Origin of the sequence: Egicoccus sp. AB-alg2, assembly GCF_041821065.1 — a bacterium.
GTDB lineage: Bacteria > Actinomycetota > Nitriliruptoria > Nitriliruptorales > Nitriliruptoraceae > Egicoccus.
The window spans coordinates 228,467-283,107 of the sequence record NZ_JBGUAX010000008.1; the positions used below are offsets into that span (position 1 = coordinate 228,467).

At 71.3% G+C, this 54,641-nt stretch carries 59 protein-coding genes (1 of these 59 cut by a window edge); 28 read left to right on the forward strand and 31 right to left on the reverse strand.

The window, feature by feature from the left end:
* The first annotated feature begins 5 nt into the window (after positions 1-5).
* The 4 genes from ACERM0_RS17190 (at position 6) to ACERM0_RS17205 (ending at position 1,567) form a co-directional block, all read left to right on the forward strand.
* On the forward strand, positions 6-440 hold the full coding sequence (locus tag ACERM0_RS17190; RefSeq protein WP_373679845.1) for a DUF6325 family protein: 435 nt from the start codon (positions 6-8) through the stop codon (positions 438-440).
* Between the two features lie 22 nt (positions 441-462).
* Complete coding sequence (locus tag ACERM0_RS17195; RefSeq protein ID WP_373679846.1) at positions 463-771, forward strand: SHOCT domain-containing protein; 309 nt, start codon at positions 463-465, stop codon at positions 769-771.
* 144 nt (positions 772-915) lie between these two features.
* A complete protein-coding gene (locus ACERM0_RS17200) occupies positions 916-1,350 on the forward strand; it encodes a hypothetical protein (protein ID WP_373679847.1) in 435 nt (144 codons plus the stop codon).
* Between the two features lie 25 nt (positions 1,351-1,375).
* Positions 1,376-1,567 carry a hypothetical protein gene (locus ACERM0_RS17205; protein ID WP_373679848.1) on the forward strand — a complete coding sequence of 64 codons (192 nt, stop codon included), beginning with the start codon at positions 1,376-1,378 and terminating at the stop codon, positions 1,565-1,567.
* A 44-nt stretch (positions 1,568-1,611) separates the two neighbouring features.
* Here ACERM0_RS17205 and ACERM0_RS17210 read toward each other — a convergent pair whose 3' ends face one another.
* The 4 genes from ACERM0_RS17210 to ACERM0_RS17225 all read right to left on the reverse strand — a co-directional run bounded on the left by ACERM0_RS17210 (position 1,612) and on the right by ACERM0_RS17225 (position 9,335).
* Positions 1,612-3,738, reverse strand: a complete 2,127-nt coding sequence (locus tag ACERM0_RS17210; RefSeq protein WP_373679849.1) for a LuxR C-terminal-related transcriptional regulator — start codon at positions 3,736-3,738, stop codon at positions 1,612-1,614.
* A 149-nt stretch (positions 3,739-3,887) separates the two neighbouring features.
* Positions 3,888-6,353 carry a LuxR C-terminal-related transcriptional regulator gene (locus tag ACERM0_RS17215; RefSeq protein WP_373679850.1) on the reverse strand — a complete coding sequence of 822 codons (2,466 nt, stop codon included), beginning with the start codon at positions 6,351-6,353 and terminating at the stop codon, positions 3,888-3,890.
* A gap of 205 nt (positions 6,354-6,558) precedes the next feature.
* Entirely contained in the window at positions 6,559-8,739 is a 2,181-nt protein-coding gene (locus tag ACERM0_RS17220) for a LuxR C-terminal-related transcriptional regulator (RefSeq protein WP_373679851.1), read from the reverse strand.
* A 110-nt stretch (positions 8,740-8,849) separates the two neighbouring features.
* A complete protein-coding gene (locus tag ACERM0_RS17225; RefSeq protein WP_373679852.1) occupies positions 8,850-9,335 on the reverse strand; it encodes a DUF1269 domain-containing protein in 486 nt (161 codons plus the stop codon).
* Positions 9,336-9,550: 215 nt separating this feature from the next.
* Between ACERM0_RS17225 and ACERM0_RS17230 the strand changes: the two genes are divergently transcribed.
* The 7 genes from ACERM0_RS17230 to ACERM0_RS17260 all read left to right on the forward strand — a co-directional run bounded on the left by ACERM0_RS17230 (position 9,551) and on the right by ACERM0_RS17260 (position 16,866).
* Entirely contained in the window at positions 9,551-10,147 is a 597-nt protein-coding gene (locus ACERM0_RS17230; protein WP_373679853.1) for a TetR/AcrR family transcriptional regulator, read from the forward strand.
* On the forward strand, positions 10,147-11,457 hold the full coding sequence (locus tag ACERM0_RS17235) for an alpha/beta fold hydrolase (protein WP_373679854.1): 1,311 nt from the start codon (positions 10,147-10,149) through the stop codon (positions 11,455-11,457). The genes ACERM0_RS17230 and ACERM0_RS17235 overlap by 1 nt, the downstream gene beginning before the upstream one ends.
* Before the next feature lie 74 nt (positions 11,458-11,531).
* Positions 11,532-12,248, forward strand: a complete 717-nt coding sequence (locus tag ACERM0_RS17240) for a glycosyltransferase (protein ID WP_373679952.1) — start codon at positions 11,532-11,534, stop codon at positions 12,246-12,248.
* Positions 12,248-14,278: a winged helix-turn-helix domain-containing protein gene (locus ACERM0_RS17245; RefSeq protein ID WP_373679953.1), complete on the forward strand. Its 2,031-nt coding sequence runs from the start codon at positions 12,248-12,250 to the stop codon at positions 14,276-14,278. The genes ACERM0_RS17240 and ACERM0_RS17245 overlap by 1 nt, the downstream gene beginning before the upstream one ends.
* A 335-nt stretch (positions 14,279-14,613) precedes the next feature.
* Complete coding sequence (locus ACERM0_RS17250; RefSeq protein ID WP_373679855.1) at positions 14,614-15,339, forward strand: hypothetical protein; 726 nt, start codon at positions 14,614-14,616, stop codon at positions 15,337-15,339.
* Positions 15,340-15,341: 2 nt separating this feature from the next.
* Positions 15,342-16,079: a class I SAM-dependent methyltransferase gene (locus ACERM0_RS17255; RefSeq protein WP_373679856.1), complete on the forward strand. Its 738-nt coding sequence runs from the start codon at positions 15,342-15,344 to the stop codon at positions 16,077-16,079.
* A 58-nt stretch (positions 16,080-16,137) separates the two neighbouring features.
* Positions 16,138-16,866 carry a hypothetical protein gene (locus tag ACERM0_RS17260; protein WP_373679857.1) on the forward strand — a complete coding sequence of 243 codons (729 nt, stop codon included), beginning with the start codon at positions 16,138-16,140 and terminating at the stop codon, positions 16,864-16,866.
* 25 nt (positions 16,867-16,891) lie between these two features.
* On the opposite strand, the gene ACERM0_RS17265 is transcribed toward ACERM0_RS17260, so the two are convergent.
* The 7 genes from ACERM0_RS17265 to ACERM0_RS17295 form a co-directional block, all read right to left on the reverse strand.
* The gene (locus ACERM0_RS17265; RefSeq protein ID WP_373679858.1) at positions 16,892-17,797 is read right to left on the reverse strand and encodes a DMT family transporter; all 906 of its coding nucleotides are present in this window, start codon (positions 17,795-17,797) and stop codon (positions 16,892-16,894) included.
* A 106-nt stretch (positions 17,798-17,903) separates the two neighbouring features.
* Entirely contained in the window at positions 17,904-18,428 is a 525-nt protein-coding gene (locus tag ACERM0_RS17270) for a DUF3237 family protein (RefSeq protein WP_373679859.1), read from the reverse strand.
* An 82-nt stretch (positions 18,429-18,510) separates the two neighbouring features.
* Positions 18,511-19,332, reverse strand: coding sequence for an MBL fold metallo-hydrolase (locus ACERM0_RS17275; protein WP_373679860.1), 822 nt, complete (start codon positions 19,330-19,332; stop codon positions 18,511-18,513).
* A 110-nt stretch (positions 19,333-19,442) separates the two neighbouring features.
* A complete protein-coding gene (locus tag ACERM0_RS17280) occupies positions 19,443-20,303 on the reverse strand; it encodes a response regulator transcription factor (RefSeq protein WP_373679861.1) in 861 nt (286 codons plus the stop codon).
* A gap of 42 nt (positions 20,304-20,345) precedes the next feature.
* Positions 20,346-22,310, reverse strand: a complete 1,965-nt coding sequence (locus ACERM0_RS17285; RefSeq protein WP_373679862.1) for an AAA family ATPase — start codon at positions 22,308-22,310, stop codon at positions 20,346-20,348.
* Positions 22,311-22,361: 51 nt separating this feature from the next.
* On the reverse strand, positions 22,362-22,844 hold the full coding sequence (locus ACERM0_RS17290) for an SRPBCC family protein (RefSeq protein ID WP_373679863.1): 483 nt from the start codon (positions 22,842-22,844) through the stop codon (positions 22,362-22,364).
* A gap of 12 nt (positions 22,845-22,856) precedes the next feature.
* On the reverse strand, positions 22,857-23,477 hold the full coding sequence (locus ACERM0_RS17295; RefSeq protein ID WP_373679864.1) for a LysE family transporter: 621 nt from the start codon (positions 23,475-23,477) through the stop codon (positions 22,857-22,859).
* 74 nt (positions 23,478-23,551) lie between these two features.
* Here ACERM0_RS17295 and ACERM0_RS17300 point away from each other — a divergent pair, with 74 nt between their 5' ends.
* Complete coding sequence (locus ACERM0_RS17300) at positions 23,552-24,004, forward strand: Lrp/AsnC family transcriptional regulator (RefSeq protein ID WP_373679865.1); 453 nt, start codon at positions 23,552-23,554, stop codon at positions 24,002-24,004.
* Here ACERM0_RS17300 and ACERM0_RS17305 read toward each other — a convergent pair.
* Positions 23,997-24,884, reverse strand: coding sequence for a fructose bisphosphate aldolase (locus ACERM0_RS17305; RefSeq protein WP_373679866.1), 888 nt, complete (start codon positions 24,882-24,884; stop codon positions 23,997-23,999). The two genes, ACERM0_RS17300 and ACERM0_RS17305, sit on opposite strands and share 8 nt — an antisense overlap.
* A 125-nt stretch (positions 24,885-25,009) precedes the next feature.
* Positions 25,010-25,981, reverse strand: a complete 972-nt coding sequence (locus tag ACERM0_RS17310; RefSeq protein WP_373679867.1) for an AraC family transcriptional regulator — start codon at positions 25,979-25,981, stop codon at positions 25,010-25,012.
* Positions 25,982-26,361: 380 nt separating this feature from the next.
* Between ACERM0_RS17310 and ACERM0_RS17315 the strand changes: the two genes are divergently transcribed.
* Both ACERM0_RS17315 and ACERM0_RS17320 read left to right on the forward strand, forming a co-directional pair.
* Complete coding sequence (locus ACERM0_RS17315; RefSeq protein WP_373679868.1) at positions 26,362-26,754, forward strand: YkvA family protein; 393 nt, start codon at positions 26,362-26,364, stop codon at positions 26,752-26,754.
* A 274-nt stretch (positions 26,755-27,028) separates the two neighbouring features.
* Entirely contained in the window at positions 27,029-27,310 is a 282-nt protein-coding gene (locus tag ACERM0_RS17320) for a hypothetical protein (protein ID WP_373679869.1), read from the forward strand.
* Between the two features lie 101 nt (positions 27,311-27,411).
* Here the strand turns inward: ACERM0_RS17320 and ACERM0_RS17325 are convergent, their stop codons facing one another.
* Complete coding sequence (locus ACERM0_RS17325) at positions 27,412-28,155, reverse strand: hypothetical protein (RefSeq protein ID WP_373679870.1); 744 nt, start codon at positions 28,153-28,155, stop codon at positions 27,412-27,414.
* A gap of 546 nt (positions 28,156-28,701) precedes the next feature.
* Between ACERM0_RS17325 and ACERM0_RS17330 the strand changes: the two genes are divergently transcribed.
* Positions 28,702-31,134, forward strand: a complete 2,433-nt coding sequence (locus tag ACERM0_RS17330; RefSeq protein ID WP_373679871.1) for a M14 family metallopeptidase — start codon at positions 28,702-28,704, stop codon at positions 31,132-31,134.
* Positions 31,135-31,210: 76 nt separating this feature from the next.
* Here the strand turns inward: ACERM0_RS17330 and ACERM0_RS17335 are convergent, their stop codons facing one another.
* Positions 31,211-31,423, reverse strand: a complete 213-nt coding sequence (locus ACERM0_RS17335) for a hypothetical protein (RefSeq protein WP_373679959.1) — start codon at positions 31,421-31,423, stop codon at positions 31,211-31,213.
* A gap of 399 nt (positions 31,424-31,822) precedes the next feature.
* Between ACERM0_RS17335 and ACERM0_RS17340 the strand changes: the two genes are divergently transcribed.
* Positions 31,823-32,326 carry a cupin domain-containing protein gene (locus ACERM0_RS17340; protein ID WP_373679872.1) on the forward strand — a complete coding sequence of 168 codons (504 nt, stop codon included), beginning with the start codon at positions 31,823-31,825 and terminating at the stop codon, positions 32,324-32,326.
* Between the two features lie 25 nt (positions 32,327-32,351).
* Here the strand turns inward: ACERM0_RS17340 and ACERM0_RS17345 are convergent, their stop codons facing one another.
* The 4 genes from ACERM0_RS17345 to ACERM0_RS17360 form a co-directional block, all read right to left on the reverse strand.
* On the reverse strand, positions 32,352-32,909 hold the full coding sequence (locus ACERM0_RS17345; protein ID WP_373679873.1) for an FAD-dependent oxidoreductase: 558 nt from the start codon (positions 32,907-32,909) through the stop codon (positions 32,352-32,354).
* A 17-nt stretch (positions 32,910-32,926) separates the two neighbouring features.
* Positions 32,927-33,544, reverse strand: a complete 618-nt coding sequence (locus ACERM0_RS17350) for a GNAT family N-acetyltransferase (protein ID WP_373679874.1) — start codon at positions 33,542-33,544, stop codon at positions 32,927-32,929.
* Between the two features lie 123 nt (positions 33,545-33,667).
* Positions 33,668-34,201 carry a GNAT family N-acetyltransferase gene (locus tag ACERM0_RS17355; protein ID WP_373679875.1) on the reverse strand — a complete coding sequence of 178 codons (534 nt, stop codon included), beginning with the start codon at positions 34,199-34,201 and terminating at the stop codon, positions 33,668-33,670.
* On the reverse strand, positions 34,198-34,626 hold the full coding sequence (locus ACERM0_RS17360) for a hypothetical protein (protein ID WP_373679876.1): 429 nt from the start codon (positions 34,624-34,626) through the stop codon (positions 34,198-34,200). The genes ACERM0_RS17355 and ACERM0_RS17360 overlap by 4 nt, the downstream gene beginning before the upstream one ends.
* A gap of 147 nt (positions 34,627-34,773) precedes the next feature.
* Between ACERM0_RS17360 and ACERM0_RS17365 the strand changes: the two genes are divergently transcribed.
* Together ACERM0_RS17365 and ACERM0_RS17370 are read left to right on the forward strand one after the other, a co-directional pair.
* On the forward strand, positions 34,774-36,708 hold the full coding sequence (locus ACERM0_RS17365) for a choice-of-anchor B family protein (protein WP_373679877.1): 1,935 nt from the start codon (positions 34,774-34,776) through the stop codon (positions 36,706-36,708).
* Positions 36,709-36,972: 264 nt separating this feature from the next.
* Entirely contained in the window at positions 36,973-37,755 is a 783-nt protein-coding gene (locus ACERM0_RS17370) for a hypothetical protein (RefSeq protein WP_373679878.1), read from the forward strand.
* Between the two features lie 17 nt (positions 37,756-37,772).
* On the opposite strand, the gene ACERM0_RS17375 is transcribed toward ACERM0_RS17370, so the two are convergent.
* Complete coding sequence (locus ACERM0_RS17375; RefSeq protein WP_373679879.1) at positions 37,773-38,075, reverse strand: hypothetical protein; 303 nt, start codon at positions 38,073-38,075, stop codon at positions 37,773-37,775.
* A gap of 275 nt (positions 38,076-38,350) precedes the next feature.
* Here ACERM0_RS17375 and ACERM0_RS17380 point away from each other — a divergent pair, with 275 nt between their 5' ends.
* On the forward strand, positions 38,351-38,497 hold the full coding sequence (locus ACERM0_RS17380; RefSeq protein ID WP_373679880.1) for a hypothetical protein: 147 nt from the start codon (positions 38,351-38,353) through the stop codon (positions 38,495-38,497).
* 87 nt (positions 38,498-38,584) lie between these two features.
* Positions 38,585-38,734, forward strand: a complete 150-nt coding sequence (locus ACERM0_RS17385; RefSeq protein ID WP_373679881.1) for a hypothetical protein — start codon at positions 38,585-38,587, stop codon at positions 38,732-38,734.
* 100 nt (positions 38,735-38,834) lie between these two features.
* Here ACERM0_RS17385 and ACERM0_RS17390 read toward each other — a convergent pair whose 3' ends face one another.
* The 3 genes from ACERM0_RS17390 to ACERM0_RS17400 are packed head-to-tail and all read right to left on the reverse strand — an operon-like array spanning position 38,835 to position 40,312.
* A complete protein-coding gene (locus ACERM0_RS17390; protein ID WP_373679882.1) occupies positions 38,835-39,023 on the reverse strand; it encodes a hypothetical protein in 189 nt (62 codons plus the stop codon).
* A 37-nt stretch (positions 39,024-39,060) separates the two neighbouring features.
* Positions 39,061-39,354: a UBP-type zinc finger domain-containing protein gene (locus ACERM0_RS17395; RefSeq protein ID WP_373679883.1), complete on the reverse strand. Its 294-nt coding sequence runs from the start codon at positions 39,352-39,354 to the stop codon at positions 39,061-39,063.
* Positions 39,355-39,394: 40 nt separating this feature from the next.
* On the reverse strand, positions 39,395-40,312 hold the full coding sequence (locus ACERM0_RS17400; RefSeq protein ID WP_373679884.1) for a DUF5996 family protein: 918 nt from the start codon (positions 40,310-40,312) through the stop codon (positions 39,395-39,397).
* Between the two features lie 362 nt (positions 40,313-40,674).
* Between ACERM0_RS17400 and ACERM0_RS17405 the strand changes: the two genes are divergently transcribed.
* Positions 40,675-41,640, forward strand: coding sequence for an LLM class F420-dependent oxidoreductase (locus ACERM0_RS17405; RefSeq protein WP_373679885.1), 966 nt, complete (start codon positions 40,675-40,677; stop codon positions 41,638-41,640).
* A 613-nt stretch (positions 41,641-42,253) separates the two neighbouring features.
* Here the strand turns inward: ACERM0_RS17405 and ACERM0_RS17410 are convergent.
* From ACERM0_RS17410 to ACERM0_RS17435, 6 genes are all read right to left on the reverse strand, one after another.
* Positions 42,254-43,231 carry a hypothetical protein gene (locus ACERM0_RS17410; protein WP_373679886.1) on the reverse strand — a complete coding sequence of 326 codons (978 nt, stop codon included), beginning with the start codon at positions 43,229-43,231 and terminating at the stop codon, positions 42,254-42,256.
* A gap of 133 nt (positions 43,232-43,364) precedes the next feature.
* On the reverse strand, positions 43,365-43,541 hold the full coding sequence (locus ACERM0_RS17415; protein WP_373679887.1) for a hypothetical protein: 177 nt from the start codon (positions 43,539-43,541) through the stop codon (positions 43,365-43,367).
* A gap of 373 nt (positions 43,542-43,914) precedes the next feature.
* On the reverse strand, positions 43,915-44,301 hold the full coding sequence (locus ACERM0_RS17420) for a hypothetical protein (RefSeq protein WP_373679888.1): 387 nt from the start codon (positions 44,299-44,301) through the stop codon (positions 43,915-43,917).
* Positions 44,302-45,063: 762 nt separating this feature from the next.
* Positions 45,064-45,927 carry a polyphenol oxidase family protein gene (locus tag ACERM0_RS17425; protein WP_373679889.1) on the reverse strand — a complete coding sequence of 288 codons (864 nt, stop codon included), beginning with the start codon at positions 45,925-45,927 and terminating at the stop codon, positions 45,064-45,066.
* A gap of 106 nt (positions 45,928-46,033) precedes the next feature.
* On the reverse strand, positions 46,034-46,273 hold the full coding sequence (locus tag ACERM0_RS17430; RefSeq protein ID WP_373679890.1) for a hypothetical protein: 240 nt from the start codon (positions 46,271-46,273) through the stop codon (positions 46,034-46,036).
* Between the two features lie 22 nt (positions 46,274-46,295).
* Complete coding sequence (locus ACERM0_RS17435; RefSeq protein WP_373679891.1) at positions 46,296-47,372, reverse strand: hypothetical protein; 1,077 nt, start codon at positions 47,370-47,372, stop codon at positions 46,296-46,298.
* Between the two features lie 350 nt (positions 47,373-47,722).
* Here ACERM0_RS17435 and ACERM0_RS17440 point away from each other — a divergent pair, with 350 nt between their 5' ends.
* From ACERM0_RS17440 to ACERM0_RS17470, 7 genes are all read left to right on the forward strand, one after another.
* Positions 47,723-48,199, forward strand: a complete 477-nt coding sequence (locus tag ACERM0_RS17440) for an OmpA family protein (RefSeq protein ID WP_373679892.1) — start codon at positions 47,723-47,725, stop codon at positions 48,197-48,199.
* A gap of 13 nt (positions 48,200-48,212) precedes the next feature.
* Complete coding sequence (locus ACERM0_RS17445) at positions 48,213-49,001, forward strand: hypothetical protein (protein WP_373679893.1); 789 nt, start codon at positions 48,213-48,215, stop codon at positions 48,999-49,001.
* A gap of 175 nt (positions 49,002-49,176) precedes the next feature.
* Positions 49,177-50,424: a hypothetical protein gene (locus tag ACERM0_RS17450; RefSeq protein ID WP_373679894.1), complete on the forward strand. Its 1,248-nt coding sequence runs from the start codon at positions 49,177-49,179 to the stop codon at positions 50,422-50,424.
* 85 nt (positions 50,425-50,509) lie between these two features.
* Positions 50,510-51,247, forward strand: a complete 738-nt coding sequence (locus ACERM0_RS17455; RefSeq protein ID WP_373679895.1) for a hypothetical protein — start codon at positions 50,510-50,512, stop codon at positions 51,245-51,247.
* 85 nt (positions 51,248-51,332) lie between these two features.
* A complete protein-coding gene (locus tag ACERM0_RS17460; protein WP_373679896.1) occupies positions 51,333-51,464 on the forward strand; it encodes a hypothetical protein in 132 nt (43 codons plus the stop codon).
* Positions 51,465-51,607: 143 nt separating this feature from the next.
* Positions 51,608-52,996 carry a hypothetical protein gene (locus tag ACERM0_RS17465; RefSeq protein WP_373679897.1) on the forward strand — a complete coding sequence of 463 codons (1,389 nt, stop codon included), beginning with the start codon at positions 51,608-51,610 and terminating at the stop codon, positions 52,994-52,996.
* A 459-nt stretch (positions 52,997-53,455) separates the two neighbouring features.
* Positions 53,456-54,004 carry a hypothetical protein gene (locus tag ACERM0_RS17470; protein ID WP_373679898.1) on the forward strand — a complete coding sequence of 183 codons (549 nt, stop codon included), beginning with the start codon at positions 53,456-53,458 and terminating at the stop codon, positions 54,002-54,004.
* Between the two features lie 36 nt (positions 54,005-54,040).
* On the opposite strand, the gene ACERM0_RS17475 is transcribed toward ACERM0_RS17470, so the two are convergent.
* Together ACERM0_RS17475 and ACERM0_RS17480 are read right to left on the reverse strand one after the other, a co-directional pair.
* On the reverse strand, positions 54,041-54,538 hold the full coding sequence (locus tag ACERM0_RS17475; RefSeq protein WP_373679899.1) for a tyrosine-type recombinase/integrase: 498 nt from the start codon (positions 54,536-54,538) through the stop codon (positions 54,041-54,043).
* A protein-coding gene (locus ACERM0_RS17480) for a hypothetical protein (RefSeq protein ID WP_373679900.1) crosses the window boundary here: on the reverse strand, positions 54,469-54,641 show its end. Its footprint extends 460 nt past the window's final position; the window shows 173 of its 633 coding nt (coding positions 461-633); its start codon lies beyond the right edge, outside the window; the stop codon is at positions 54,469-54,471. Before ACERM0_RS17480 ends, ACERM0_RS17475 begins: the two co-directional genes overlap by 70 nt.

Sequence of the window (54,641 nt, forward strand, 5' to 3'; positions counted from 1 at the left end):
GAACGATGGCTGGCGGCGTGTACGGACCCATGGACTTCCTCATCCTCGAGTTCCCGCCCGGGGCGAGCGGTGAAGGGACCGCCGCGGCGCTCCGCGACCTGGTCGACCGCGGCACGATCCGCCTCTACGACCTGATGCTCGTGCACGTGAGCGAGGACGGCGTGTGCGGAGAGATCGATCCGATGGCCGCGGACGGCGAGCTGGCCGCGCTGGCCCCGTTCGTGGGTGCGAGGTCCGGCCTGCTCGCTGGTGACGACTTGGACGAAGCCGCCCGGGCGCTGGCGCCCGGCACCGTCGCCATGGTCGTCGTCTACGAGAACACCTGGGCCGTCCCGTTCGTCGCCGCGGCCCGCGAAGAAGGTGCGCAGCCGGTCGCGAGCGCCCGGCTGACGGCACAGCAGATCATGGACGCGCTCGACGCCCTCGAGACGGTGGGCTGAACACGACGAGGAGGAGGCTTTCATGCCGGGCTTGCTGCGAGGGGTCGCACGCACGGCCGTGGTGGCCGGGACGGCCAGTGCCGTCTCCGGTCGCGTCCAGCGACGACAGGCGGAGCGGTTCGCGGATCGCGACGCCGAGATCTACGTCGAACGCCAGCAGGCGTACGACCAGCAGATGGCAGCCGCGTACCCGCCCGCCGCACCGCCACCCGCTCCCGCTGCGCGACCGGACCGGCTGTCGCAACTGGAACGGCTGGGACAGCTGCGCTCGCAGGGGCTGCTCACCGACGAGGAGTTCCAGGCGGAGAAGGCGAGGTTGCTCGCCTCATGAGCCGGGTGCTCCGCCGCGCAGGGACGGCTCGTTCGGGGTTCTCGGGGACCCGCCCCGCCCGTGTTCACCCGGCGGGTGAGGCGTCGGCGGATCGACCGGCGCATCGTCGAGGTGTCGGAACCCCATCCCTACGGAGGAAGGTCGATGTCACAGACCTACGGCACCGAAGCCCGCCGCCGCGCCGTGCCCGAGCAGACCAGCGGTTGGGCGGCCGGGTGGATGGCATTCGCGGCGATCATGATGATCGTCCAGGGCATCTGGTGGCTGACGGCCGGCTTCATCGCCCTCGTCGACGACCAGTTCTACGTCGTCGGGCAGGAGTACGTGTTCCAGTTCGACCTGACCACGTGGGGCTGGATCCACCTGATCGTGGGCGCGGTGGTGCTCGCCGCCGGCATCGGACTGTTCAGCGGGGCCATGTGGGCACGCGTCGTGGGCGTCGTCGTCGCGTCCGTCGCGGCGCTGATCGCTTTCGCCTGGATCCCCTACTACCCGATCTGGGGTCTGCTGCTGATCGGCGTGTCCGTCGCCGTCATCTGGGCGATCACGGCGCACGGCCACTCGCTCGAGACCGTTTGACGACGGGTCGGCCCGGCGGCGTTGCGTGCTCGAGGACGCCGCCGGGTCGTGCTCGTCGTGCGAGGTACTCACCCGTCACCGGGGCGCTGCCGGCAAGTTCGCGGACTACGGGATCGACGACGAGTGGGTCAAGGAGGTCGGGGAGAAGATCACGCCCGGCAACCTCTCGCTGGAGGACGAGCAGGCGCTTCGCGACGCCTTCGGCGCGGCGGCCTGACGGCCCCGGACAGGGAGGCCCACGCGCCTTCACCGAGGCCGTGGTCAGACCAGCCCGCGACGCCGGGCGCTGGCCACGGCCTCGCTGCGGCTGCGCGCACCGAGCTTGCGGTAGACCATCCGCACGTGCGACTTCAGCGTGTTCGGGGAGACCCCGAGCTGTTTGGCGATCTCGGTCTGGTCGAGCCGGCCCTGCAACCGGCGCAGCACCTGCAACTCGCGCTCCGACAGCGGATGGCCGAACTCGTCGGTCAGTTCTGCGAGGCGCTGCTGCAGCGCGTCCATCCGTGCGAACAGGCGACCGTCGTCGTGTCCGTAGCGGCGCCGCAGCACCTGCGCCTCCGCGAGGACGGTGGCGGCCCGCTCGCGGTCGCCGCGGTCCAAGGCGAACGCGGCGAGGATGGTGGCGGCGACGATGCCCGGCCACGGGCTGACGGGATCGAAGCGTCTGGCCTGCTGCCACGCCCGGTCGCGGAGCCGGGCCGCGCCCTCCGGATCGGCGCCGTCGTCGTGGCAGCCGGCCACGAGCAGGGCCGGCCACGTGATCGGATGGTCGGCGAAGCCCAGGCGTCGTAGGCGTCGCAGCGCTTCCCCGGCCAGCTCCCCGGCCTGTACGGGGTCGCGCTCGAGGACGGCGAGGGTGCTGGTCGTCAACGTGGCCGCCAGGACGAGGGGCTGTCCGGCTGCGGCCGTGGCGGCCTCCGTGAAGTACCCGTCCGTGGCGTCGCCTCGGAGGTACGACAACCACGCCAACGCCAGGCGCGCGGACGCCTCGCCCGGGGTGGCCCCACCCGCCTCCCGCGCGACCGCCTCACGCACCACCGGCAGCAGATCGGCGATCGGTTGGTAGCTGGCCAGCGCCTGCAGCACGGCGAAGGAGGAGATGCCGGACGCGAAGCCGTCGACGGCCTCCCGCACGATCCCTTCCGCGGCCAGCCGTGACCAGGCGGCCAAGGCGTCGGTGTCGCCGCTGGCGGCGGCGAGCCACGCGATGCTCAGCGCGCGCCGCGGGTCGGCCTGCGTGGTGCCCCACTCCCACGCCCATCGCCATGCGGGCAGGTCGGCGGTGCGACCCGCCCGCAGCAGGTCGAACCAGTACGAGGGACCGAGCCGTCCCAGCCGCTGCTGGTCGGCGCCCTCGATCGCGTGGTGCAGCGCCTCGGCGAGATAGCCGTGGCCCTCGAACCACGCCGCTGCCCGCCGGTGCAGCTGGCGGACCGCCACCTCGCCGTCGACGTCCGCGAGTCGGCGTCGCAGGACGTCCCGTACCAGTGGGCGCAGCCGTGCCGTGGACCCGCTGGACGGCAGGGGGACGACGTGCTGCTGTGCACGCGCCCGCGCGAGCAGTGCCTCTGCCTGCGTGGACCCGGTGACCGCCGCGCAGGCGGCGGTGTCGAGGCGGTCCAGGATGCTGGTGCGATGCAGGAACGTGCGCAGCTCGGCGTCGATCTCCGGCAGGTAGGCGTCCTCGACGTACTCGGTCAGCGCGTCGCCGATGAGGTCCTCGTCGAACCCCGAGACCGGCCCCGGAACCGTGGCCGCCGAGGCGGCCACGCACAGGGCCCCCGGCCAGCCGCCGGTGTGTTCCCGCAGGTCGGCGATCCGGTCGACTCCCAGGTCGAGGCCGACGGTGCGTTGCAGCAGCACCGTCGCCTCGAGATCGGTGAACGCCAGGTCGTCCGCGTCCAGTCGCTCGGGCTCCGTCACGCCGGGCGGGAGCCAGTCCGGCTCCGTCCTGCTGGCCAGGACGATCGTCAGACGAGGAGACGGCGAGGCGACCAGAGCCGTCAGCATCGCCTGGCTCGGCTGGGACGTGACGGCGTCGACGTCGTCGAGCAGGAGCAGTGACGGGCCGGTCGCCCACCCGACGGCGGCGAGCAGCCGCGCGCCGAGTTCGCCCGGGTCGTCGGCGGTCGCGTCGAGAGCGAGCCAGGCGACGTGGCGGGTTCCGCGCTCCAGGTGGGCCCACTGGGTCAGCAGCGTCGTCTTGCCCCATCCGGCCGGCGCCGTGACCAGTACCCGGGCGTCGCCGGAGGGCAGGCGTCGCAGCAGCCGTGGGCGTCGGAGCCAGTGCGCCCGGAGGGGTGGCAGGAACGGCGCGGGCGCGGGCCACCGGGCAGCGGCCGTCGCGTCGCGTGATGAGACGTCGTTCGTGGGGTCGGTGCTGGTCATGTCGCCCCCGCGACCACGGGTGGACCGGGCGATCCGGCACCACTCCACGACACCACGCCCGGCGCCGAGGCGCCAGGGCACCGTGTCTCTGTCGGTTCCTGACCTGCGACTCGTGACCTGTGCCCTCGGCGGGACGGCCAGGTGGCGAGTCAGAGCACGCCGACCGCGCGGGCGCGGCGGACGGCATTGGCCCGGGAGTCGACGTCGAGCTTCCGGTAGATGCTCTTGAGGTGTGACTTGACCGTGTTGACGGAGACCTGCAGGTCCTGGGCGATCTCACCGTTGGACCACAGCGGCAGGCGTTGCAGGACGGCCAGCTCCCGTTCGGTCAGTGACTCGAGCGGTGGCTGCCGGCGTTCGCCGTTGACCGAGCGCTCCACGGCCGGCGGCGCGGCTGCGGTCGCCGGTCTGCTCGTCGGCCGGTGCAGCGTCATCAGCCCGTGCGTCCTGGCCAGTCGCTCGGCCTCATGACGCAGCCGTTGGGCCTCGGCCACCCACCCGCGCCGTCCGGCCAGGGTGGCACGGAGGCGGAGCGTCTGGATGGTCAGTCGCGGACCGGTGCCCGCGGCGGCGCCGCGGAGCAGGTGCTGGGCGACGTCGTGGTCACCGCGGCGGGCCGCGAGTTGCGCCGCGATGAGCCGGTCCTCCGGGGCGAGCTCGCCGGCGTCGGCCAGCAATCCCTGATGAAGTTCGGCCGCATGCTCGTGGTCGCCGAGCACGAGTCGCAGCGCGGCGTGCGCCCGGGCGAGACGCGAGCGGATGCCGGCGCCGGCGTCGACGTCGAGCAGTTCGCTCTCCAGCCGTGCGAGCGCCCGGTCCGCGCCCGCGACGTCGCCCCGAACGAGCAGGACGTTCGCCAGCAGCACCTCGAGTTCCACACGCACGGGTTGGTCGTGAACGGCGCTCGTCGACGTCCGCAGCGCCAGCGCCTGCTGGCGGGCGGCGTTGGGGCGACCGCGGTCGAAGGCGATCTGCGCCTGGGCGAGGAGCACGGCCGCCGGAGGGAGCTCCAGACCCGCCTCCTCGGCGCGCCGCTGCGCGCGCCGGCACAGCAGGTCACCCTCCTCGAGATCGCCGGCGGCCGTGCGTTCCCAGGCGAGATCACCGAGGATCGCCAGCGCGCGTAGCGGCTGGTTCGAGACGTCGTCGCTGCGGAGCGCGTGCCACAGCGCCCGTCGTGCCGCGTCGTGGTAGCCGTCGACGCCCAGGGCGACCCCCAGGGTGTGGGCGGTCACGGCGTCGACCGGTCCCCGAAGGTCGGGGTCCTGGCGCAGATGGTCGACGCTGTCTCCCCGCAATCGTGCCAGCGTCGCCCGTGCCCGACGCACGAACGGCTGGGCGGTCGCGCGGGATCGCGGCCACTCGTCCAGCGTGGCGAGCGTGCTCTCCACGGTGCCGCGGTCGCCGGCCAGCAGGGCCAGGTCGAGGCGCAACGCGAGCAGCGCGGGGCGTTCGGCGAGGTCCGCGTCGGACACCTGCGTGCACGTGCGCCGCAGCCACGCCTGACCGCCAGTGGCGAGCAGTTCCGGCAGGTGCTCCTCCAGCAGGCGCATGGCGGTCGGCCGGTCGCCGGCGGCCAAGGCCTGCTCCACGGCACCGTGCCAGCGTCCCTGTCTGGTGAGCCACGTCGCGGCACGACCGTGGAGTACCGCCTCGCGGGCAGGATGCTCGGTGCGCAACTCTTCCAGCAACACCTGCCGCAGCAGACCGTGGTGACGGAACCGACCACCGTGTTCCACCGGCACCACCAACCCGGCGTTGACGAAGCGAGCGAGCGCGGCATCACCCTCGCGGCCCAGCACCGCGTCGCACAGCGCGGGCGTCAACTGTGGCAGCACGGCGGTGTCGCGCAGGCGTCGGCGGTCCTCGCCCCGTAGGTCCGCCAGCACCTCCTGCTCGACGTACGCGGCGATGGACCGGCTGACCCGGGGCAGATCGTCGGCCCCGTGGCGGAGGTCGACGGCCGCGAGGTGGACCGCGGCTGGCCACCCCTCGGTCGACTCCCACACCGCACGTGCGGTCGAATCGTCGACGCTGGCCCCGTGGACCTCGGCCAGGTAGGCGGCGGTCTCCTCCAGCGTGAACGCGAGCGGTTGCGGACCGATCTCCTGCACCCGGTCGAGGACGCGGAGCCGCTCGGATCGGATCGCCGGGTGCCAACGCGCGATGACCGCCAGGTCGGCGTGCGCGGGCAGCCGCTCGAGCAGTAGGCGCAGGATCTGGCCGGCGCCGGCTCGCAGCGCCGTGCCGCCGTCGTCGACGACCAGCACGAACCGCTCGCCGGTGTTCTCGAGCGCGTGCACGGCGGCACCGACGGCGGTCACGACGTCGTCGCCTCGGGACCCGGCTGCTACGCCACCGTCGATGCCGGTGGCACGTTCGACGCCGGCGAGCAGGGTCTGCGCCGCCCGGTCGGCGCGACGATCTGCCTCGTCGAGGTTGACCCACGCGGTCGGCCGGCCGAGGTCGCGGACCGCATCGGCGATGGCGGTCGTCTTGCCGAAGCCGGCCGGCGCGGTGGCCACGACCACCGCGCGTCGTGTGAGGGCGTCGACGACCAGTGCATCCAGACGCGGACGCCGCAGGGCCCACGACGGTCGCGGGGGGATGCTCACCTTGGCTCGCGGGACGAGCCGGAACGGGCCGGTTCTGGCCGGTCGGGTGAGCGTCACGAGGCTGGAGGGCGCAGACGGCGAGCGGTCCATGGGAACCTTCATGTGCGGAGCACCTCGTGGGTACCGAGCGGCCGGGTGAGGCGGCAGGAGTCACCCGGGGTGAAATCCGCGTAGGGCCGGTGGTCCATCGGCGGGTCCGCACGATTCACGGCGAGACCTCGAGCAGCCCGAGCTCGCGGGCTCGGGTGATCGCCTGTTCGCGCGTGGCGACGCCGAGCTTGCGGTAGATCGCCCGCAGGTGCGTCTTGATCGTGTTCGGTGACACGTACAACGCCTCGGCGACCTCACGACGCGAGCGCTGCACCGCGAGTTGGCGCAGGATGTCCAGTTCGCGCTCGGTCAGCTGCGACGCCCCCGAGCCCTCGCGGATCTCCAGGCGTTGCAGCTGGGGGTCGAGGAAGAGGACGGGGACGGCCCCGGGGTCCGCCGCCCCCGCCAGCGCCTGCCGGGCCGTCTCGAGTGACCGTCGCACGCCCCGCCAGCGGTGTGAGCGCCGCTCGTCCTCGGCGGCGGTCAGCGCCGCCGTGAGGTCGGCGAGCCACCAGTGCCGCCGACCCGCCAGCGTCGCCGCGGTCTCGCGGGCCTCTCGCGTGCCTTCGTCGTCGTCCGCCCACGCCCGCGTCAGCGCCCACAGCAGCAGTTCGAGGGTGCGGTCGAGGCTCGGCAGGGTGCCGAGGGCGACGTCACCGGGCACGCTGACGGCCAGCACGCGTGCCTGCTCGGAGTCGCCGTGCTGGTAGGCGACGAACGCGCGCACCGCCGTGGAGTCCGCCGGGTCGACCCTCCCGTCGACCGACACCGGTCCACGGGCGAGGAACTCGATCATCGCCCTCAGGCGGCGCGCCCGCGGTCCGCTCCAGCCGAGGTGCGCCGTGGCGCCGGGTGGGGGGTGAGCCGGCGTGTCGTCCAGCCGGAGGAGGCGGTCCCGGGCAGCCGCCACCTCGCCGGCGTCCAGGAGCGTGAGCGCCTCGAGCATCGCGAGGCCGCGCGCCAGCGCGTTGCGGCGATCGGCCGGGAGCTCGCCGGGCAGTCGCGCCATCGCCAGGAACCGCTCACGGGCGTCGCCGTCCTGCAACGCGAGGGCGGCCTCGGCACTCAGGAGGTACAGCTCGGGGTCCGACGCCGTCAGGCGCTGCGGCAGCGACTCGACGGCCGCCAGAAGTCGGACGTGCTGGCCCCGACCGAGCAGTTCGTCGCCGTGGCCACGCAGCAGCCACGCCAGCAACCGCGGCTGGTGCCCCCACGTCGCGTACGTGAGCGCCTCCTCGAGCAGATCGTGTCTGGCGCACCAGCGTGCGGCGCGGTCCAGGACGAGATCGACGCGCTGGGGCTGCGTGCGCTTGGCGAGAGCCAGCAGCCAGTCGTGCAGCAGCGGATGCAACCGCAGCCAACTGCCCGTCTCGGTGTATTCCAGGTCGGTCCACGGCCACGACTGCAAGGCCCGCAGCTGGCGGGCGACGTCGGGGCGTCCGGTGGCGGCTTCGCACAGGGAGACCGAGAGGCGCTCGAGTGGGGCCGTGTCGACGAGGAAGGTCTGCAGGGCGTCGTCGATGGTGGGGAGAACCTCCGAGGTGAGGTAGGCGTCGATGTCCGGGTGGTCGCCACCTGCGCGTCTGAGGCTCGCCCCGGGGTCGTCGGCCGAGCGCGCCGCCAGGCCGACCAACTGCAGCCCGGCAGGCCAGCCGTCGAGCCGGCGGGTCACGTCGGCGATCGTGTCCCGGTCGACTTCGAGGCCGAGGCTGGTGCGCAGCAGCGCGCTCGCCTCGCCGACGTCGAAGCGCAGGTCGTCGGGCCCGATCTCGGCGATGGCGAGCCACGAGCGCAGGCGCGGGACGCCGATCGGCGGGCGCGTGCGGGAAGTGAGGACGACATGTGCGCCCGAGGGCAGCGACTCGACGAGGCGCCGGACGAGGTGGAGCACACCCTCGTCTGCGGCGTCCAGACCATCCAGGATCGTGACCACCTCCCGGCCGTGGTGTCGCAGGCGATCCACGATCCGGTCGACCGCCGCCTCGGGCGGGAGGTCGAGCAGTCCGTCACCGCCTGCGGCGTCACGGCCGGTGCCGCCGAGTCCTTCGGCGAGCGCGCCGACGAACCGGCGGGGCTGGTCGCCGACGCGGAGGTCGACCCACGTGTAGTCACGCCGGGTGTCGGTCTGGCGCATCCACTCGAGCACGGCGCAGGTCTTGCCGTAGCCGGCCGGCGCCTCCAGCAACACGAGCGGCCGGTCGATCGCGGCTTCCAGACACTCGACGATCCGTGGTCGAGGCAGGAGGTGATCCGCGGCCGGTTGTGCAGCCGTGTCTGGTGCCTGCAGGATCGTCATCGCGGGTCACGGCTCGAGAGTTCGGCAGTGCTGGTCACTGTGCGCGGATCGCGGCCCGACTGCCGAGGGCCGACGTCCCAGCACTCGCTCCCACGCGGACCCGGCTCGAGTCACACCTCGTCGTCGACGAGAGCGCTGTCGCCGCCGAACGTGTCGGTCAGGGTGATCGGCGTTCGCTCGCCGAGCCACAGTGGGAACAGGTCGCCCGGGGCGTCGCGGACCGCCGCGAAGAGTTCGTCGGCGAGGTCGTCGACGAGGAAGAGGACCACGACGTCGCCGGGCGAGACGCCGCGAGACACGGCGTCGGCCCACTCGGGCGTCAGCCGCCAGCGGTCCAGCCTCGCCGCCGCGGCGTCGACGGTCGCCGCCGGCAGACCCAGCCAGCGCGGCCACAGCAGCAGGCCGACCAGCAGGCCCCAGAACGCGCCGTGCGCGCTGGGACGCGGCTCCAGGGTGAGCCGCTCGTCCGGGCGCCGGTGCAGGACCGCGAGATCGTGCAGGCCGACGGCATCGCGATCGGCGAGCACCTCCAGCCGCGCGCAGAAACGGCTGGCCGCGGACTGGTCGTCGAAGACCACCGCGCCCAGGGCCGACACGACCGCCTCCTCCGCCGACTGCCGCGAGCATCGGTTCCGGGGCGCGCCCTGGCTTCACCCGCGGGGTGAGCCGAGCGTGCGCGCGAACGGCGCGTGCGGCACGGGGTCGCGCGTCCAAGGGCCGATCGGCGCAGCCGCCTTGACCTGTCGACGCGCGGGACGGAGACTTCGTTCGGTCGATCGACCGAAGAACGCCCGAGAGCATGGGAGCAAGGATGGCACCCGAGCGAGCGCGCTCCCGCCGGACACGGGGCGAGCTGGTGGCGGCCACCGTCGCCTGCCTCGTCGAACGGGGCTACGGGCAGCTGTCGACCCGGGCGGTGGCCGAGCGAGCCGGCCTGCCGGTCAGCCAGATCCACTACCACTTCGGGGGCAAGGAGGGGCTGCTGCTGGCGGTGCTGGACCAGCAGAACGCGCAGCTGCTCGACCGCCAGCGGGCGATGTACGGCACCCAGCTGCCGCTGTGGAAGCGTTGGGCACAGGCCTGCGACTACCTCGAGGAGGACCTCGCCTCGGGATACGTCCGGGTGCTGCAGGAGCTCATCGCCGTCGGCTGGTCGGATACGGCCGTCGCCGACGAGGTCGGCCGGCAACTGCGCGGCTGGGTGCAGCTACTGACCGAGGTCGCCGACGAGGCCGCCGAGGTTCTGCGGTTCGACGCCCTGACGCCCCAGCACGTCGCGACGCTCGTCGGGTGCCTGTTCCTCGGCGCCGAGGAGGTCGAGTTGCTCGGGCTCGGTGCCCCGCTGCAGGCCATCGACGCGCTGCGTGCGCTGGGGGAGCTGTTGCGTCGGGTCGAGGAGGGGAGCTGATGCGTGCCCGGCTGCCGGACGTCGAAGGGTTCGTGGAGCGAGACGGCGTCAAGATCGGCTACGAGCTGTTCGACAACGACGCCCCCACGGTGGTGCTGCTGCCCACGTGGTCGATCGTGCACTCGCGTGCCTGGAAGGCCCAGGTCGCCTTCCTGGCCCGCCACTGGCGCGTCGTGACCTTCGACGGGCGTGGCAACGGCCGCTCGGACCGTCCGGACACGCCCGAGGCCTACGCGGACGCGGAGTTCGTCGCCGACACCGTCGCCGTATTGGACGCCACCGGTACCGCCCGGGCCGTGCTGGTCGGCTGGTCGCGCGGCGGCAAGTGGGCGGCGTACGTGGCTGGGCTGCACCCCGACCGGGTCCTCGGTGCCGTGCTGTTCGCTCCTGGGATCCCGTTCACGCCGCACCCCCGGATCACCTCGGAGCGGTTCCTTGGCGACCACGGCCCGGACGCGACGGGTTGGGACACGTTCAGCCTCGCCCACTGGCGCCGTGACTGGGCGGGCTTCCTGGCCTTCTTCCACGGCACGGTGTTCCCCGAGCCGCACTCCACCAAGCAGATCGAGGACGCGGTCGCGTGGGGCCTGGAGACCGATCCCGAGACGATCGCGCTGACGATGGCGAGTCGGCTGCAGGCGACGATCGATCCGGTTGCGGTGCTCGGCGCCGTCCGCTGCCCGACGTTGGTGGTCCACGCCGAGGACGACGCCGTCAACCCCTATGCATGGGGCGTCCGCGCCGCCGAGCTGGCCGGTGCGACGCTGGTGACGGTCGAGGGTGCCGGCCACGCGGTGCCGGCACGCGAACCGGTCTTCACGAACCGTCTCCTGCACGACTTCGCACGGCGCGTGACCGACACCGCGGACGAGGCGCCGCGCCGATGGACGCGGGGGCCATCGCGACGCAGGCGGGTGCTGTACCTGTCGTCGCCGATCGGGCTCGGTCACGTGCGCCGTGACCTCGCGATCGCCGAGGAGTTGACGGCGCGGGTCGACGACGTGCAGGTCGACTGGCTGACCCAGGCCCCGGTCACGCAGGTCGTCGCGGACGCCGGCCACCGCGTGCACCCCGCCAGCGGCTGGCTCGCCAGCGAGTCGGCGCACCTCACCCACGAGGCGGGCGAGCACGACCTGCACGTCTTCGAGGCTTCCGCCGCATGGACGAGATCATGGTCGCCAACTTCCACGTCTTCCAGGAGGTCGTGGAGGCCGGGGCCTATGACCTGGTGGTCGCGGACGAGGCCTGGGACGTCGACCTCTTCTGGCACCACGACCCGAGCCTCAAGCGCGCCCCGCTGGCGTGGCTGACCGATTTCGTCGGCCACCTCCCCGTCGGTGAGGGCGCCCGCGAGGCCATGCTGACCGCTGATCACAACGCCGAGATGCTGGAGCAGGTCGCGCGCTACCGCCGCGTGCGCGACCGCGCCCTGTTCGTCGGCGACGCCGATGACGTCGTGGCGCACCCGTTCGGACCGGGTCTGCCGAGCATCCGCGACTGGACGCGGGAGCACTTCGCCTTCACCGGGTACGTCACCGGCTTCGCACCGCCCGACGAGGAGGAGCGCCAGCGCCTGCGTGCGGCGTTCGGGTTCCGCCCCGACGAGCGGGTGTGCGTCGTCAGCGTCGGCGGCAGCGGCGTCGGCCGGGACCTGCTGCGTCGCGCCGTCGCGGCCTACCCCGGCGCCGCGCGCGACGTGCCGGGACTGCGCATGCTGGTGGTCACCGGCCCGCGAATCGACCCGACCTCCCTCGACGCACCCGCCGGGGTCGAGGTGCGAGGCTTCGTGCCCGACCTGCACCGCCACCTCGCCGCCGCGGACCTCGGGATCGTCCAGGGTGGCCTGACCACGACGATGGAGCTGACCGCGGCCCGGCGCCCGTTCCTGTACTTCCCACTGAAACGGCACTTCGAGCAGCGGATTCACGTCCGCCACCGCCTGGAACGCTACGGCGCCGGCCGGATGATGGAGTACGACGACGCGAGTCCCGAGGTGCTGGCCGAGGCGATCGCGAAGGAGCTCCAGCGGCCGGTCGACTACCTCCCGGTCGCCACCGACGGTGCGGCCCGCGCCGCCGCCGCGCTCGCGGAGCTGCTGTGATGCTCGAGATGGGCACGCGTCGCGGCCCCCGCTCCGGCCCGCCGCCGGTGCGTCGGACGACCGTGGGCGAGCCCTTCGCCCCGCGGTTGGTCGGGCGCGACGCGGAGCTGGCGGCGCTCGTCCGGGCACTCGACGAGGAGGGCCCGAGCGTCACCTTCGTCCATGGGCCGCCAGGCGTCGGGACGTCGACGCTGCTGGCGGCGTTCGCGGCTGCTGCTGGCCGCCGGGGTGCCGCCGTGCACCTCCTCGACGGACGCTCGGTGGAACCCACGCCGGACGCCTTCCTGACCGCGTTGGCGGGCGATCGCGAACGGGACCGGCGCCCGGGCCCCGTGCTGGCGCGCCTGGCGGCGCAGGGTCGCTCCGTGCTGGTGCTCGACCACTGGGAGGCGCTGGGACTGCTCGACGACTGGTTGCGCCACGACGTCGTGCCGGTGCTGCCGGACACGGTGACGGTGGTCGTCGGTGGGGCGCGCCCGCCCGACCCGGCCTGGCGGGCCTCTGCCGACCGGGTCGCGCCCGTCCGGGTCCTGTCGCTGGGGATGCTGCCGCGCGGGGACGGTCTGCGCCTGCTGCGTGACGCCGGGGTGACCGGCGAGGCGGCCGAGCACCTCTACCGCCTGACCCGCGGGCTGCCGCTGGCGCTGCAGGTGGCAGCGACGGCGACGGCGCGGACGTCGGCACCGGACCCGGTGGCCGCGGCGCTGCCGGATGTGGTCGCCACGATCACGTCGGCCTACCTCGACTCCCTCGACGCGGGCACCCGGGCGGGCGTCGAGGCGCTGGCGGTCGTGCGACGCGGCACCGCCGGCCTGTTGCGGGCACTGCTGCCCGAGGCCGCTCCCGCGCTGGTCGACCGGCTCGCACGACTGCCGTTCGTCGAGGTCGCCGTGGACGGCCTCGCGCTGCACGAGGCCGTCGCCGGCCCCCTCGCCGCAGCCGTGCGCGCCACGGATCCCGAGCGCTACGTCCGCCACCGCCGCGTCGCCTGGCGGCACGCGACCAACGGGCTCGCGACGGCACGCCGCGACGAGCGCTGGCGCCACACCGCGGACCTGCTGTACCTGCTCGACCACCCGCTGGTGCGCGACGCGTTCTTCCCGCCGGCCAGCCCGCACCTACCGGTGTCGGCGGCGACCGCGGCCGACCTCGGCGAGGTGACGTCGATCACCGACGCCCGGCTGCCGGCCAGCCGTGCTGCCGCCGTGCGCGATGCCGTCGCGGCCGCCCCGGCCGCCGTCCGCGTGGCCCGCGACGGCGGCGGCGGGGTGGCCGGGTTCCTGGTGGCGCTCGACCGCTCGGCGTTGGCACGCGGCGCCGTGCGCGGCGACGCGGCCGCGCGGGCCGTCCGCGAGCACCTGCGTGCGCGGCCGGTGCCGGCGTCGCAGGACGTGCTCGTCGTGCTCGCCGCGCTCTGCCGTGCCGAGGGCGAGGCTCCCAACGCCGCCACCGCGGCCCTGTGGCTGGACCTGAAGCGGCTCTACCTCGACCGGCGGGGCCGGCTCCGTCGGGTCTACGCGGTGGTGGCCGACGCACCGGCCTTCCTGGCCATCGCCGAACCGCTCGGCTTCGCCGTCGCCGGTCCGCCGGTCCGGTTCGACGGCATCGCCCACCACCTGGCGGTGCTGGACCTCGGCCCGGCCGGGGTCGACGGCTGGCTGGCGCGTCTGGCCGACGAGCAGCTGGGGCCGGCGCCCGACGCGTTCGTGCTCGACCCGTCGACGTCGACCGTGCGCGTCGGCGGCGGCGATCCGGTCACGCTGTCACCGCTGGAGTTCGGCGTGCTGGCCCACCTGGTCGCCCGCGACGGTGCGCCGGTCGGCCGCGCCGAACTGATCCGCCACGTCTGGGGTCACTCCTACACGGGCGGCAGCAACGTCGTGGACGCGGTCGTTCGCACACTGCGCCGAAAGCTCGGTGGGGCCGGTCGCGTCGTGGGAACGGTGCGCGGGATCGGTTACCGCCTGGAGGTCGCCCACCTCGACGCCCTCGCCGAAGGGTGGCAGGGACCGGCGGGCGCGACCGGCTGACCGACGGCCGCCGCTCGTGCCTCTGCGCGGTGGCCGGCATCTCATCGAATGCTCATCCGCGGCGGCCCGCGGCGGGTGAGGCTGAGCGTGGCGCCCGTCAGCGGCGGCCTCCCGCAGCGGATCTCTCCCGGAGTCGACATGCACGCCGACCTCAACCTGCAGACCCTCTGGATCGCGGCCCGACGCGAACGCCTGTACGCGGTGCAGCGGGCGCGGACGCGTCGGCGGCTGCGCTCGTCCCGTCCGCCCCGGCGCGACCGACGGCGAGTCTCGCTTCGGCGGCGGGTGCGGAGCCTGCTGCGCTCGCGCCGGCGCGCGCGTCTGGAGCGTGCGGCATGACGGCGAGTCCCGTGCAGGTGTCCCCGCTCGTGCGGTTCGCCCCCCGCTTCGTCGGCCCCTTCCCGGGCTGGACCAACGGCGGCGTGATCGCGGGCACTCTCGCCGACCGGCTCGGCGCCGGATGGCACCACGCCGTCTCGGTACGGATCGAACGGCCCGTGCCGCTCTCGAGCGGGCTCCAGGCCGAGGCGTCCGCCGGACGGGTCGTGCTGCGTGGTGGCGAGGGGATCCTGGCCACGGCACAGCTCGTCGACGACCCACCGCTGTCACCCGTACCGATCCCGGTGGAGGCCGCACGCGCCACCGCGCCCGTGCTCGAACCCGCCTCGCATCCGGCCCCGGGCTGCTTCGTGTGCGGACCATCGCATCCGGACGGTCTGAACCTGCAGCCGGGCACGGTCGCCGGCCACGAGGCCGTCGCGACGGTGTGGGAGCCGGCCGTCGACCTGGCCAGTCCCGACGGCACGTTGCCGCCGCCCGTGGTCTGGGCGGCGCTCGACTGTCCGTCCTGGTACGGCGCGACCCGCGGCCGGGCAGCCCTGCTGGGCGCCATGCACGGGCGCCAGTTCCGGCCGTTGCCCGCCGGGCAGCCCGTGGTCGTGACCGGCTGGGGCGACGGTCGACAGGGCCGCAAGAGCTTCGCCGGTGCAGCCCTGCACACGCCCGGCGGTGAGCTGATCGCCGCCGCCGCATCCATCTGGATCCACCCCCGAGGAGCCTGACCATGTCCACCGAGCCACACGCCGGCGCCGAGCGCGCCACGCCCCGCACCAGCCCCGACCATCCCGCTCAAGGCCCCGCCCCACGCTTCACGGCCGTCGGCGACGGCGGCTTCGACCACGGCGGCGTCAGCCGCTTCAACGCCTGGTTCTTCGACGCCTTCGACGGCTACATCAACCACATCGCACGACCGCACAAGCAGGCGGCGTTCGCGGGGTTGCAGGGACCGACCGTCCTGGAGTTGGGGGCCGGCGTCGGCGCCAACCTCGACTACCTGCCCGCCGGGACGCGACTGATCGCGGTCGAGCCGAGTCTGCGCATGCACGCCCGGCTGCGAGAGAAGGCGGCGACGGCCGACGTCGAGGTGACGCTGCTCTCGCAGGGAGCCGAGGCGCTGCCGCTGGACGACGCCTCCGTCGACGAGGTCATCTGCTCGCTCGTGCTGTGCACCGTCGGTGACCCGACCCGGGTGCTGGCCGAGGTCCACCGCGTGCTGCGACCCGGCGGTCGCTTCCGGTTCGTGGAGCACGTGGCGGCGCCGACGTGGAGTCCGCGCCGGTGGCTGCAGCGCGTCATCCGCCGGCCGTGGGCATGGCTGTTCGAGGGCTGCACCCTGGACCGTGACACTGCCGCCGCGGTCCGCGCCGCCGGCTTCGCCGAGGTGCAGATCGAACAGCGCCGGTTCCGGCACTCCGCCTTCGTGCCGGTCAACACCACGATCTGGGGTGTCGCCACCCGGTGAGTGCGAGGATCGACGAGGACGAGCCCTGGACGGGACGCGCGTGATCGAGTCAGGCCGTGTGCACGACGCCCATGCCGACGCCTGGGCGTGGGAGGGCCGTGTCCGCGAGCCGTTCGGTGGCGGGAGCGCCCGCCTCGGTGGCCTGCGGCTCATGGCGAGTGGCCTGCCCGACGCCCGTTGGAACAACGCCGACGTGACCGGACCCGATCCCGACCTGTCGGCCGCGGCGGCCTGGTATGCGGCCCTCGGCGTGCCGTGGGGGTTGCGGGTGCCCCACGGCCGGGCCGTGTCCGTCGGGACGCCGCTGTTCGTCAAGCGGTGTTTCGCACTCGCGGCCGGTGACGCCCGTTTCGCCGGCGCGCTGCCCGCCGACGTGGTGGTGCGGCGCGCGGAGCCGACCGACCTGGAGCGTTTCGTCGGCGTCGAGGCGGCGGCCTTCGGTGATCCGCTCGCCGTCGCCCGGCGCTGGATCGGTCCGGCGTGGGGTGCGCCCGGCTTCGAGCACTGGCTGGGGGAGGTGCGGGGCCGGCCGGCGGCCGTCGCGACGACGGTCACGACGGCGGGCGATGCCGGCGGGGCCACGATGGTGACCGGGCTCGGCCGCCTGAGCGGTACGCCGGCGGGTCTGTCGACCGGGCTGCTCCGGCACGTGTTGGCGTCCCTCGCCGCGACCGCACCGAGGCAACTCGTGCACGTCCACGTCGCACCGGGCGACGACCTCGCGCCGCTGGCTCACCTCGGTTTTCGGGAGTTCGACGGGCTGACGGTGCGTGTGGTGGTGGCCTGACCGGTCCTGCCGGAGCGGGCAGCCGTCACCTCGTGCCGTTCCCGGGGCGGCTCGTGCCCACCACCGCGAGCAGGAGCAGGGTCCCGCCGAGCAGCTGGGAGGGGCGCAGCCGCTCGTGGAGGAACCCGACGGCCAGGGCGGTCGCGGTCAGCGGTTCGAGCAGCGTGACGAGCGTGGCGCGCGAGGGCCCGACCGCCTGCAGACCCCGGAAGAAGAGGTGGTAGGCCACCGCGGTGGGCACGACGCCGAGGTAGAGCAGCAGCCCTGCGGTGGTGAGGTCGACCGTGGCGGAACCGCCGTCGGCCAGGGCGATCGGACCGAGCACGCTGCCACCCAACGCGAACGCGAGTCCGGTGCGGCGTCGTGGGTCGTCGTCCCGGTCTCCGCCGGCGCGGCCGGTCAGGGCCACCACGGCGTAGGAGACCGCAGCGGCGGTGGCGAAGCCGACACCCGTCCAGGAGCCGGCCGCGTCGGTGGCATGCACGCCGACGAGGAGGGCGAGGCCGACCAGGGCGAGGCCGGTGTGCGACCAGGTACGTCCGCCCTCGCCGCGCCCGCGAACGGCGTCGGCGACGCCGACCAGGACCGGGGCGCCGCCCAGTGCGACCAGCGTCGCCGTGGCGACGCCCGCGTGCCGGACGCCGGCGAAGTACCACGCCTGGTAGCTGCCAAGCCCGATGCCGATCGTGAGGAGCCGTGCGGGTGCGGCGACGCGTGCGAGCCGTCCTGGGGCGGCCGGCGATCGGCCGGCGGCGAGCAGCACCGCCGCGGCGATGCCCAGGCGCGTGGCGCCGAGCGCGGCCGCGCCCATGCCGCTGCCTGCCTGGACAGCGGCGCCGGCCAGCCCGCCGGTGCCCCAGAGCAGCGCGGCGGCGACCACCGCGGTCAGCCCGGCGCGGCGGTCGAGCGGTGCGGCCAGTGTGGCAGTCACCTTCGTCTCCTCGGATGTTCGGCGGCATGGCCGTGGCGAGCGAGGTCCGCCCCCGCCACGGGCGTTGGCGGGGGCGGACCGGGAAACGGAGCGGGCGGGGAGGGGCTCAGCCGGGGTAGCCGGCGTAGGCGTCGCGGGGTTGCGGTCGCGACTCCACGGCCCCCGGCAGGTAGGCCTCGACCACCAACTGGCCGGTGGCGAGGTTCACCGAGCCGACGTGCACGACGGTGGTGCGGTTGAGGTGCGCGTGGGCCGGGGAGGCGGTCTCGAAGGTGGCGAAGCACTCGATGCGGAAGGGCACGTCGGGCCACGCGAAGTCCGGGCTCGACAGATCCTCCTTTGAGGGGACCGGCATGCCGGCGGGCGGCAGCACGTAGCCCTGCACGCGGACGCCGACGCTGTCCGCGCCCAGGGTCACGACCTCGTAGGCGTCCACGATGCCGACGCCGTCGTAACGGACGCGGAAGTGGTCGATGCCGTCCACGTGGGCCCCGCGGAGCAGGCCCTCCGTGATCGTGCCCTCGAAACGGTTGTCGGCGCGCACGCCGTCGGTGACGGGGCCGATCGGTGCGCTGTGGGTGAGCTTGCCCTCGAAGCGGTAGACGGGGCGGTCGGTTCGGTTGGGGTACATGATGGTTCTCGCCTTCGGGTGGGGTGGTGCGGGAGACAGGGATGACGGGGGGCCGGGGACGACCGCGGGGGAGGCCCGAGGTTCAGGCGGCGCCGGGTTCGAACGTGGCGAGCAGGGCCTCCAGCTCGGCCTGGGTTGGCCCGGGGACGGGCTCCGCTCGCGGGGCGCGTCGCATCGTCTGCAGCAGTTCCTCGGTGCGGCCGATGACCGGCGGCAGGTGCGAGCTCAGGACCGTGGTCGGCTGCATGCGCCGCACGGCGTCGAGGTCACGGGCGAAGACCTGCTCGTCGACCGAGGTCACCCACGGCATGTCGACGCTCGCCCATGCGAGCTGGCCCTGCGCCACCACCTCGGGGTCCAGCCCCATGGTCGAGTGGGCGGTCGCCTCCTCGAGGCTCGGCAGCGGGCCGCCGAAGCAGTCCGAGGCCACGAGCGTGCCGGTGGCGGCGTCGAGGAAGCCGGTCGTCGCCGGGCTGTCGAACAGCGGCGGGCGGATCGCCGTCAGCTCCCGGTCACCGACGTGGACGCGGTCACCCGCGTTGACGACGTGGAGCCGGTCGAGCGGGATCGGCGTCTCCGGCAACATCCGGCCGACGGCGAAGAAGTTGCTGATCAGGCGTGCCTGCGGTGCCAGCTCCAGCAGCCGCAGCAGGCTGCCGGTGTGGTCACGGTCCTCGTGGGTGAGCCAGATCCAACGCAGCCGCTCCAGCGGTAACACCGAGGCCACCGCGTCGACGAAGTCGTCGCCGAGGATGCCGGCGCCGGTGTCGACCAGGACCGGCTCGGCGGCGTGCAGCAGGAAGGCGTTCATCGGCAGGATGCCCGCGTTGGGCACCGGCCAGTAGGTCGGGACGACGTGCAGGTCGCGGCCGACCGCGAAGGGGTCGCCCAGGAAGGGATCCACGGATGCGTTCTCCTCGGCGCCCCCGGGTGGGGCGCTCGAGGGCAGCCTGCGGGACCACGACCTCCGTGGCAGTGGGGGCGCGTACCCAGCTAAGGGCCGACGCCACCCGGTTAGGACGCGGCGGGATCGACGGGACGTGCGGCGCCCGCCACCGCGGCCAGCCCCGACCGATCGGGGCAGCCGGTCTTGCGCAGCAGGCTGGCGACGTGCTTCTCCACCGTCCGGGGGGACAGCACGAGTCGCGCGGCGATCTCCGCGTTGGTGAGTCGCTCGGCGACCAGCCACAGCACGTCCGCCTCCCGGCTGGTCACGCCGTGCGATCGGAGCTGGTCCGGGACCGTCGATTCCCCACGACCCTGGCGGGGGACCGGCGCGTCGGCCTCACGGAGTTGCCGTCGGCAGTCGGCCGCCAGCGGTTCGTGGCCGTGGGCGGCGAACCAGCGGACGGCGGCCTGCAGCCACGGCACGGGACGGCCCCAGCCGTGCGCCAGCGCTTCCGGGGCGATCAGCCAGGCCGTCAGGTGCGTCAGCAGTTCGTTGCCCTCGTAGCCGGCCAGGATCGCCAGGCCCGCGGCCGCGTCGGCGTCGGCCGCCGCGCGGTCACCTTCGCGTCCGCGGACGACGGCGTCGGCCACGCCGAGCATCGCCCGGTTGTAGCGGGTGTCCGATCCCGCGGCGGCGGCGGCCTCGGCGCGTGCGGCGGCGTCGTCCTCGCCGGCGATCGTGCGGAGCAGCGCCCACAGCCCCCGGTGCGGGTCGTGGTGACCGGGCACCGTACGGAGCAGCTCGGAGGCACGGTCCAGCGCCGCCCGCGCGCCGTCGCGGTCCGCCCGGTGCAGGGCCCCCATGGCGCGGACGTGGCCCCAGGCGGTGGCCGCCAGGGCAGGGTCCTCGCTGCCGGACAGCGCCCGGCGGATCGCGGCCTCGGCCGCGTCGGTGCGACGGTCCTGGGCGTCGGCACGGGCGATCATCAGCGTCGCCCAGGGGGCGGAGGCATGCCGAAGGCGTCCCGCCTAGGACTCCGCGCGCTCAGCGGCGGCACGTCCGGCGGCGGTGTCGCCGCGGGCGACCAGGGCCGCGGCGAGGTGCAGGTCGGCCACGGCGGCGGTCGCCGGTGCGCCCGCCTCGATGGCGGCACGTCGGGCGGCGACGAGCCGGTCGAGGCGCATGCGGTCGAGCAGGTCGATGGTGCCCAGCTCGTGCAGCGCACGGGCACGCCAGAGGGCGAGGTCGTGCGCCTCGGCGGTGGTCAGCGCGGTCGCGAACGCAGCTTCGGCGGCGGCGACGTCGTGCGGTCGCCGTGCCCGGCCCAACAACTCGAGCGCCTCGCACCGCAGGGACGGTGTCAACTCCGGGCGGTCGAGGATCGCTTCGGCCAGCTCGCGGGCCCGGGCCAGCTCACCGCTCTCCGCGAGCACCAGCTGGACGCGCAGCAGGTCGGCACGGGCTCGCGCGTGGCGGTCGTCGTCGTCGACGGCGCGTTCGGCGCTCCGTTCGACGTGTGGCCGGGCGTCGGTCGGACGGCCGGCCTCGAGCAGCGCCTGCGCGAGCGCGAAGTCGAGTTGCGTGGCCCCGTCGCCGGCCTCGGCCGCGTGGGCCAGCGCCGTGTCGACGTCGCCGGAGCGGGCATGCAGTTCCGCCAGCAGCGCGTGCGCCTCGCCGTCGGCCTCCGCCGGCGCCGCCCCGAGCGCACGGCGGGCCGTGCTGGCAGCGGTGGCGAGGGCTCCGCGATCACGAGCGTGTCGCGCGGCCGCCAGCAGATATCGGCTCGCGGCCTCGCGGTGTCCCGCGAGCTCGGCCAGCTCGGCGGCCAGCTCGCTCGTGTCGCCGTCGAGCGCCGCCCGATCGGCTTCGAGGACCGCCAGCGTCCGCCGCGCCAGCGCCGCCCGCTCGGGCGGCAACATCCGGGCGACGACGTGGTCGCGGGTGAGTGCGTGGCGGAAGCGGATGCCGTCGCCCTCACCCTCGAGCAGGTGGGCGTCGGTCGCCTCCCGCAGGCTCGCCAGCACCGCCGCCTCGTCATGACGCGTGACCTCGGCCACCAGGTGCCAGTCGAACCGTCGCCCCAACAGCGCGGCCGCCGCCACCACGTCGCGACTCTCGTCGCCCAGGGTCGCCAGCCGCCGCTCGATCGATTCCGCGAGCGTCTGCGGCACCGTGGTCACCGTCCGAGACAGCATCAGGCGGGGCCCGTCGGGGCCCTGCCGCAGCGCTCCCGCCCCTTCCAGACCCAGGAGCAATTCCTCGGCGAGGAACGGCACCCCGTCGGCGCGGCGCCGGACGAACTCGAGCAGGTCGGCAGGCACGGCGTCCGCCTCCAGGCTGGCGCGGACGAGGTCGTCCATCGCCGCCGGCGCCAGCGGCCCCAGCTGCAGGATGCTGGCCGCCCGGCGGTCGGCGAGGCGCCGGACGACGTCGAGCGCCGGCCCGGACGGATCGGGACGGAGCGTCACCAACAGGCCCGCCCCGTGTGCCGCGGCGTTGTCCACGAGGTATTCGACGACCGCGACCGTGTCCGTGTCGGCCCAGTGCAGGTCCTCGATGCTCAGCAGCACGCCGCGTCCGCGGCCGGCGACCGCCAGGACGGTCAGAACGGCTTCGGCGACGGCGAGCACGGGTGCGCCGATCGCCGGCCGGCTCGACCACGACGGCACCAGCAGCGCCAGCGTCGCCAGGTGCGACAGGACCGCCGAGTCCGGTGGCGGTCCGCTCGCGCGGAACCCGTTGGTCAGCGCTTCGCCGAAGGGACGGAACGGCTGCCCGGCCCCGCCCTCGACGCAACGGCCCGACAGGACGAGGATCCCGCGGTCGCGGGCCAGCGCCTCCGCCTCGCGGCGCAGACGTGACTTGCCGAGCCCGGCCTCGCCGAGCACGACCCGGGCACCGCCTCGGCCGGCGGCGGCCTCGTCCAGTGCGGCAGCGAGCCGGTCACGCTCGCGGGCGCGGCCGACCAGCTCCCGGTCGTCCAGGCGGATCATGCGGCCAGTCTCGTCCGCGGGCCCGCCGACCGGCAACTGCGGCGCTGCAGGTCACGCGCGGCCGGACGCGCCCACACCGGCACGGCCGGCCGTTCCTGCCGCCTCGATGGCCTGCCGCCAGCCCTCGAGGTGGGCCGGATAGTCGGCGGCCAGGTCGGCGACGTCCCGCCGTCCCTCCGGCGAGAGAGCCGTCAGGTCGTAGACGACGCGGACATCGGTCGTCGTGCGGGTCGCCGGTGCGCAGACCACCGTCACGGTGCCGGCTGTGCGTCCTTCGGCGACGCGGGCGTAGCGCATGCGGTCCGGTTCCCGTTCGACGACGACCCACGTCGTCCTCGTGGACGCGCTTCGTGTGACGAAGACCGTCCCGGGCACTGGTTCCTCGGGCCGCCCGCCCGGATACTCGGGGTGCCACCCGGGCACCCAGTCGCGCTCGCCCTCGGGGGTGAAGCGTTCGAGCGCCACGTCCGGGGGCACGTCGACCACGAAGCCGGCGTCGAGGCGCGTCCGGCCGGAGGGGTGCAGACCTTCCACGGTGTGTTCCTTTCAGGAGACGAGCGGCCACAGCGCCAGTGCGGCGCCGACGACGATGGTGACGACGGCCGAACCACGCTCGTCCGCCCGCCGCACCAGGGTCCGGCCGGCGACCGCCAGCAGGACGTGCCAGGCGAGCGAGGCGGTCGCGACCGCCGCGGCGAAGGCGATCACGGCCACGGGGTCCCGGCGCACGCCGCCCTCGACCGCTGCGGCCACGAACACCGCGACCGTCAGCGGGTTCGGCAGGGTCAGCAGGTAGGTGGTCGCGAACCACCGGGCCGGGCCGCCGCCAGCGACCGACGCCACGCGCCCCATGGTCGCGCGTCCGGTCAGGACGCGGACCCCGCGGGCGACGAGCACGACGCCGACCACGACGAGCAGACCCCCGGCTGCGGTCCGGCCGAACCGCAACACGGAATGGCCGGCGACGCGGGCACCCACCGTCGCGGCGACGACCGCCCACGACAGGTCGGCGGCGGCGACCCCGCCACCGGCGGCGAGTCCGAGCCGGAGGTCGCGACGACCGCGGTCGACCACCAGCAGACCGATCGGGCCCAACGGCACGGCGACGGCGAGGCCGACCAGGGCCCCCGCCGTCGTCACCGCGAGTACGTCCGTCATGACCGTCATGATGGCGACGAAAGGGCCGTGGGTGTCACGGTTCTCGGCGCCAGGGCGGCGATGGCGCCGGATATCCTGCGCCGATGGACACCATCGACCACAGGATCGTCGGCGCGTTGTCCCGCGCGGCTCGCCAGACGCTGCAGGAGCTCGCCCACCACGTCCACCTCGGCGCCAGTGCCACGCGCGAACGGCTGCGGCGGCTGGAGGCGGCCGGGATCATCACCGGCTACCGGGCCGTCCTCGATGCCGACCGGCTCGGGTTCCCGTTCGACGCGCTGGTGGAGGTCGATCTGCCCGCCGGCGCCGACGCCGCCGCGTTCGAGGCCGGGTTACGAGCGACACCGGCCGTCGTGGAGGCGGTGCACGCCACCGGCGACCGCGACTACCTGGTGCGCCTGCGGTGTCGGGACAAGTCGGAACTCAACCGCGTCGTGCACGGCCTCAAGAGGGAACTCGGCGCGGCGCGCACCGAGACCCGGGTCGTCCTCGACCAACCCGTGCCCGCCCGTGACCGGTTGCCCGACGTCAGGTGATGGAGGCGCGGTGGATGGACTCGATGGCCTCGTCCAGGGCGGCGTCGAAGGCAGCGTCGTCCTGGTCGGCGGCGAGGTCCTGCACCAGTGCCCGCGAGAAGCTGGCGATGACGCCGGCGTTGCGGGCGAGGCGCTCGTTGGCCTCGTCCCGGGTGTAGCCACCCGACAGCGCGACCACGCGCAGCACCTTCGGGTGCTCGACGAGCGGTGTGTAGAAGCCGTCCTCGCTGGGGATCGTCAGCTTCAGCATCACCTGCTGGTCGTCCGCGAGGTCGTCGAGGTGACGCAGGATCCCCTCGCGCAGCCGCTGCTCGGCCGCCAGCTTCTCCGGGCTGTGGATGTCCACCTCCGGCTCCAGGATCGGCACCAGTCCGGCGGCGAGGATCCGGCGGCCGACCTCGAACTGCTGCGCGACGATGGCGTCGACGCCGGCCGGGTCGGCGAGCTTGACGACGGAGCGCATCTTCGTCCCGAAGACACCCAGGTCACGGGCCCGGGCGAGCAACGCGTCGAGGTCGGGCATCGGCTTCATCAGCTGGACGCCGTCGGCCTCGTCGGCCAGCCCCTTGTCGACCTTGACGAAAGGCACCACCTTCTTGGTGTCCCACAGGTAGCTCGAGGTGGGGACACCCTCCACCTCGCGGTCCATGGTCCCCTCGAAGAGGATCGCGCCGAGGACCCGCTCACCGGTGAAGGCCTCGCTGGTCATGATGCGGGTGCGCATGGCGTGGACGAGGTCGAACATCTCCTCGTCGGTGTCGTAGGCGTCCTGCTGGATGCCGTACTGGGCCAGCGCCTTGGGTGTGGAACCACCCGACTGGTCGAGGGCCGCGAGGAACCCCTGTCCGGTGGCGATCCGGTCGTGCATCTCCGCGTTCATGCTGCAACCTCCTCCGCACGGCATGCCGCCGGTTCGCCCGGCGTCCGCTCCCACCGCGACGGTAGTCCGGCTGCGCGGTCCGGCTCAACGCCGGGCGGTCAGGCGGCCCGCCCGGAGGAGGCCGGTCACCGATGCAGCGTGTGGCTCGGCGGCTGGCCGTAGGCGTGCAGGTACGCGCCGGCGAAGCGGCCCGGGTTGCTGAAGCCCCAGCGGGCCGCGATGCCGGCGACCGTCGCGCCCGTGCCCGGATCCGCGAGCCGCAGGTCCTGGTGCGCCCGGTCGAGCCGGACGCGTCGCAGGTAGCCGGAGGGACTGGTGCCGTGGTGCCGCTGGAACGCACGTTGGAGCGAGCGGACACCCACACCGGCCGCTCGGGCGATGTCACCGATGGTGAGGTCGCGGTCGGCGTTGACCTCGATGTAGGCGGTCGCCCGACGGACCGCGGCCGTCGTGGCGAGACCGTCGTCGTCGGCTTCGCGCACCAGGGCCCGGTTCGGGAACGCCTGCAGGATCGCGGTCGCCAGTAACCTCGACGCCTGCGCCGTCACGAGCGGGCTTCCGAGGAGCTCGGGTTCGCCGGCCAGGTGATGCAGGTAGCGCAGTGCCGCCAGCAGGTGCCGGGCCGCGGACGGGGTGGTCGGGTGCGGTGCGGTGAAGCGCAGGAGGCCGCGCTCGCTCCCGGGGACGTCCGCCCCGACGTGCTCGAGCAGGCCCAGCGGCACCGTGTAGGCGGTCAGCCGCGGGCCCTGCCACTGCAGGCGCAACTCGTCCAGCGGGGGCAGCAGGAACGGCAGACCCGGTCGCTGGACGGTGTGCCCGCGACCGAAGTCGATGGCGTGGCCGCCGTCCGCGAGGACCCCGACCAGCGCGAGGTCCTCGAACGTCCACGCCGAGGTGGCGTCACCGGCGTAGGTCAGCCAGGAGACGCGGGCCGCGCCGACGTCGACGACCACGCTGCGGTAGCGGAACGGCTCGTCACGTCGCGGCGGGGCGGCCGTGTGCTCGCCGTAGTGGTCACGGATGAAGCCGTGAGCCACCTCGCGGTCGGCCGTGTCGATCTCGATCCTACGGATCTCCGGGACTGGTGGACCCGTCATTCCGCCTTCCGTCTCGCCCTGGACCGGTGTGCTCGGGACGCGTCGCGCCCTCGCCGCGTCGGGAACGTCGAGGTGACGAGGCTACGCCGGCCGCTGCTGCCACGGCTTCCCGTTCGCACGCTGCCCGGCCGAGCGCTCGGCCACGCGGCTGGACGTTGCGCGACAGCCCTGTCCCCGACGCGACCGCCGGATCACCGCGGCGCGCCCGGTTGCGTACCGTTCCCGCGGCCTTCCTCGACGGCGACCGCGCGCCGATGTTCGGCGGGGGATGCGTGGTCGGGTCGGGGTGGCCGCAGCGGGGGCCTGGAGGGCGGCCGGAGACGGCCGCCCTCCAGGGGCCGCCTGCTGGGCGTACGCTGGTGCGGTTCAGGAGGTCGGTGATGGCCGGACCCTCACGCGCACGCCAGTACCTGTCGGGTCACCGCGACCCGCGTCGTCTTCGCGCGGCGGCGCGGGCCGGCTCGGGCGCCGGGTCGCCCGGTCTGTGGGCGGACGTCGTCGCCACGTGGCGGCTGCTGCGGGCGTACCTGCGCGGGGACTACCGCGCGGTGCGCTGGCGCAGCATCCTCGCGGTCGTCACCGGCGTGGTGTACTTCCTGTCACCGGTGGACCTGATCCCGGACGTGTTCGTGCTGCTCGGGCTGACCGACGACGCGATCGTGGTGTCCCTGGTCTTCGGCGTGGTGCGGCAGGAACTGACCGGCTTCCGGGCCTGGGAGCAGGCGCAGCAGGGTCTGGACGCCACCGTCCTGCGCACCGTTCGCAGCGCCTGAGCCCTCGCGGCCGAACGTCGAGGAAACGAGGCGCCGGGCCGATGGCCGGCGCCCCGTCGGATGCGACACGGGTGCAGGTCAGGCCACGGGTGAACGTGCTGGCCAGCGCCGATGGTGCGGGGAGGGGAGGTCTGGGCCCTGACCTTCGCCGACCGGACCGTGCACATCACGGACGTGAAAGGTCTGGAGGACCTGGCCGCGCTGCTCGACACGCCCGGTCATGAGGTCGCCGCGGTGGATCTGATGGGTGCGGCGGCCTCGTCCCCGGACGACGGTGAGGTGCTCGACGCGGCTGCTCGGCGCCTACGAGCGGCGCATTCTCGAGCTCCAGGGGGACCTGGAGGAGGCGGAGGCGTTCGTCGACCCCGTGCGGGCCAAGCGTGCCCGGGTCGAGCTCGACCAGCTGGTGGCCGGCCTGAGCGCCGCGACCACACTCGGCGGGAGGGCCGGCGCAGCGGCGGGACGGCCGAGCGTGCCCGCTCGGCCGTCACCTGGCGGATCCGCGCCGCTATCCGGCGGATCACCGCCGTACACCCGGCCCTCGGCGACCACCTGACGAAGGCGGTGCGCACGGGCCGCTGGTGCGTCTATGCGCCCGAGACACCGACCACCTGGACCGTCGTGTCATGACGCGTGTCGTGACGCCGGAGGTACGGGTCAGTCCGTGCGCTGCAGGAAGCGGCTGCTCACCCAGCCGGTGCGCCCGCTGAGCCAGATCTGGCGCCACACCACGTCACCGACCCTGGCCCGGTTGCCGGTGCTGCGGATCCCGGTGGCGTCGCTGGGAAGCCGAGCGACGATGGTGTTGCCCACGCCCGGCTGCGACCGGACGTTGAGCGAACTGCCCGCTCGCACGTTCACGACCCGATAGGTCCGCGGCGTGACCGGCGAGAGGACGGTCACCCGGCTGGTGGGCCGCGCCGGGTGCGCGACGTCGACCACCACGCGCGAGGGGTTGCTGAGCCGCAGCACCCGGAAGCCGGCGTTCGCCCGTAGACCGAGGCCCCAGCTCACGACGGCCTCGAAGTCGCCGGCGAACTTGGCCTGCCGCAGGACGGGCAGTTCGGGGGTCAGCGTCCGGGGGCCGCGGTACGTGGGCCGGCCGTCCTCGTCGTGGGCGTTCGCGGGCTGCATCGTCACCTGGAGGAAGGCGCGTCCACGCAGCCGGATGGGGCGGCCCGAGCCGTCCTCGACGACCTGGTCGACGCGTTGGACGCGTGCCCTGGGCACGCGTCCGCGATAGTCGAACACGATCCGGTCGAAACCGGGGTGCCCGCCGGTGCGGACGTTGGTCAGTTCCGCGATGGCCGGTTGCGCCGCGGCCTCGGCCGCGGGCACGAGCACGCCGACGAGCAGCAACAGCGACAACAGCACCCGCCATCTGGCGGCGGAGCGGACCATGGCCGACCTCCTCGAGTCCTCGGTGGTCCATGCGGCGCAGGGCCTCGCAGCCCCGACCACCCGGTGACGTCGACGCTACGCCCGGAAAGGACAAGCACCGGCCACGCGGAGGCCAGTGGATGGCCAAGCGCGGGCCAGCGGTCGGCGTAGTGGGTGCCTCACTCCTTCTGGGCGCGGATGAAGTCGCAGCAGGTCGTCGACGTCCCGGGCGCCGCTCCTCCGCGAGGAGAATGATGACCCACTCGAACACTCGTCCCGCGTCAATCCATCGGGTGCGAGTGCCCGCCATCCGGGCCCGTCGCTTCAGCGTGCGCTCAGCAACGCGGACACCGTCCGACCGGCCGTGATCATTGACCGGTTCGACAGGGCGAAGTAAGCACACGCCAGCCGACGACTGGCGTGGACCCGTCACGACTGCGTGACCCGTCAGCAACAGCAGCCGGCGTGCCGGTCCCGCAAACCGTCGGGCCGGTCTGGGAGGTGTGCGGCGGCTGCGACGCGATCCGTCGGGCTGCCGTGCAAACGGATCCTGGGAGGGATCGTTCCATGGCAGGAAGCAGACTGCGCAGGCATGCGCTCTTCGGGGTGACCTCGGTGATCGTGCTGTCGATGGCGGTACCGGGAATCGCCATCAACCAGCAGTTGCCGCCGCCGCCCGACGACCTCGGGCGCACCGCCGACGAGGTGTCCGACGTGGTCGAGGTCCACGTCGCGGACACCGAGGAGCTCGACCGGCTCGTCGCGACCGGCGTCGACCTCGACCACCACGTCCACGTGCACGACGACGGAGAGATCGAGGTGCACGCGGTCGTGACGCCCAACGAGCAGGCCTCGCTGAAGGCGAAGGGCTTCGAGCTCGGCCGCCGGGTGCACACCGAGGCGGACACCGAGGCGGCGCTGGAGGAGCGGGAAGAGACCATCCAGGCCGCGATCGCGGAGAACGAGGAGTTCGCCGCCGCTGCGGAGCTCGCGACCGTCTCCGACGTCAAGATCATCCGCGCCGACTACTACACCAGCTTTGGCCAGGGCGTTCTGTCGGTCGAGGCGAAGTGGGCCAACGGCCAGACGGCGACCAATGCATTGACGGTCCAGCGTGACAGCGGCCCGGGCACGGAGTTCGGCTCCGGTGGCCAGCAGAACATCTCGCGGTTCGTCGACGCCGGCGTCTACCTCTATCACCGCGGCGCCGCGTCCGTCGCCACGCGACCCGACCGCGTCCGCATCGTCAGCCCGAGCGGTGACGTCGCCATCGCCGAGGTGACCGACTGGCTGCCGACCGACGACGAGGATCCCTTCAAGGGTGACGGTTACGAGGAAGGCTTCATCAACAGCTACCTCACACCCACGGAGCTGTACGAGCGCATCCACGCGCTCGCGGCGGAGTACCCGGAGCTCTCGGAGATCGTGGAACTGCCCCACAAGACCAACGGCTACCGGCGCCACGCGCAGGCGCTCCTCGGAAGTGCCAACGCCTCGCGCGTGGGTATCGATTCGGTCGCCTGGGGCCACGAGGGCGGCAACGACCTGCGCATCCGGACCATCAACCCAGGGGCGGCCGACTCACCGCTGAGCGTCTCGGTCGCGGGTAACGACATCACGGTCGGACTCGCGACGAACGGCGCCGGCGCGCTCTCGAGCACGGCCGCCCAGGTCGTGGCGGCGCTGAACGCCGATCCGGCCGCCAGCGCCCTGGTCTTCGCCTACACCTACCGCGGCAACGCCGGTGGTGGGGTGGTCGCGGCGCAGGACTTCGTTTCGCTCTCCGACGGACTGGCCGCACCGGACAGCGTGTCGAGGGAACCGCACCCGGTCTACGCCATCCGGATCGGCAAGCACCGCGACGGTTCCAAGCCCGGCGTGCTGGCCTACGCGCAGGAGCACGCGCGTGAGTGGGTGCCGCCGTTGGTCACCATCGAGACGGCGGAACGGTTGCTGCGCAACTACGCCCACCACGGCCCGACCAAGCAGCTGGTGAACAACCTCGACATCTGGATCGCGCCGTCCATCAACCCCGATGGCGGTCACTACTCCTTCTACGACCGGTCGGCGCAGCGCCGAAGCATGACGCGTCACTGCGCGGTGACCGGCAACTACGACATCCTGGCGCGCGGGAACTGGGGCGTCGACAACAACCGCAATTACACCGAATACAGCCTGTTCGACGGCTTCTCGGGTGCTTCGACCTCCTGCACCAGCGACACGTTCGCCGGTCCCGCCGAATTGTCGGAGCCGGAGAACAAGAACGTCGACTGGCTGGCGCAGCAGAACATCAAGTTCTCCATGAACCTGCACTCGTCCGGCAACTACTTCATGTGGTCGCCCGGTTCGTACGCCACGCCGGGACGCATCAGTGCGCCGCGGCCGACGCTGCAGGAGGAGGGCTACTTCTGGGGCGCCTCGTCGCGCATCCTGACCGCCATCAAGCGCTACCGCGGCCTGTCGGTGACGCCGGCACGCACCGGTCCGATCTCCGACGTGCTGTACTCGGCGGCCGGTAACTCGGGCGACATGCTCTGGTACAAGTACGGCATCTACGCCTGGAACTTCGAGGTCGGTACCTCGTTCCAGCCGCCGTTCGAGGGCACGCCGACCGGTGGTTCCGCGCGACGCGAGTCGATGGAGTTCGCCAACGGTCTCGTCGAGATGATGCGGGTCGCGTACGACTTCAGCCGCGACAAGGTCCGGCCGGAGAGCGTCATGAACGTCACCCACTCGGCCACGCCGGGGATGGTCGACGTCACCTTCACCACGTCGGAGCCGGCGTCCGTGTTCTACACGCTGGACGGCTCGACTCCGACCTACGAATCCACGCTCTACGCCTCCGCCGGCATCCGTGAGGGCGGCGAAACGCTGACCGTTCCGGCGGGCACGATGGTCCACTTCTTCTCCGTGGACGCCGCCGGCAACGTCGAGCGCAACTACCGACCCGACGGCATGGGCAAGAACTTCGGCAAGGCCCGCGCCGTCGTCGGCGGGTAGCCCACAACCCCGCACCAACCGCGGCCGCGGTCCTCGAACGGAGGGCCGCGGCCGCGGCACGTCCGGTCTCGAAGCATCACCGAACCTGTGGCTCGGGTCGGACGCCGGACCCGGCGACGGCGTGCGGGACGCTGCGGGGGAGGGACGACAGCAGCGCCCCCTCGACGGCGCGTTCCCGGCCCCGGATCCAGGCGAAGAACCAGGTCAGCAGCAGCGCACCGGCCACCAGCAGCGCCAGCATCAGCCAGCCGCTGTCGTCGGCGGCGAGGATGCCGAGGACCACGAGCACAGCCCGATGGCGGACAGCGCCGCGCCGCCACGGTGGTGTCGGATCCTGACTGATGTCGTTGATCATGACGTTCGTGTCCGAGCCCGCGGAGCTGCAGATGAACTGCGCCAGGGCAGCGGGAGCGGCATGCGACGCAGCGCCGGCGACGGTCGGCCGGTCGCGGTCTCCTGTCCGGACACGGGAGGCCTCCAGGGACGAAAGCTTCAGGGTCGGCGCGCCGGGCCGCCGCCACCTCACCCGCGGGGTGGGCCCATCGCGCACGGGGTGGCGTGCCTCGCGCGAGCTCGACACCTCGGCCCGAGGCCTTGATGCCGCCCGGCTGGGCGGCGTATGGTCGATGACGACGGGGGGACGGACGCCCGGGGCTTCGCATCGGCGGAGGAAGGGGGTGGCGGTGTCGTGTCGCTGCCAGAGACCACCACGTCCGGCTACTGGCTGGGCCCCGACGACGGCGAGGCCCTCTGGTTCAACGGCGGGCTCGGGATCCTGAAGGCGACCGCCGAACAGACCGCGGGCAGGTTCGCCATGTTCGAGTTGCGGTTGCGCCGGGGGTTCGCCGCGCCGCTGCACGCGCACGCGAACGAGGACGAGTTCTTCCTCGTGTTGTCGGGGGCCGTCCGCCTCCAGCACGGCGACGAGGTGATCGACGGTGTGGAGGGCACGCTGGCGTACAGCCCGCGTGAGTCACCGCATTCGTTCCACGTCGACTCGGACGAGGCACGGCTGCTGCTGTTCTTCGGGCCGGCCGGCGTGGAGGGCTTCTTCCGTGACGTGGCGACACCGGCGCGGGCGCTCACGCAGCCACCGGAGGACGAGCCGAGGCACGACCGCGAGACGCTGATGGAGATCATGCGCCGCCACGGTCAGACCGTGCTCGGTCCACCGCTGCCGCCGTTGTCCTGACGCGTCGGAAGACGCGAGGGGCGCCTCAGTCCTGACCGGGCGGCGTGTCCCAGTCGTGGACGTCGGTGCCGGCCTCGCGGGACAGGATGTCGAGGGCGGCGACGGCGCCCGCACCGGCGGAGATGATTGCCTGGCTGCGGTCGGGGCGCACCAGGCGGCCGATGGCGTACACGCGGTCGACCGGCGTCCGGTACTCCGCGTCGACACCGACACGGCCGTCCGTCACCGACAACCCGAGCCGCCGCGCCAGCGGCTGGGCGGACTTCCCGCCGGCCAGGACCAGGTAGTCGGTCGGCGTCGGCGGCCGGGTGTTGGTGTGGACGATGAACGTGTCGCCGGCGCCTTCGAGGTCGGTGACCTCGGCCGCGACGACGTCCGCGCCGAGGCCGGCGACCTGTTCACGGGCGGCGCGCTGGAAGTCGGGTCCGGCCACGTCGGGGACACCGAGGTAGTTGTGCAACTGCGCGTAGTGCATCGGCGTCTGGTCCTGCCCGAACACCGTGACCTCGTGGCCGGCCTTGGCCAGGAACAGCGCGGCAGACAGGCCACCGGGGCCGTCACCGACCACGACGATGCGTGCCATGCGTGCTCTCCACTCCCTCAGCGACGATGGACGACCATCAAGATACTCGCGCCGGATGCGCCGTCGAGGGGGCCCACCTCGGTGAAGCCCGCGCGCCGTAGCGCCCGCAGGGACGAGGCGTTGGCCGCGTCCGGTGCGGCGCCGACGTGGTGCCAGTCGGGATGCGTGGGGAAGGCGACGTCGCGCACGAAGGCGCGCAGCATGGCGGCCCCGAGGCCCCGGCCCCGCTCGGTGGGTTCGCCGACGAGGTAGTCGACGCCCCCGGCAGCGGACGTGACTCCCCGGGCTCTCCACGCGCCCGCCTCGTCGGGATCCGAGTCGATCGCGTAGGCCTGGATCCAGCCGAACGGCCGATCGTCGAGCAGTGCCAGCCAGTGCTCGACGTCGCCGCCGGCGTCCGGGCCGTAGTCGCGGACGACCGCCGGCCACGACACGTCGTCGCCCTCCCACCAGCGCACCACGCCGGGCTCGTTCAACCACGCGTGCAGCAGCGGCAGGTCGTCGGCCGCCAGTCGACGGAAGCGCACGTGCACCGCCGCCGGCGGCGTCCGCGGCGGCGCAGGCGGCGTCCGCGGTGGCTCCGGTGCGTGCACCAGTTCGACGCACGGCGCGATCGCACGGTGATGGAGGTACATGACGGCTCCTCGCCGAGTCGGCCGCCACCGAGCGTGGAGGACACCGCACGCCGGCTGGTGAGGAATCGATGAGGACGCGGTGCTCCTGGCCGGCGCGCCTCGAGGAGACACGGCGTGCCGTGCCTACCAGTCGTCGCCGTCGCGCGCCTCGCAGACCATCGGAGCGTTCAACGGCAGTGCGCGGGTGGCGCCGAAGCGCAGCACCATGATCCCGTCGTCCTCGTCGGGGGTCCGGGTGAGCGCGGTGCCGTCACGGACGTAGGTCGGGCCCTGCCACCGCTCCCAGCCCAGGCGCTCGTAGAAGGCGTGTCGCCCTGTGGAGAGCACACCCAGGTCGTGCCGTCGGCGCAACAGCTCGGCCACCTCGGCCATCACCGCCGAGCCGTGACCACGGCCCTGGGCGGACGGGGAGGTCGCAACGGCTTCGACGTATTCGCAGTCCACGAGGCGCCCTGCGGCCTCGAGTCCGCGTCGCACGAGGGCGGCGTGTGCGAGCACCTCGTCGTCCTGCAGCAGCACGACGTGCCAACCCCCGAGCGCGTGTTCCCAGTCCGTCTCGCCGAAGTCGTCACCGAAGGCCGCCGACATCAGTGCTCGCGCCTTCGCGAGGAGCCCGGCGGGAGCCGCTCCGGTCGCGAAGACCCGGAGCGTGCTCATGCGGCGTCGGGGACCGATGCCGTCCGGGGTCGGCGGATGCGCCAGGCCGCGACGCCGAGGGTGCCGACGAGCACCGCCAGGACGCCGAAGCGGGCCAGCGCGTCGGTCGCCACGGCCTGGCCGGGTTCGCGGTTCGCGAAGGCGTCGCTGACCTGGAAGAGCAGCAGCATGGTGAAGATCGTGAAGGCGGCGATGATCGCCGGGCGGCTGCCACGCCAGACCAGCGTGCCAAGAGCGACGGTGACGAGCCCCACCGCCACCAGACCGCCCGCGATGCCGGCCGACAGGCGTACCAGCTCGGTGAGGAAGCTGACCAGGCCGAAAGCGACGTTCAGGGCCCCGACGAGAATCAGGACGGTCCCGGCGAGTCGGGAGCTCCAGTGACCGGCGTCCGCCGCGGCCGGCCGGCCGTGTCCCCTGGCCATCGCGTCCCTCCCGCGAGTTCAACAGTTCTTCAGGGAATCTTCCGTTCCCCGCCATCCTAGGCACCTAGGGTCGCCCGTCGGAGTCATTTTGCCGTGGCCCACGCGGGTCATCTAACGGGACGGCTCCATGCGTCAATGGGAGGATGCATGGCAACCACACTGCGGCGCCCGATCAGTATCGGTCTGGTCCTGGCGCTCGTACTCACGTTCTCCGCGCTCATGTCGAAGCCGGCGCAGGCTCACGACTCGTGCGCGATCGCTCAACCCGCGGCGAGTGGTCCACTCGGGCTGGTCCTCGCCGCGGTCAACGTCTTCTCGGCCTTCCTGCCGACCGAAGCTGCCTGCGAGGACAAGTTCGCCGAGGTCGAGGTGAAGCTCACCCGCGACTGGGGGAGTGACGCCGAGGCGCAGGCCAGCGCCGCCTCCGAGCCGCGCTACAACGCCTCGCGCGCCAATCCTCGTAGCAGCGCGCCGGACACGTTCGCGCCCTGCAAGGACGGCATGGCCGCGGACTTCTTCCCCTGTGACGGGGTCGACCTGCTGAGCCACGTCTCGCACGCGGAGCTCGGCACGTCGTTCGTCAACGACATCTGGGGTTGGACGGATCCGCAGACGCGCAAGGACTACGCGCTGGTCGGTTCGTCCACCGGCACGGTCTTCGTCGACATCAGCGATCCACGCCGACCCGTCGTGCTGGGCAAGCTGCCGACCGCGTCGTCGCAGGGCGGCTCGTCCTGGCGCGACATCAAGGTCTACGAGAACCACGCCTACGTCGTCTCCGAGCACACGAACCACGGTGTACAGGTCTTCGACCTGACGCGGCTCCGTGACTGGAACGGCTCCTACACGACCTACGACGTCGATGCGCACTACACCGGACACGGCTCGGCCCACAACATCGCCATCAACGAGGACACGGGATACGCGTACTCGGTCGGTGCGGGGCCCTACACGGTCGCGGGACTGCCCAACGTCGTCGTCGTCAACGAGCCCTCCGCCGCCGCCGGTCAGTACCAGGCGACCGGTGCGGCCTTCGGACCGGCACCGACGGGCGAGCTGCTGACCGGTGAGTTCGCCGTCGTCGACGACGGCACGGCGCTGCCGAACGAGGGCTGCCATGCGCTGCAGGACTTCCCTGCGGGCGCGATCGCCATCGCCGACCGCGGCACCTGCCCGTTCACGGACAAGGTGCTAAACGCCCAGGCCGCCGGTGCGGTCGCGGTCGTCATCGCCAACAACGTGGCCGGGTCACCGATCACGGTCGGCGGTGCGGCCCCGGGCATCGAGATCCCGACGGTCATGGTGAGCCAGGCCGACGCGAACGCGATCAAGGCGGGTCTGCCGGCCGCCGGGGGTGTGAGTGCCAACCCGGCCGTCATCCAGTGCGGGACCGGCCTGCACATGATCGACATCAACGAGCCCAAGAACCCGACGTTCGCGGGCTGCTTCGACGACAACGGCTACGTCCACGACACCCAGTGCGTGCTCTACGACGGCCCGGATGCGGACTTCCACGGTCGGGAGATCTGCTTCAACTCCAACGGCCTGTCCTACAGCACCTCGGCGGGGACGAACTTCGTCTCCATCGTCGACGTGACCGACAAGTCGAACCCGGAGAACCTGGCGGTGCTGGAGTACGAGGGGTCCGGCTACTCCCACCAGGGATGGCTGACGCCCGACTCCGCCTGGTTCCTCCACGGCGACGAAGGCGACGAGCAGCTGCGCGGCGTCAACACGACGACCCGCGTCTGGGACGTCACCGACCTGCGCAACCCGTTCGTGGACTCGGTCTTCGTCAACGACACGACGTCGATCGACCACAACCTCTACACGCAGGGTCGCTACGCGTACGCCTCGAACTACACGACGGGTCTGCGGGTGTACGACACCAGCGACCTCGCCGGTGAAGGTCTGTCCGAGGTCGCCTACTTCGACGTCTACCCGGAGAACGACAACGCGACGTTCGAGGGCGGGACCTGGAGCAACTACCCGTACTTCCGGCAGAAGGGTGTCGTCGCGGTGAGCAGCATCGACCGCGGACTGTTCATCCTCCAGCCGCGAGTCGGCCGCGACGGCAACTGACCACGACCGGGGACCGGGGGCGCCGCCAGCTGGTGGCGCCCCCGTCACGTTCGGCTCCGCTGCGCGTACCCCGGCGTCAGGCGCTCGTGGCGAGTTCGTGACCTGCTGCCGACACGTCGCGGATCCCCAGCCCGGTGAGGGCGAACCGTAGGCCCACCCCCATCGCCATCGGTGCCCAGCTCACGGCAGGTCGTCCTCGGCGCCGTCCCACGGATGGACGGAAGTAGCGGGGACGCGTGCACCACGGGTGATTACCGTGAGCCCATGGCGGAGTCCGGCGAACCAGCAGTGCAGGGTCAGCGCCGCGGACTGAGGGATGCGGCCCAGGCGGCGCATGCGGATCTCGGTCGCATCCGCGGCACGCTGACGGAGGAACAGCGTGCGGCATCGCCATCGCGAGCCCTCGTCACGCTCGTCGCGCACTGGCGCGACCACCGGCCCGTCTACCAGACCCTGGCGCGGTTGGTCGGCGACGAGGCGCGCGAGGCCATCATCCGCGAGCTGGAGGGCTGGAAGCGCGAGCTCGACGAGCAGCTGGGCACCTCCGAGCGGTCGGTCGAGGCCTCGGTGCGGCGATTGGAGTCGCAACTCGCGGCGTCGGAACCGGGCATCGGTCGCGCCGAACTCCTGATCGAACTCGCCGAACTCCATGCCAGCCGCCAGGACGATCGCGAGGCGCAGCGGCGGTTCCACGCCGCCGAGGAGGAGCTCGCGCCCCACCAGCCGCGGACGACGGGCGCCGGGATCGCGGATGTCTTGGTCGACGCGCTGCCCGGTGTCCTGCAGGGCGAGGCGCCGCGCCTGCGCGCGGAACTCGAGGCGGTCATCCGCACCTCGAAGCTGCTGCAGCGGGTCTACGACGGCCTGGCGCGTGTGGTGCAGGACCCTGCCGAGGCGAAGCGATACCTCGACCGACGACGCGAGCTGGACATGAACCTGGCACCCGGCACCCAGGAACAGGCCGAGTTCAAGCGCCGACTGCTGGACGGGCTCGCGCAGGCGGGCGAGGCCCCCACGGACGAGGAGGCCGGACGGCAGGCGCCCTGACCTCCTCGGGCCGTGCGTCAGGCCGGAGCGACCTCGGTGTCCTCCTCGCCGCCGTCGCCGATCCCACGGATCAGCCCGATCAGCGCATCGATGAGCTGCTGCAGCAGATCGTTCAGGATGCCGGACAGGTCGACGCCGTCCAGCAGCCCGGCGATGGCACACAGGAGGTTGCCGAGAAGATTGCCAGGACCGGGCTCGGCGGTGATGTCGAGGTCGATCTGGCTCAGCTGCACCCGCAGACCCAACAGATCGAGATCGAGCGGACCCAGGGTGAGATCAAGGATGGGACAGACGTCTTGTTCCGGAGGTTCCTCGCTCATGTCGTGCCCTCTCGTGGCGCCACCTGCGTCGGCGGGTGACGCCTGGTCGCCGGGAACGAGCGGTGCGATCGACGCTAACACGGTGCCTGTGGCGTGAACCCGGACGGATGACCTCAATACGTCTGGTTGCATGGCGAACCGGGTCGACGGAACGAGGGCGCACGGGGCCTGCACGACACGCCCCGGCCCGACGAGGCGATCGACGTCCTACGTCAAGCTCGCCGGACCCGCTCGAGGCGCTCGGATGGATCCTCGCGCTGACGCTGGTCGCGACCGTGCTGCACGGCAAGCTGCTGATGCTGCTCGGTTCTACGCCCGTCGTGCTCACGCTCGGTTGGTTCCGTCCGCCGCTGTGGCACGCCTTCCTGGACACGCTGCGCGATCCCGAACTGCACCTGCAGTTGCACGCGCTCGCCGGGTGACGCGGTCGCGGGTTCCTCACGGCCCTGCTGACCGGGCAGCCGTCGTCGTTCACGGCCGAGTGGGTCCACGTGCTCGCCTTCGCTGCCATGCTGCCATGGGGGCTCGCGCTCGGCGTCGCGACCGTCGCCTATGCCCAGCGGCGGCGTGGCATCTGCGGCGTCTGCACCCGCGGCGTCCCGGAAGTGCTGCCGTCGTCGCTGCCCGCCGCTCGTGCCACCCTCGCGAGCTCGAGCTGAGGGCGACGTCGGATGCGGCTCGGGGGACGCTGTCGGGCTTCCGCGGGCCCCGCCCTGTGGTTCCGCCTCGGTCAGGGCCTCGAGGGCGAGGGGTGGCGGGTCACGAAGCGGACCGTCCACGTCCAACCGCTCCGGGGGTGGTCCCGTCCACCTGTGTGAAGGCGCGGGTGAAGGCAGCCTCGGAGCGGTAGCCGAGCGAGGCGGCGACCCGGCTGACGGTGAGCACCCCCATCACGGTGACCATCGCTTCGCTGGTGGGCGTCCCGGTCGGGTGAACGACGTGCTGCACGTCACTGGCGCAGCCTCCTGCCCCGCTGGGATTGCGATCACGGTGTGACGCTGCGGCCGAGCCCGGGTGCGACGTGTGCGACGAACGCGTCGTCGGGGTAGCAGAAGGCCCAGTCCTCACCCTGCTCGAACGACTGGACGACCGGGTGCTCCGTCGAGCGGGCGTGGGCGGTGGCATGACGTCCCGGCGAAGAGTCGCAGCACCCGACGTGCCCGCAGTCCATGCACAGCCGTAGGTGCACCCACCGCTGCCCGAGAACCAGGCACTCCTCGCAGCCGCTGGGTGAGGTGGGATCGACGGGAGTCAACTGCTGGAGGTGCTGGCAGCTCATGGTCGTCTCCATGTCGTCTGTCTCGAAGCAGGCGCGGACGTCAGGGTGCGGCCCTCGTGGCCAGGTCGGCGAGATCCCAGCCAGCCGTGCGGGCTCCGGCTCGGTAGGCGTCCTCGAGGAAGCCCAGCAGCGTGGTCCGGGGGTCGGCCGCGGTCCGCACGGCGTCGTACGGCAGGATCGCGGTCCCCGACGCCTCGTTCCAGGTCGCCGCGCGAGCGGTCAGCGGCTGGCTGACGAGCCCGTCCGGTGCCGGTGCGGTGTAGGAGTAGTAGGCGGGGTAGGGGACCTGCTCGTCGCCGGGCCAGAACCCGAAGGCGATCGTCTCGTGCGAGTACGCCTCCGCCTCCACCACCCCGGCGCCCGCCCTCGTCGGGGCCCGTCGGCCCGAGAAGCGGGCGTGCGCGAGGTCGAAGCTGTGCCAGAACAGGTGCACGGGGCTCTGCTTGCCGTTGAACCGCCCGGCGAACTCCTCGAGGACGGCGGTGCTCGACCGCAGCACCTGGGCGAAGCGTGCGACCGCGTCGCCGTCGTAGGTGTCGTGCTCGCGGTCTTCGTGGAACGGCGGCCCGTCGAGGTCGTAGGGGGTCATGTCCGCCTCGACCGTGATGCCCAGCCGTTCGAGGGCGGCCAGCAGTTCGTCGTGGAAGCGTGCGCAGGCAAACCGGGGCAGCAGGGCGAACTGTTCGACCGCGCCGCGGCTGTCGACGATCCGCATAGCATGCTCACGCAGGTCGAGGCGCAACTCCACGGCCCGTCCGTCACCGACCGGCAGCATCCCGGTCGTCAGTCCGTCGACCGTCACGTGCAGTGTGACGTGCCACCAGTGGTTGGCGAACGGCGCGAGCGCGAGCCGGATCTTGCCGATCATCTGGCTGTAGCGGTGGAGCGTGTCCTTGGTGTCCCGCCAGCCGTCCAGCGGAAGGGCCGGCCAGGGGTCCATTGCCGCGGTCGCCCTCATGTCTGGCCCTTTGGGATGACGGGCTCGTGGATCCTCGGCCATGTCGTCGACTCCTCTCTGCTCGCAGCGTGTCGAGTGTTGCTGGTCAGGGGCCGTCGATGCGCTCGGAGTGGCCGGGTGTTGCAGCGAGGATGCAGGCCCAGCCGTCCTCGGTGAGTACGGCAAGGGTGGGGCGGGGCGGGCGTCGTCGGGGTGGGGGCGGCGCCACTATCGACGCTTCTCCAGCCGCGTGACGACGTGCGCAGTCTCGTCCATGCCCCGCGACCGCACCCAGCGAGGCGGTCCGGGCTGCAGCCCTCGGGCTGCTGTGCCAGCATGGGCAGGCACGCGACTTCCGACGCAGCGAGCGGATAGAGCGCACGGTGAAGATCAGCGTCGTGGTGGCGTCCCGTCCCGACGTCGCGCCGAGCGATGACTTGGCCGTGGCGGCGACCGCCGACCGGCTCGGGTTCGGTGAGTTGTGGATCGGTGAGGGCTGGGTGTGGGACGCCTTCGTCCTCGCGACGGCGATCGCCGCCCGGACCGACCGGATCGCGCTGACGGTCGGGCCGATCCCCGTCTCCATCCGTGACCCGCTGATGATCGCGCGGGCCGCCGCCTCGACGGCCGCCGTCGCGGGCCGGCCGGTCGGCGTCGCGCTCGGCACGTCGAGCGTCCGCTACGTCGAAGGGGCGCATGGCCGCCGACGCCACCGTCCCGCGACGGCGCTCTCGGAGAGCGCTCAGGCCGTCCGTGCCCTCTTCCGCGGTGGCCCCGTGGCCTTCGAAGGTGAGGTGATCTCCACGAACAGCGGCGGGCTCACCTTGGAGCCGCCGGGCGGCCCAGTCACCGTCGCAGCGTTCGGCGATCGAGCCATCGAGGTCGCGGCCACCCACGCGGATCGGATGGTGCTCGACCTGGTCTCGCCGGAGATGGCCGCCGAGTTCCGTGGCCGCCTGGACGCGGCCGCGACTGGAGCTGGACGACCCGCGCCACCGCTCGCGGCGTGGATCCCGGTCGCCATCGACCCCGAGCCGCGAACGACCGAGCAGATCACCCGCAGCCTCGTCGGGTACCTCGGCGTCGCCGGGTACGCCGAGATGTTCTGGCGCGCCGGCTTCGGCGCGGCCGTCGACCTCGCGGCCACGGGTGCTTGCCGCGAGCAACTTCTCGACGCGCTCCCGGAGGACGCGGCGCAGCGGATGGGGATCGTCGGCGACATCGGCACGGTCGAGGCGCGCCTCGCGACCTACGCCGCGGCTGGTCTGGACGAGCTCGTCGTCGTGCCGGCCACGGCGGGAGACCCTGCCGGTGAACGGACCCTGACGGCGCTGGCCGAGCTGCGGTGACGCCCCCGCCCGCCGGCGCTTCCGGCTCGTTCTTCAAGCAGGTTCGCCGGCACCTCCTGCGCCTATGTGCCCGGTCCGCGTGCCATCGCCAACCAGTTCGGTCGTTCGTCGTGACGCTGAGCAAGAGCGGGGAGTCAGGGCGCCATTCGTTCCCAGCCGGCGGAACGAGGCCGTTCAACGACTACCCGTGAAACGCCGAGAACCGGGCGCGAAGGCCCGGTTCTCGTGTGTGCGCCGCCAGGGACTCGAACCCCGAACCTGCCGGTTAAGAGCGGGATCGAAGGCGTCCACCGCACACCACGTTCGTCCAGGAAAGCCGCTCTGACCAGTGCAAACGCTCGGTTGGGGTCCACTGACGTCCACCGCAACCCACCGTGCGCGCTGGAGTTAGGGCGCAGATAGTCCTCACTTGTAGGACTGGTAAGCGGGAGACCACTGCGGGCCGCGACCGCCTGGGCCAGGCTGCTGGCCGCGCATAGCCGTGGACGAGGTTTCGGTGCATGAGAGGCGCGCAGCCTTCTCGTACCAGGAATTCGCCATGACGCTCCCCGTCTCAGCTGGAGAAACTTGGTTGGCCTGCTCCACGACGAGGCGATTCTTGAGTGCCTGCAGGCTACTGTGCTGGTAATAGCGAAGCAGCTAGCGACCCCGAGATGGGAAGGCCCAGAAGCTCCTCGAGCCACGAGTACTGACCGCTCGGATTGCACTCCAGAAAGAAGAACTGGCCATCCTCGTCCTCGACGAGATCGAAGGCACCGTATCCCAGTTCACTGCGCCTCAGATACTCCACGCAGTACTCCAGGACAAGACTGGGGGGATCTTCCTTGGCAAATGTCACGTCATTACTTGTCTGCGATTGGCGCCAATCGACGCGCGACTTGCCGTTGGTATAGATAGCCGCGGGGAAGGCCTCTTCCTTCACGGTGGTGATTCGCCACTCGCGCCTCTTCTCCAGATAGGGTTGATAGATGCCAGGGAACGGAGAGACTACTCCCTGCAGTGCGTTCCGCTGAGGGAGGGCAAGCAGAGTGGTCGGCATCGCCATGACGTGGTTCTGGTCGGCGAGCACCCCTCGCGCCATCTTGACGACCAGATTCTGGGTCTCGGCTCCCATGAACTTCTCGATCATGGACCAGTCCGAGGAAACCATAGTTCTAGGGATTTCAAAGCCGACCTCACGCGCCAGCAGAAGTTGCTGGAACTTGCGCTCGGCTCTCCAGAGCTGCAGCGGCGAACTCAACCATATGGACTCTGGCAAGACCGACCACAGGGCACGATTTAGAGATGTCACCTCGTTGACATAGGTCATCTGTCGGGAAACATTTTCTTCAGCGCCTGGAACGCGGAAGCTATTCGGTTTCCAGTACCAGGCTGCGTCAATATCTCTCACGTCTACAAGGACGCTGCCGGCCTGAATCGAAACAGTGCCCTGTTCCGTGATGAGTATGGAGAAACTGCGTGACGAACCGATGGCTATGTCGGTTAACCAGAGAAGGACGCGAGCGCCATGCTTTTCTAAGTGTGATACCACCCTGCCGTAAGAGTGCTCCTCGGCACTCGAACTGACAATCAATATCAACGGCTTCTTCACATGGCACCTAGGATGTGGATACCACCAATGACTATGGAACGAACGCAGCCATGCCAAGCGACCTGTGACTCAGGACAAAGTCCTCAGAGGGCTTGCGGGGCTATTGGTCGGTCCCGGGGAGTTGGCATGCGGCTCACTGGTCATCGAAGTCAGTATTCTGAGGTGGTGTCGACGCGTTAGACATGTTGGGACCGACTGGTGCCAAGGAACTCGCGAAAACATCAAGCACCGTGAGCGTCCTGTCCGGCTTCAGGCTGCTTGCCGCGCTCTGGTTGGTCGATACCGGGTCAGGTGCGACGGTGTCGCTCATGGATCGCCTCCGAGGCTGTCGTTGTTCGCAGTTTCAGAACCCATTCGGGCTTGATCCGCAAGCCAGCAGCACCACTCTACAGATAGGGCTAATCGGCGACACAGGGATGGGCAGATCCCTGGGCTCCGCGGCATTCGATGTGCGTGAAGCGCGCGAGCATGTGCGGGTTCCTCTGCCCATCAGGCTGTCGCACGGACGGAGCGAGCTTTACCGGCGCTTCGGAAGTTGAGGGGCGCGGTAGCCGGATGAGCTGCTGCTGAGGATGCTCAGAGAAGCACACGGACCCCGCGAGAGTGGAGGTGCTGAAGCCACCCACCCTGGGGATCCCTGTGCTCGTCGAGCCTACGTTGCTGTGCTACTAGTGTGTCTTGCTCTAACGCTCGATACGGGACCTCACAGCCTCCATGAGTTTTGTCGCGTGGGATGCGCCTGTGAGCGAGTGGTGGGCCCAGAGCGTGACCTCGCGGTGGCCCCCTCTTTCCCACACGTACATATGAACGGTGGATCCGTTTATGTGGGCGCCTTGTGCCTTCGGGACGGCGCAGCCGACGGCGAAGGTCGGCGGGTCGTCGTCCAGTGCGGCGAACACGGAGTCGTCCTGGGGTGTGTACCAGGTTAGCGTCTCGCCGCCCATGAGCTTTGCGGTGATTCCACCGATTATGGCGCTCGCGCCGCGGCCCTCCTTGATGCCGGTCTGGAAGCCGGCGCCGCATTCTTTCACGCTCAAGGACGTCCTGAACTCAATCTGCTTCTCGCCCATGCACCTTGCTCCTCACCTGCGGCCCCTTGGCGAGTTATCGCCCCACACAAGCGAGGCAGACGTTAGGCCGCCAGTGAGAGTCCGTCAACATCTTGATGCGTAAGCCGCGCTGGTCGCCAAGCGTCTGGTTCCATGCAAGCGGTGTTGGTGATGGCGATGTGCGTTATTGGCGTCGTTGGGAAGGTGCGGCTTAGAGTTCGGATGCCACCAACCCCGCTAGCATGATCGCGTCCCGGGGGCTTCGGGTTTGGTATCCCTGTCCTAACTGGCGTATCCGTTTCGCCTTCCGGTGGTGGTCCAAGGCTGGTGACAGACATCCAGGCCCGGTTCGGGCAATAGCCGCGTGCTCGGTGGGCCGCCCCCCCGATCCCGCAGCAGAGGTAGGGACTTAGTGCGACCGAGGTTGCGCACTGATACAGCCGCAAGATGGCCCCCACGTCCAATGCGATATCGGATCTTGTGAGGATCCTTGATCCTCTTCGTCAGGTGTGAGTTCGTCAAAGGATGAGCGACCACGCAATCGTGTTAATCTTGTCGATAGCCCCTTCGTACGTCTCCGGTGCCGATATGAAACTGCCGCGCCGTATTGCAAGGCCTGCCTCTGCTGCAAACTGGTCCGGCACCCTACGGTCTGGTGGGGCTGTCTTGCGCGAGAGTGCGGGCTAAGCTCTCCTCTTCCCAGGCCTGGCCTTGCTCTGACGTAGAGTTGAAGTGAAGCCCTCACGCTTGTCCGCAGTCCCTCGCGCACTTGCTAGTTGGCGCTCACCGAACCATGACCATGCCAGCGAACCTGCCGCCGGTCTGTCCAGTCGCTGCCATAGATGCACGGTGCGAGAAGAACGTTGGGCTCGTCATTGTGTCGTCGGACAGCAGCTCTATCTGCTCTGGCGGCACGCCGACTTCCAGCAGTTGCGCGGTAACCATGGCCCGCAGGTCCACGTGCGGTTTCGGCCCGTACGCCCATGACACGACGTTGTCGCCGAACTCAGCTGCGCACTCGGCCGCTTCCTTCGTACCCATCTCGAATGACGGCAACGAAATGCACGGGCCTACGGCAACCTGCAACTCGGTCGGGTCCGTGCCGTACTTCTCCACCATGGCTTGTACCGTGGCCGCCGCGACCCGGTCTCGGGCGCCCCGCCAGCCGGCGTGGCTTACACCAACCGCCTGACGGGCGCGGTCGTACAGCAGCACCGGTGCGCAGTCGGCCACGAGGACCGACAGGGGGACACCGCGCAGGTTGGTGACAAGCGCGTCGGTCGTTGCGATACCCGACTCGTAGTCGTGCGCACCGGCGCCGATCCGGTCCTCGCCGATCACTTCCACGTTCGGGCCGTGTGCGAGCTGGGCGACTACGAGGCGGGAGGGGTCGTACCCGAGCGACTCCGCGGCACGTCGACGGTTGTCCGCCACCCGGTCCGGGTCATCACCTGTCTGGAACGACAGATTCAGCGTCGCATACGGACCGTCCGATACTCCGCCGGCGCTGCTGGTGAACGCTGCCATCACCCGCTCGTCGGCAAACCGGGCATCGAACGCGACGGTCTGCCCGTCCGAGCGGGACCGTCCGCGTAGCTCGGCTGCAGCCAGTACGTTCACGTCGCGGGTATGCGTCAGTTCGATCACGTTCACTCCTTGTTCGGTCACTCGGGCTGCGGCCTGGTGTCACGGCCTATGTCCACACTGCCCGGAAGCTCAGGCATCGCAACCTGCATGCGCGCGAACACAACGGTCACGATCCGGCAAGGGGTTCAACTCGGCGACGTCGGTCACCAGTCCGTTCGATCGCCTCTATCCCGTTTTTTCGGTGGTCGTGGGCACCCCGTCCCGCCGCGTCGGCAGTGATGATCTCGGCGTCGTTGCAATGGGTCGTGGTGAACAGGGCCAGAACCTCGTCGCCGTCGATACAGGCACGCACTGCGGCTCGGCCGCTCTCACCGGCGCGGGTGGTCGGCAGGAAGAACTGTGACATCGGTGTGAAGCGCGGTGCGTGGTCATCGTGGCTTCCGTCGTGGGGGTACGAGCGCCTGGGCCGGGTCACGTCGCCAGATCGCGTCCGCATCGGTCAACTGCTCGAACCCGAACCGAGGATTCGTCACCGCACGGTGGCCGTGGACCGTCGTGGGCTTGGTGAACACCTCGATGCTGCCGGGTCGGCTGACGACCTCCACGGCGTGTTCCATCACTGCCCGGCGTGCACGGCCGGTCTCGCCCACGATCATCGACAGATACAGCGCCGAGCCGGGCGTGCTCTCGGGTCGGTACAGCGGCCCGTGGTCACCATCTCCGATCTGCATGAGCCGGCACAGGTCAGTGCTGTGGTCCAGCTGCCCCCCGGTGCGAACTTCGCCCGAGCGAATCCTGGCAGCGCCTTTCGGGGTCAGGCCCCACCAGCGCACGTACCCGGTGATGATGCCGGTGAGCGGGTCACAGGCGATCGTGGCCGCCTCGGTGCCGGTACGGATTCGCTCGGCCATCGCGGCCACTGAACTCTGCAACGAGCCGAGATGCCGCACGCCGAGCCGGTAGATGGAGCGCAGTTGCTCGTCGGTTCCGGCGACTCGTTCGACTCGGACCTTGCGCCGCTGGCTAGGCACCTGAAGCGACATGCCGAGTACGTACTCCCGTTCGTCGTGGTGCAGCGGCAACGCATCGAGCAGCGCCATCGTGACCGCCCATTGCCCGTCCCCCTCCGGGGGACGTTCGCCTGACTCTGGGCGGTGGATCTCGAGTTCCGCACGCTTTAGGAACGATGTCGCCTTGCCCGCGTTGACCTTGAACGTGCGTCCTTCCTCAGCACGACGCTGCTGGTAGATGGCCTGGTCGGTGTGGAACATCACAAACCGGGTCAGTCCTTGACGGTCAATCAGCTTGCCGTGGCCGTCCGCCAGGCGTTCTTCGACCTTGACGAGCAGGTTGTCGAGCTTGTGACGGTCCTCGGCGGTGCCCACCGGCATGCGTACCTGCCCGTTGGTGCCAAGTTGCCGCTGGGGGCAGGGTTCCGCGGGGTCGATTGCGACCTGCCACAGCAGGCGTTCGTTGCGGAGGATCACATGCAGCAACCGTCCCATGAACGGACCTGGACGTGCCTGCACTCCCGCCTCCGCCAACTCGACCCCAGATGCCGCGAAGTCTTACAGGTCCGGTCGCCGAGGAAGGCGGTTTCCTCTCCGACGTAAGAAATCAGCCGTCCATGTCGAGATCGGCCGAGCGCGTAGAGAGCGACTGGTCCTGCCGAATTCGGCTGGCTGGCAGGAGCGGCGACGCGCACCCTTCGATGCTCCGGCATCGTGCCGCCTCCCCGAACGGCAGGCGGGCCGTGTCAATCAGAACGTCTGGATCCCGTGTCGGGCTGGCGATGCTGCTAACGACGATTGCGGCGGGTTGCACAGCGTCGCATGAGCGTAGCGCGCCTCTGTCGATGCCCGCGCAGGGCACCGAAGTGGCCTGGTGGGAGCGTCCGGGGTGGCCGGTGCCCGTGCCGGTTGACGACACGGGCACCGCCGAGGATGCACCGGCCGGAGTCGAGCCCTGCCAGTTCAGCGTTCCCGACGACGTGCTGTTCGAGGTCGGTAGCGCGGAGCTGAGCGTCGCCGCTGTCGACCTTCTCGCGCCGACAGCCGTCGAGATCGCCGCGACCAGTGGCCCAGTCGTGGTACGCGGCAACACCGACAGTACAGGCCCGGAAGAACTGCACGTGCCGCTCAGCAGTGGGCGCGCCCGCGGGGTCGCTCAAGTGCTGGTCGGTCATGGGGTCGATGAGAGCCGCATCGTCATCGAAGCAGCCGGGGCCTCCCGCCCCCGTGCCGACGAGTCGGGACCTGACCCTGATCAGGCGCGAGCGCTCAACCGCCGCACCGAGATCGAGCTGTTCTGCACCCAGCTAGCCACCCCGTGATGAGGAGCCTGCCATGGACCGTCACAGCGCCCTGTCGGGCCCTTCCCTGCTGCTGTTGGTTGCGGTGACCGCGGCCGCGTGCAGCGGGGCGACGGCCGCCGACCGCTCTCCGGCACCAGCCGCCACCAGCTTCGACTGTGACGTCAAGCAGCGCACCCTTGTGGTGGGGGCCAGTGGCTCCGAACAATCCGAATCGTTCACCCAGTTCGTGCACCACGTCACCGCCGAGTTCGCCGCATCCTCGCTGGCCTGCGGCACCGAGTTCGTGGTCGCCATGGCCTCCGGAAGCGATAGCGCCATCGTGCTCGCCGAGGAGACCTTCGCGAGTCTGAGTCTGGACCGGCTACCCAATGAGCGGGCCCGACAGCACCGGATCCAAAACCGGGCCGACGAGTTGCGCACCATCGTCGACACACGACTCAACGACGCCCGCCAGGCGTTGGTCGGTACCGACACCTCCTCCGTCGTCCGTCTCTACGACGTCGCGGCCGAACGAACACGTCCTGGCAGCCGCGTCGTCCTCATCACCGACGGCGTGCACACGGCCGACGAGGTCGACCTCAACCGGGTCCTCGAACCCGACGAGGGTCCCCAACTGGCCGGCCAACTCCCAGCACCGTCGTTGCCCGTCGACGTTGAGGTGACCATCTCCGGCCTCACCCAAGTCGACGCGACCACCGACGTCCCCGGCGACACCTGGACCAGAGAGGTCGTCGCGTTCAACGACACCTTCTGCCGGCGTGTCGCGACCACCTGCACCACCTACACCGCCGCAACTGTCCAGGAGGCGCTCGGTCGCTGAATCAACCCCGCAGCAGATTCCCGGCCGCCCTGTCGAGTCCGCTCGCAAGTGCCCCGACTGACTCCTGCGACTACGAGCCACTTCCGCCCCCGGACCGTCTCGAGCCTGCTCTCAACCCAGGCTGGCTGACCTTTCGCTTGCGACCAGCAACGATCTTCATGAGAAGGAGCGCCCCATGTTGTTCCGAAGGCACGACACCCACCGCGCTGAGGACGACCAGCCCGCCCCGGACCAGTCCGAATTTACGGTCGGTCACCTCACCACCCACCTCCGCAGCCGCGGGATCCCCTTCGAGGACGAGCGGGTCTACGACGCCGAAGGCACGCTGCTGCCCCCGGCGGCCGGGACCTGGATCGAGCACACGGCTGGGCTTCTGCGTGGAGCGGCCGAAGCCGCCGTCGCGGCGCTTGCTGGCCCGAGGATCGAGGACATCGATCTGGTGGAGGCCGCTGGCCAGCAGGCGAGCTCGGATGCGCTCGTTCGCGACGTGCCCGAGCGGCGGGCCACGCTCAGCAAGGACATCAGCCAGGCCAAGAATGAGCTCGCCGAGATCGAGGCCGTCGCCGACCGGGCCCTCCCTGAGAAGCGGGCAAACTGGAACACCCCTGGGAAGCTCGTGATGATCGCCGCTGATACCGCCGTGTTGGCGACGCCGCTGTACCTCACCGGCAGCCCCCTGGTCCTCGCGATGATCTACAGCGTCGGGATCGCGGTCGCCTCCGTGGTCGCCGGCGCCTACGTCGGCGGACAGGTCGGCCTGACCCTCGATCGGCACCGACGCGGCCCGCTCCCGGACGACGCGCCACTGTCCGTCGCTCACCTCTACGCCCCCCACGGCGCGCGCTTCGATGCGAGTCTCGTAGGCCTGCTGGTCTTCGCGGGCGTGATCAGCCTCGCCCTGGCCGGTGCCGTCACGTTGAAGCTCGCTGGTGGCGGCGATCCCCTGCTCTACGCCCTGGGGGCTGCGATTCCCGCGGCCGTCACGCCTTGGGGGTCGGCTGCGCTGCAGGCGTGGAGCTCGAACGCCGCCCACGAGACCTACCTCGACGTCAGCCAGAAGCTCGCCGAGCTCGAAGCCCGCGACGACGAGCTCTGCCAGCTCCAGGCCGCGGCCGCCAGTCACGCCGCCCGCTTGGCGGAGTTGCGCAGCATCGTCGGGCACAACGTTGCCGCCTCGGGCAGGTTCACCGAGGCGGAGGCGGACATCCGGCCGACGCAGCCGCGCATCTTCGGCTACGACCGGCTGCCGGACACTGCTGGGTCTACCGCGTCGCTGCCCAGGTGGCCGCAACGTGGGGGCGGTCTCCGACGGTGGGTCGACCTCCTCGACTTCGTGGACCAGACCCGCCGTCAGCCCTCGACACCTGCAGCCGCGACGACGGCGGCCCGCAACGGCCACGCGTCTGAGCCGCCCACTCCCTGAACCCTCGGTCCGGCGGGCTTAACGCCACCCTGGACGCCGCCGTCCGTGTCAAGAAATCCTGCCGGACACGACCTGGAGCCCTCTGATGCGGATCGTCGATCCCCCCGTCACCTTCGGCCGTGCCCTAGTCGTCGACCCCATGCCGTACTACCGGCTGGGCCAGGCGACCGCCCGGCAGCGGCAACGCGTCCTCGACCCGCGGGCGGTGCGGGGCACCCTGCCGTCCGTGGGCGCCCCTCCAGTCGATGTGCTGCTGCAGGTGCTGTTCGATCTCAGCGGCTCGATGTCGAGCGGCAACGACGCCGCCGGCCTGCGCTTCGAAGCCACTTTGATAGCACTGGAACACCTCACCGCAGCAGCGCCACGCCGCAGCCCTCGCTGGTCCGTCCAACTGGCCTCCTTCGACCTCGATTCCGCGGTCGAGCTATCCCCTACCCCTCTTACCCGCCGGTTGCTGCTCCGCGAGCTCTGCCCCAGGCTGCTGACCCGCCCTGACGGTGGGACGAGCACCCTGGGTCCATCCCTGCGCGCCGCCGAGACCACCGCCAACCCAGGCATGCGCGTCCTGCTCGTACTGAGCGACTTCGAACTGTTCGACCCCGTGAGCATCTTCGACGAGCTCGAGGCGAGCACCGCGGACCTGGTCGTCGCGCTGGTGTTCAACTCACGCGGTGTCCCACCTCAGCTGGAGAGTCGCGACCTCACGTTCCACCACATCGCCCCCGCCGACGAACCGGCCATCGTGGCGCACTACCTAATCGCAACCGCGCAGACGGTCACCCATCGGACCACCCGGGCGCCGCAGCGTGCCTTTCGTGGGTGAGAACGGACATCGTCTCGCGCCTCGCGCCAAACCCGCCCAACCCCTTCTAGACACCGGCCGCAAACCGAAACGAACGGAGGAGATCATGGCAAGGATCGGGAACTTCACCATCGTCTGCCCCGCCTGCAAGGGCACAGGAAGGTCGCCCCAGAAGGGCACCGGGTTCAAGCCGCCGTGCCACCGGTGCGGCGGCAAGGGCAAGATCGTCAAGGGATGACCATCACCGACCCGACCGTGCACCGCCGAGAGACGGGTGGAGAAGGCGGTTCTGCGGCCCCCGCTGGGTTGCAGAGCCGCCCCTCAACGGTGTTCGACGATCCCCGGTGCGTGGCGTTGCTAGGGCGTCGGTGTGGTGATCCCGTGATCGACGCCGCTCTCGAGGTGTGTCACGAGAACCCGGCTCGTGCCGCTTGTGAAGCGCTGTTCGGCGAGAACCGGGTCACACGCCCGGTGGTCAGGAGCTTCGCGCGGTCCATCCTCGGCGCTCCTGGTCAGCCTCCCGGACGCAACGCCGCCCTAGGTGGGCTGTCCCTGCTGCTCGCGATCGACAACACCGCAGCCCACGGGGATCTCCTCACCCCGTCGGACCTGGCCGAGGTCCTAACCGCTGCAGCGGCCCCCACGGGCGAGCTGCTGCGTGAGCCGCTTCGAGCCATGGCCCGTGAACGGCTGGCAGCCCTGCTCGCAGACACCCCGCGGCGCCGGCGGGTCGAGCTCGCCGTCGAGCTCCTACACGATGGCTCTGGGCGCACCGGACGGAGCTTCTGGCGCCTGCGACGCATGCAGATCGACGTCGGGCAGATCTACCCCCTCTCAGAGCCCACCCTCGACCGGCTGCACTTCGCCGTCCACCTCCTGTCAGCCGAGACTGCCTGTCCGGCCGTGACTCCTAACAGGATTATCGGCACGACGCCGGACCGGGTGGTGTTGTCCGACGGTCACGACGTGCGACCCCTCAACACGCTGGCGCAGGCGTTGTTCGAGAGCTGGCAGTTCGATAACTGCCTCGATTCGCGCTGGCAGCAGATCGCGAACCGTGGACACCTCTTGGTGACCGTGCACCGCCACGGCCACCCCCAAGCTGCTGTCCAACTGGACCCCGCAGGAGACATTCGCGAGATACTTGGGCCCGCCAACCGGCCCCTCGAACTGCGAACGCGACGACGCCTCGAGCATGTCCTCATCGCTACCGGCCTCCTGCCTCCAAGGCCCACACCAAACTCCGGCGGTCCGCCTGCCGAGGTAGCTGCCCGCATCAGCTGCCTGGCCGTGTCGCTGTTAGCCCACGAACTGGATCCAGGCACCGATCCCCGGAGCCACCCCTTCGAGGGGCTCGGCGACCGGATGCTCCGTTTGCTGCACACCCGCCGGTCCCGGCTCCGTCACGAGGAGTTCGCCCGGCTGCACACCTCGGACCAGCAGCAGATTCAGCCCTGCCGCCAGCAACCCACCGGCCTGGACGCCAACCTCGGGTTGACGCTCCACCCCTGGCTCACGATCGCGGCCATGCTGGTCGCGTCCCACATCAGCGACCCCGACTTGGACCGCCTCGACACCAGCGAGGCCTGCCGTCGCGCGACGATCGCGCACGCACGCCAGGTGCTCAACCGTGAGCTGACCATCCCCGACCGCCCACCCCACCCCGACATCATCGTGATCGCCAACGCCCCCGACATCCCTGCACCCATCACCGGAGGGCTTCGCGAGATCCTTGACATCTGGGCAGACATCTACCGTGACTCCCGCTGAAAGTTGTCTCGCTGAACCGGGGAACACCATTCAGTGAGCAGCTTGATCATCGTGCCGGTTGCATGACGCGTCCCTCCTCGTCTGCTCAACACCACGGCTTGTGGTGCCGTCCGTTGGACGTCGTGCAGCGTCCGGATGCAACTCACGAACGGCTCACGCCAGCGTGCGTCTCTGGGAGGCCCAGTCCGATCGACCACCACACCCTGTTCGGCCGCCTAGCATCTCGCCGACGATCGCTGTCGGTTCTGTCGAGCGCGACTCGTGTCCCGTCAAGCAGGTGGCTATGCAAGGCTGGCTGGGCCCTAGGACGACCGGGGACCGGCGTCCAGAGGAGCCCGAACGGGTCTACCGAGCTGCATATGCCGTGGCCGTCCGGAGCCGGATCCTGGACGAGTAGCGTGCCTGCAGTCATGAGCCGCGAGGGCGACCCGCGACGTCACGTAGTGGAGGAGAGCGGCGATGAGGAAGCGTTGGAGGGCGATGTCGGGAGGGAGCAAGGGCGCGTTCTCAGGCCTGCTACTCGGTATTGCCTCCTTCATCTTGCTGCTGGCAACAGGAGGGATTCAGGCGGATGCCGCGTCTGCGATCGCCGCTGTGTTGGCCCTTCTCCTATACACGGTTGTGGGCGGCTTCATTGGGCACTGGGCTTCGAAGGCCAATCGCTGGATAGAGGAGCGTTTTCCCGACCGGGGTTTTCCTGCTCGGGTCAAGGCGGAGAGGCTTGAGATTGGTGCCCGCTTCTTGGCCCAGGGAGGTGCGTCGTTCGTCCTGCTCGTTTTCAGCATCTGGGCACTGGCCTCCATCGATGATCTCGACGGAGCGCTTCGCGCCGGGGAGGGGGCGGCGGGAGGGGACCTCCTGTTGGCAGCTCTCGGGATACCAGCTGGTGTAAAGGCTTTGTTCGGTGCCGCGCAGCTCGCGGCCGACATCGGGGCAGAGCAGTGGCGCAACGAGGCAGCACGCTATCGACGACAGGCCGAGATCCAGGAGGCCAAGGAGCAGCCATAGGACGACGGACGGCCGCTCAGCCAGCATGGTCGGGACTCATTCAAGCTTAGGTAGCAGCTCTGCTGCGTCGTCGACGTCGCTGACGGCGCTGTAGTAGGTCAGCGTGGTGGTCACGTCGGCGTGGCCGAGGAAGGCCTGGGTCTTACTCGGGTGCAGGCCGGCATCAGCGAGCTGGCTCGCGACCGTGGAACGGAAGGTCTTGAGGCTGCCGTGATCCACCCCGGCCGCGGTGCGCGCCCGATGGAAGGTGCGACCGACGTTCCGCTGGTCGATCGGGTGCCCGTTGCGGGTGGTGAAGACCAGCCCGTGAAGGTTCTCGGAGCCATCGGCCATCCGATGCTGTTGTCGGTGGCGCCATGCCTCGAGTTCGGCGGCGGCCTCGGCCCGCAGCGGGATCGTGCGGCGGGAAGTGGCGGTCTTGGGATGGACCAGCTCGCCCCACCGGTCGAGCTGCCACACCACGGTCAGTCGCGGTGGCATCGAGGTGAGGTCGAGGTCGCGCCAGCGCAGGCCGCAGGCCTCCCCGATACGCAAGCCGGTGCGGGCGAGAGAAGGAGGATCGGGAAGAAGTGCTCGTTCCGGGCGGCCTTGAGCAGGAGCGTGAGCTCGTGGTCGGTGAACCGGTCGACGGGCGGCC

Bases quoted from the DNA above. Each gene is read 5' to 3' on its own strand.
- ACERM0_RS17195 (WP_373679846.1), top strand. From the start codon at position 463: ATGCCGGGCTTGCTGCGAGGGGTCGCACGCACGGCCGTGGTGGCCGGG.
- ACERM0_RS17230 (WP_373679853.1), top strand. From the start codon at position 9,551: ATGGCACCCGAGCGAGCGCGCTCCCGCCGGACACGGGGCGAGCTGGTG.
- ACERM0_RS17310 (WP_373679867.1), bottom strand. From the start codon at position 25,981: ATGACGGGTCCACCAGTCCCGGAGATCCGTAGGATCGAGATCGACACG.
- ACERM0_RS17370 (WP_373679878.1), top strand. From the start codon at position 36,973: ATGGCGGAGTCCGGCGAACCAGCAGTGCAGGGTCAGCGCCGCGGACTG.
- ACERM0_RS17345 (WP_373679873.1), bottom strand. From the start codon at position 32,909: ATGGCACGCATCGTCGTGGTCGGTGACGGCCCCGGTGGCCTGTCTGCC.
- ACERM0_RS17250 (WP_373679855.1), top strand. From the start codon at position 14,614: ATGACGGCGAGTCCCGTGCAGGTGTCCCCGCTCGTGCGGTTCGCCCCC.
- ACERM0_RS17430 (WP_373679890.1), bottom strand. From the start codon at position 46,273: ATGTCACAGTTCTTCCTGCCGACCACCCGCGCCGGTGAGAGCGGCCGA.
- ACERM0_RS17360 (WP_373679876.1), bottom strand. From the start codon at position 34,626: ATGGCCAGGGGACACGGCCGGCCGGCCGCGGCGGACGCCGGTCACTGG.
- ACERM0_RS17420 (WP_373679888.1), bottom strand. From the start codon at position 44,301: ATGGGCGAGAAGCAGATTGAGTTCAGGACGTCCTTGAGCGTGAAAGAA.
- ACERM0_RS17455 (WP_373679895.1), top strand. From the start codon at position 50,510: ATGCGGATCGTCGATCCCCCCGTCACCTTCGGCCGTGCCCTAGTCGTC.
- ACERM0_RS17435 (WP_373679891.1), bottom strand. From the start codon at position 47,372: ATGGGACGGTTGCTGCATGTGATCCTCCGCAACGAACGCCTGCTGTGG.
- ACERM0_RS17460 (WP_373679896.1), top strand. From the start codon at position 51,333: ATGGCAAGGATCGGGAACTTCACCATCGTCTGCCCCGCCTGCAAGGGC.
- ACERM0_RS17400 (WP_373679884.1), bottom strand. From the start codon at position 40,312: ATGAGGGCGACCGCGGCAATGGACCCCTGGCCGGCCCTTCCGCTGGAC.
- ACERM0_RS17350 (WP_373679874.1), bottom strand. From the start codon at position 33,544: ATGTACCTCCATCACCGTGCGATCGCGCCGTGCGTCGAACTGGTGCAC.
- ACERM0_RS17375 (WP_373679879.1), bottom strand. From the start codon at position 38,075: ATGAGCGAGGAACCTCCGGAACAAGACGTCTGTCCCATCCTTGATCTC.
- ACERM0_RS17355 (WP_373679875.1), bottom strand. From the start codon at position 34,201: ATGAGCACGCTCCGGGTCTTCGCGACCGGAGCGGCTCCCGCCGGGCTC.
- ACERM0_RS17470 (WP_373679898.1), top strand. From the start codon at position 53,456: ATGAGGAAGCGTTGGAGGGCGATGTCGGGAGGGAGCAAGGGCGCGTTC.
- ACERM0_RS17240 (WP_373679952.1), top strand. From the start codon at position 11,532: ATGCTGGAGCAGGTCGCGCGCTACCGCCGCGTGCGCGACCGCGCCCTG.
- ACERM0_RS17450 (WP_373679894.1), top strand. From the start codon at position 49,177: ATGTTGTTCCGAAGGCACGACACCCACCGCGCTGAGGACGACCAGCCC.
- ACERM0_RS17440 (WP_373679892.1), top strand. From the start codon at position 47,723: ATGCCCGCGCAGGGCACCGAAGTGGCCTGGTGGGAGCGTCCGGGGTGG.
- ACERM0_RS17285 (WP_373679862.1), bottom strand. From the start codon at position 22,310: ATGATCCGCCTGGACGACCGGGAGCTGGTCGGCCGCGCCCGCGAGCGT.
- ACERM0_RS17325 (WP_373679870.1), bottom strand. From the start codon at position 28,155: ATGGTCCGCTCCGCCGCCAGATGGCGGGTGCTGTTGTCGCTGTTGCTG.
- ACERM0_RS17220 (WP_373679851.1), bottom strand. From the start codon at position 8,739: ATGACGATCCTGCAGGCACCAGACACGGCTGCACAACCGGCCGCGGAT.
- ACERM0_RS17190 (WP_373679845.1), top strand. From the start codon at position 6: ATGGCTGGCGGCGTGTACGGACCCATGGACTTCCTCATCCTCGAGTTC.
- ACERM0_RS17295 (WP_373679864.1), bottom strand. From the start codon at position 23,477: ATGACGGTCATGACGGACGTACTCGCGGTGACGACGGCGGGGGCCCTG.
- ACERM0_RS17270 (WP_373679859.1), bottom strand. From the start codon at position 18,428: ATGTACCCCAACCGAACCGACCGCCCCGTCTACCGCTTCGAGGGCAAG.
- ACERM0_RS17255 (WP_373679856.1), top strand. From the start codon at position 15,342: ATGTCCACCGAGCCACACGCCGGCGCCGAGCGCGCCACGCCCCGCACC.
- ACERM0_RS17300 (WP_373679865.1), top strand. From the start codon at position 23,552: ATGGACACCATCGACCACAGGATCGTCGGCGCGTTGTCCCGCGCGGCT.
- ACERM0_RS17245 (WP_373679953.1), top strand. From the start codon at position 12,248: ATGCTCGAGATGGGCACGCGTCGCGGCCCCCGCTCCGGCCCGCCGCCG.
- ACERM0_RS17200 (WP_373679847.1), top strand. From the start codon at position 916: ATGTCACAGACCTACGGCACCGAAGCCCGCCGCCGCGCCGTGCCCGAG.
- ACERM0_RS17210 (WP_373679849.1), bottom strand. From the start codon at position 3,738: ATGACCAGCACCGACCCCACGAACGACGTCTCATCACGCGACGCGACG.
- ACERM0_RS17235 (WP_373679854.1), top strand. From the start codon at position 10,147: ATGCGTGCCCGGCTGCCGGACGTCGAAGGGTTCGTGGAGCGAGACGGC.
- ACERM0_RS17385 (WP_373679881.1), top strand. From the start codon at position 38,585: ATGCTGCCATGGGGGCTCGCGCTCGGCGTCGCGACCGTCGCCTATGCC.
- ACERM0_RS17415 (WP_373679887.1), bottom strand. From the start codon at position 43,541: ATGAGCGACACCGTCGCACCTGACCCGGTATCGACCAACCAGAGCGCG.
- ACERM0_RS17445 (WP_373679893.1), top strand. From the start codon at position 48,213: ATGGACCGTCACAGCGCCCTGTCGGGCCCTTCCCTGCTGCTGTTGGTT.
- ACERM0_RS17330 (WP_373679871.1), top strand. From the start codon at position 28,702: ATGGCAGGAAGCAGACTGCGCAGGCATGCGCTCTTCGGGGTGACCTCG.
- ACERM0_RS17365 (WP_373679877.1), top strand. From the start codon at position 34,774: ATGGCAACCACACTGCGGCGCCCGATCAGTATCGGTCTGGTCCTGGCG.
- ACERM0_RS17280 (WP_373679861.1), bottom strand. From the start codon at position 20,303: ATGATCGCCCGTGCCGACGCCCAGGACCGTCGCACCGACGCGGCCGAG.
- ACERM0_RS17395 (WP_373679883.1), bottom strand. From the start codon at position 39,354: ATGAGCTGCCAGCACCTCCAGCAGTTGACTCCCGTCGATCCCACCTCA.
- ACERM0_RS17305 (WP_373679866.1), bottom strand. From the start codon at position 24,884: ATGAACGCGGAGATGCACGACCGGATCGCCACCGGACAGGGGTTCCTC.
- ACERM0_RS17315 (WP_373679868.1), top strand. From the start codon at position 26,362: ATGGCCGGACCCTCACGCGCACGCCAGTACCTGTCGGGTCACCGCGAC.